Source organism: Pseudoduganella sp. RAF19 (assembly GCF_052114165.1).
In the GTDB taxonomy this organism is placed as follows: domain Bacteria; phylum Pseudomonadota; class Gammaproteobacteria; order Burkholderiales; family Burkholderiaceae_D; genus Rugamonas.
Genome location: NZ_JBFREF010000009.1, coordinates 222995 through 279276, shown reverse-complemented (window position 1 = coordinate 279276; position 56282 = coordinate 222995). Strand labels below are relative to the sequence as shown.

Sequence of the window (56282 nt, the reverse complement as noted above, 5' to 3'; positions counted from 1 at the left end):
GCGTGCGCACTGGCGCAGCCTGCAGCAGCTATCCGGCGTGGCGGACCGCTTTGGGGCGGGCGAGCTGTCGGCCCGTGCGCGCATGCGGCCCCGCGAGAGCGTCTACCCGCTGGCGGAGCGCATCGACCATATGGCGGACCGCATCGAGAGCTTGCTGGCGTCGCAACGCAGCCTGCTGCATTCGGTCTCGCATGAGATCCGCACGCCCATCGCGCGGCTGGAATTCGCCATGGAGCTGCTGCGCGATGCGGCGGACGACCCGGTACTAAGCAAGCGCATCGATGGCATGGAGGGCGACGTAGCCGAGCTGAAGGAGCTGGTCAACGAGTTGCTGGGCATGGCACGCCTCGACGCGGGGCAGGCCTTGCAGCGCCAGCAGTTCGCCCTGGCGCCGGCGTTGAAGGATTGCGTGGACTCGCTGCCGCCGGCCGCTATCGGCGTGCAGCTTGATCTGGCGGCCGACCTTGGCGACGGCAATGCCGACCAGCGCCTGCTGCTGCGCGCAGTCGGCAATCTGCTGCGCAATGCGCTCAAGTACGCCAATGGACAGGTGCGTCTCACGGCGGCGCGTCTGGGCTGCAGCGCCGGCGCTCAACAGGATACGAGCGCGGTGGGCGCTATGGGCTCGGTGGGTGCTGCGGGCGCGGTGGGCGCTGTGCGCATTATGGTGGAGGATGATGGCCCGGGCATTCCGCCCGAAGAGCGCGAGCGCGTGTTCGAACCCTTCTACCGGCTGGACCGCAGCCGCGACCGCAGCACGGGCGGCTTCGGTCTCGGCCTGTCGATCGCGTCGAAGGCGATCGCGCTGCATGGCGGCACGCTGGCGGTGGACGAGTCGCCGCTGGGCGGCGCCCGCTTCACGATCACGCTGCCAGCTTAAGCGCGGCGGGTATGCATGGGGCGCGCGATCTTGCCGTTCTCGCCTCTGCCCACGCGTTCAAACTCGGAAATGACTTGCGCGCCGAACAGCAGCAGCGTGGCGCCGATCTCCAGGCTGAACATCACGACAATGGCCGTCGTCATCGAGCCGTAGACGATATTCACCTTGGACAGCGTGGTGAAGTACCACACCAGCACGTGCCGCGCGACTTCCCACAGCACGGTGGCGGTGACGCCGCCAATCAGCGCATGCGGCCAGGATAACCGTCCGACCGGCATGACGAGGTAGATAGAGCTCAGCATCAGCACTTCGCCGGCCAGGCCCAGCAGGTACAGCAGCACACCCGACAAGCCATGCAGCGACCAGTCGTAGCCGAACAGGCGCACGTACTCGGTGCCGATGACCTGCAGGCTGCCCGCCACCAGGGTCACCACCATCACACCGACGCCGAGCGAGAGAATATAGCAATAGGGCAGCAGCGCCGACACCAGGTAATGCCGCCGCCGCACGGCCACGCGGTGCGTGAAAATCACGGACATGGCGTTTTCCAGCACGGTGAAGGCCAGCGACGAGAAGAACAGCATGGTCAGCACCAGCACCCAGCCGACCAGGTCGCGGTGCTCAAGGAAATGGCCGACCTCGGCGACGATGGCTCTGGATTGTCCCGGCACCAGCCATTCGAGGTAGTGTCCGATGGTGCTGAGTAAGGTTTGTTGCTCGAAAATGTGGGATAAAGCGACCACGACCAGCATCAACAAGGGGACGATGGAGAGCAGTGAGTAGTAGGCAACTGCGCCTGCCAGCAGCAACCCCTGATTAGCCCGGAATCCCTTCAGGCATTGCAGCGTAAAGTCCAGGGGATGCGCCAACACATGAGCTATGGCCTTGTGCTTGAGAATGCGCATGGGCTCATTCTACACACCATGCGGCCAGACCCCGACACGCCTCGGCGGCTCAACTGACGGCGGGTTCAAGCAGGGTGAGAGTCTGGCGCTCGGTGTCGAGGCGCGCGCGCAGGCCTACCGGCAGCGTGAACTGGTTGCGGATGTGGCCGAAGGAGTAGCCGGTCACGGCCGGGATGCTCAGCGGTTTCAGGTGCTGGTCGGTGGTTTCGTCCAGGGTCAGCGAAATATCCGAATCCTGCGGACCGCAGTTCTCGCAAACGCCGAGCATGACCGCGGAGGCATTCGGGAAACCTTGCGCCAGATGCATCTGCATCATCATGCGGTCGATGCGGTAGGGCGCTTCGTTGACTTCTTCCAGGAACACGATGCTCTTGTGGAAGTCGGCCGCATAGGGCGTGCCGACCAGGGCGCTGACCAGGCACATATTGCCGCCGATGAGTGGGCCTTCCGCCACGCCCGGCACCACCGTGCGCAAGGCGTACTGCGGCTCTTCCTCAGCCTTGCGGCTGTTCTCGATCGACATCGGGATCGTGTATTCCTCTTCAGGCCGCATCAGCACGTTGAGCAGATGCGTGACCGAATAATCGGAGAAGGTGGACGAGGCCACCGGTCCGTGGAAAGTCACCAGTCCGGCGTGCTTGTGGATCGCCAGGTGCAGGGCCGTGATGTCGGAATATCCGATCAGGATCTTGGGGTTGTTGCGGATTAGCTTGTAATCCAAGTGTTCCAGCAACTGGATGCAGCCGGAACCGCCGCGGATCGCCCAGATTGCCTTCACATCGTGATCGGCAAACATGGCGTGCAGGTCGTCCAGGCGCTGCTGCGGCAGGCCGCCGTAGTTGCCGTAGACGGCTTCCAGGTTCTTGCCCAGTTTGACTTTGAAACCGAGGGATTCGATGTTCTGAATGGCCTTCGCGATGGAAGGCGCACTCGTATGGCCGCCGGGAGCGACCAGGCCAATCGTATCGCCCGGCAGCAGGCGGGGCGGCTTGATCAGGCCGGGTTTGTTCATGGCTTGCTTTCTGCGTGTGTTGCGTGCCGCTGCCGCCGGGAGGCTGGCAGCGGCCAGGGTGGCCGCGACGAGGCGGCCGAATGTCCGTCTGGAGATCAGAAGAACTTGTACTTCAGGTTGAACATCAGCGAACGGCCACGGCCGTCAGCAATACGCGGGTCCCAGCCAGCGCCAACCACTTCGTCCACGTTGTGGGCGGTGAATGGCGGGTTGCGGTCGAACATATTGATCAGGCCCAGGGTGATCGTGGTGTTCTTGATACCGGTGTAGGTGCCCGACATGTCGAAGGTGGTGTAGCTCGCCACTTTCGGGTCCCAGCCCGCTGGAGGCGTACCTTTGCCGCCGTTCGGCACTTCGTCGTTGTAGCCGGTAGCGAACTTGTTCACCAGCAGCACGCTCCAGTCGCCGCGCGAAACGCTGACGCTGGCGTTGTGCTTCCAGCGCAGGTACACGTCGCGGGTGTTGAACTGGCCGACCTGCTCCTTGAACGGCTGGCCTTCGAACTCGGCAAACTTGAAGCTCTGGGTCCAGGTGCCATCCAGGGTCGCACTGGTCTTGTAGCCGCCGATCTTGTAGTCGCCGCGCAGGCCAACGTCCAGACCGCGGGTCTTCAGGCCGGCTGCGTTGATCCAGCCTGCTTCAACGTGGTCGATCACGCCGGTTTGCGGATTACGAATGATCTGGTCCTGCAGGTACTGCCAGTTCGCCAGCACGATTTGCGGCGTGCGGTTCAGGATACGATCCTTGATGTTGATCATCCAGTAGTCCAGCGAGGCGGAGAAGCCGGTGATCGGCTCGATCACCATACCCAGCGTGCCCTGCTTGGAACGTTCCGGCTTCAGGTTCGGATTGCCGCCGGTGTTGTAGTTCAGGCGTGGAATCGCGCAGAAGTCCGGATTGCCAGGGTGCGCAGCGCAGCCTTCCTGGTCGATGATGCCGTTCGGCAGTTCCTGCAGCAGACGGCCGGAGTACAGCTGGGTGAAGCTCGGCGCCAGGAAGCCCTTGTTGGCGGAACCACGGAACATCAGGCTCTGGGTCGGCTGGTAGCGGAACGAGACCTTAGGATTGGTGGTGGCGCCGATCACGGAGTAATCGTCGCGGCGTACCGCCAGCTGCACCTCCAGATCCTTGATGACCGGGATGATCGCTTCGGCGTACACGGCGCGGATATCGCGGCTCACCTTGTTCTGGTTGGCGTTACCTGGCGCCAGCAGGAGTTTGGTAGCGTCCACGTCCTGGGCGAATTCGTAGGTTTCGCGGCGCAGGTCGACACCGGCTGCCATGGCCAGCGCGCCAGCCGGCAGCTGCCACACTTCACCGGAGATGGAGCCATCCAGCTGGGTCAGGGTCGATTTGCCGTGCTGCAGCTGGCCGTAGAACTTGGTCGACTCGATCAGGTTCATGGCTTCGGCCGTCTGGGTCTGGCCAGGAGCCAGCCATGGGTTGATCTTGCCGGTGCCCAGGGCGGAGTAGATCTTGTCGGTATAGCCGTAGCCATCGATCAGCGCGGTCTTGGTGGTGGACTCGGCGCGCGACAGGCCGACCTTATAGTCGTACTTGTCCAGGATTGTGCCTTCCGCTGCCAGCAGGCCGCGGTAGTTCTCGGTCACGTTGTTCTGGGTACGGTCGCCCCAAGGGTTAGCACGCCATTTGTAGATGATCGGCTTGGTGTTGTCGTAGGTCGGAATATAGGCCGACAGGCTCTGGTAGTACGGGCCGTTGACCGGATAAGCCGAGCCGGTGGCCAGGCTGGTCGAAATCTGCAGCGGGGTCAGCGATGCGGTCGCTTCGGTGCGGGAGCCCAGCAGTTCAACGAAGACCTTGTGGTTGTCGTTGATCTTCAGGGTGGCGCGCGACACGGCATTGGTGCGCTCGACCGGGAAGCTGATCACATAGTCCGAACCGTAGTCATAGGCGCAGGAGTAGGTCGAACGCGCCGGCGAGGTGACGTCTTTCCACAGCGCGGTCTGGTACTGCGACATGCCAGGAATGCTGTCGCACTTGTGCTGCAGGCTCAGCAGGCCAGCCTGCAGATAGGTGGTGTTATCGCCAGGGACCTTGAAGCCGGTGCCCAGTGCGGTGCCGGCGCCGGACAGGATGTTGGCGAACGGCGTACCGGTGGTGTCCGGCGACAGGCCGCGCTCAGGCTGGAAGCCGTTGGCGAAGTCGCGCTGGTGCGAGCTCAGCTTGTCGTTCACGTCGTGGGTGACGCTGGCCATCACGTTCCAGCCGTCGTCGTTCAGGCTGCCCAGGCCGCCCAGCAAGGTATAACGGCGATTCATGCCGCCGCCGTGCTGGGTGCCGTTCAGGTCGGTGCCCACTTCCAGGCCCTTGTAGTCGGTCTTCAGGATGAAGTTGACCACGCCGCCGATGGCGTCGGTACCGTAGATTGCGGAAGCACCGTCTTTCAGGATTTCCACGCGCTGAATCGCGCCCAGCGGAATCGAGTTCAGGTCAACTGCCTTGCCGGAAGCGCCGTGGTTACCCACACGGCGGCCGTTCAACAGCACTAGGGTCGCGTTCGGGCCGAGGCCGCGCAGGGATGCGAAGGATGCGCCGCCGGACACGCGGTCGGCGTCGGCGCCGAACACGTTATTACCGGAGGTCATATTGTCCGCGCCGGTGCCGTTGGCAGCGATCGAGCGCAGCAGTTGTTCGGTATTCGTGATGCCAGATTTTTCGATCTGGTCAAAGGTGATCGTCTGCACCGGCAGCGCGCCTTCCTTGGCAACGCGTTTGATGCTGGAACCGGTAATCTCAACCCGCTGAATAGGTTGCTGGGCAACTTCCTGTGCCATCACAGGGCTTACTACACCAATCAGCGCAATCATGTGCGCCAGCGTTTTTACCTTCACGGGTCTCTCCCAAATTTAGATGTGTTACCGACTCCACTGCGACAAGCGAGCGGGCAATGTCGTGGCATTGCGCTTCTTTGCAAGTTCAGGTTATCGCGGTGGAAAACTTGCCAGCTAATGAAAATTACTGGCCAGCCTATAACTTTATGTAATGAAAAGGCGCGTATTCTAGCGGACTGCGCCGTGAGTAGCCGCTTCCCGCCCTTTGACGTCGATATCCACATAGCGCCAATTGGTCAGTTCGACCGGATGTCGCTTGTAGTTTTTTAGCCACGGTTGCTGAATATCGGCGGAGATAGGGTGAATTAGCAGCACCCAGGGGTTGTATGCATTGATCAGCTGCGACATCTCACGGTAGAGCTTTTGGCGCTCCGGACCGTCCGACAGCTTGTGGGCCTGTTCGTAGCGCTGATTGTATTCAGGCAGGTTAAAACGCGAGTAATTTGCACGGCCGCTGTTGGGACCGTACAACAACTGGAAGAAGTTTTCGCCATCCGGGAAGTCGGCGATCCAGTTGGTTTCGAACATCTGCACCTTGCCAAGGCGCGAAGCCTTGATGATTTCCGTCTTCTTGTCGCTCTTGAAGTTCACGCGCAAGCCGATGGCGTTCAGGTTCTTGCGCCACAGTTCATCGCGCAGGCGGCCCACCGTTGTCGGCTCGGTGTGCATCGTCAGCGTGAGCGGCGATCCGTCCGGCATGGTGCGGAAACCGTCCTTGCCGACACGGTAGCCGAAGCGGTCCAGCAGCGCTTTAGCCAGTGCCGGATCGTACTGCACCGGGCTGCGGTAGCCGGGGTCATAACCCAGCACATTGGGCGGCAATGGCGACTGCGCAGAGATGGCCAGGCCCTTCTTCAGCAGCGCCACGTCCTCGGGTCCGTTATAACCCAGCGCTATGGCCCGGCGCAGCGCGACCTTTTCCTTGCCGTAGCCGCCGACGACCGGGTCATCCATATTCATCCACATGTAGTAGGTTTGCAGCACCGGGAAGGGGCTGAGCACCATGCCGCGCTGCGCCAGGTCCGGCTTCAGCGCCGGCTTGGCCTTGGACGGGTCGAGCACCATATCGCGCAGCGATTCCGGCACCTGCTCGATGTAGTCGAATTCGCCATTCAGGAAGCCCAGCACGCGCGACTGGTACTCCTCCATGATCTTGACCTCGACCTTGTCCACCTGCGGCAGCTTGCGGCCGTCGTAGCGCTGCTGATAGTTCGGGTTGGCCGCCAGCGTGATCTTGTCGCTGTGCTTCCATTCCTCCATGCTGAAGGGGCCAGTGCCGACGGGATGATTGCCGACTTGCAGGCCATAGGCTTCGGTCACTTCGCGCGCCACCGCGCCCGTTGCGGGCAGCGCCATGTAGAACAGGAAGCTGGGATCGGGCGCCTTCAGCTTGATGCGCAGGGTGTACTTGTCCACTGCCTGCAAGCCTTCGATGTTTTTCGCGTAGTCGAACTTGCCGTTTTTGTACGCTTCATCGCCAGCCAGTTTGTCTTCGAACATGAACAGCCACGGCGATTTCAGCGACGGGTCGTACAGGCGCTTGATGCTGTAGACGTAATCCTCCGCAGTCACTTCGCGCTTCCGGCCTTTGAAGGCCGGGTCGTCGCTGAAGAACATGCCGGGCTTGAGGTGGAAGGTCCAGGTGGTGCCGGCGGCGTCACTGACCGGCATGTCGCGTGCGGAGCTGGGCGCCAGCTTCACGGGGCGCGCATCGTAGTCGTAGCGCAGCAAAGGATCGAACAGATTTTCCAGGAGACTCAGGCTGGCCAGATCGGAGGCCACGGCCGGATCGAGGCCGGTTTCGCCAGTCGACAGCAGGGCATGCAGCACCTTTGGCTCGTCGGCGTGAACGGGCGCCGTCGCGGCAAAAGCGAGTGCGATGGCTGCGGCGATGGTGGACGATGCGCTCCAGAGTCTCTTCATTTCCTGTCCTTTTGGTTGCGGCGGAGAGCATAAGGCAGGCCGCGCCGCCGCGCCAGTGAATTACCTCCGGCAGCTTATAACTTTTTTACATGCCTGACCTGCATAGTTTCATCAGCGCGCCCTATACTTTGGCTTCAAAATTGGAAACCAACGGCTTAAACCTGGTGGCTGCCACATCGTGGCAGCCACCTGCTGTGCGCCGCTGGTTTTTGCAAACACATTCGCAACAGGGAATTCATGTCACTCAATTACATCTGGTCCGGCTTCTTCCTGGTAGGGTTCGCGGCAGCGCTGGCGCAGTGGCTGTTTTTGGGCGACACCGAGATTTTCAAAAAAGTCATCGACGGCACCTTTGATTCGGCCCGTTCCGGCGTGATGGATATCGCCCTGCCGCTGGCCGGCGTGATGACGCTGTGGCTGGGCATCATGAACGTCGGCGAAAAGGCTGGCGCGGTGGGCTGGCTGGCGAAAATCATTTCGCCATTCTTCTCGCGCATCTTCCCAGAAGTGCCAAAGGACCACCCGGCCACCGGCCACATGGTCATGAATTTTTCCGCCAACCTGCTGGGCCTCGACAACGCCGCCACCCCGTTCGGACTGAAGGCGATGGAAAGCCTGCAGTCGCTGAACCCCAACAAGGAAACGGCCAGCAACGCGCAGATCATGTTTCTGGTGCTGCACACATCCGGCCTGACGTTGATCCCGCTGGCGATCATGGCGCAACGCGCAATTCTCGGCGCGGCCGATCCATCGGACATTTTCATTCCCTGTTTGATCGCGACTTATTTCGCGACTGTGACGGGCATTATTGCGGTGTCGATCCGTCAGCGCATCAACCTGTTCGACCCGGTGGTGCTGGGCTGGCTGGGCGGCATGACCGCTGCGATCGCGGGACTGATCTTCTACTTCACGCATTACCTGGAACGTTCACAGATCGAGACGGTGTCCAAGGTCGCCAGCAATCTGATTTTAATTGGCATCATCACCATGTTCCTGGTCGGCGCGCTGCGCAAGAAGGTGAACGTGTACGAAGCCTTTATTGAAGGAGCGAAGGGGGGAATTCAGACTTCGCTCACCGTGATTCCTTATCTGGTCGGCATGCTGGTCGCGATCAGCGTGATCCGCAATTCGGGCGTGCTGACCTTTGTGATGGAGGGCTTCCATTGGGTGTTCAGCGCCCTCGGCATGCGCACCGATTTCGTGGATGCGCTGCCGACTGCGCTCATGCGTCCACTGAGCGGCAGCGGCTCGCGCGCGCTGATGATCGACGCGATGAAGACCTATGGTCCAGATTCCTTCATTGGCCGCCTGGTCTGCATGTTCCAGGGCTCGGCTGATACCACCTTCTACATCGTCGCCCTGTATTTTGGCTCTGTGGGCATCCGCAAAACGCGCTACGCGATTTCCTGCGGCCTGATCGCCGACTTCGCGGGCGTGATCGCCGCGATTGGTGTGGCTTACGTCTTCTTCGGATAAGGAGTGTTCATGCGTCGTCTGCTTCTCGCTTCCCTGATTGCCGCTTGCGGCGTGGCGCATGCTGCGCTGCCGGAACCTGTCGCCCGTCTCGCTGCGGCAAATGGTATTCCCGAAGAGGCCATTGGTGCGCTGGTGCTACGCGGCGACCAGACGCTGGTTTCGAATATGCCGGACCAGCCGTTCGCACCCGCATCGACCATGAAGCTGGTGACGACGATGGTCGGCCTCGACGAACTTGGTCCGGTATTCAAAGGACGCACGGAGCTGCGCAGCAATGGCCAGGTTTCCAATGGCACGCTGTACGGCGATCTCGTCCTGCGTGGCGGCGCAGATGGCGATTTCACCGTGGACGCCTTCACGCATATGCTGGAGAAGCTGCGCACGCAAGGAATTCGCCGCATCGAAGGCAATCTGGTGCTGGACCGTACGCTGTGGCAGCCATCTCGCCTTGATGTCGGCGCACCGCAGTTCGATGAGTCGCCTGAAGCCTACTACAACGTGATTCCTGATGCGCTGTGGCTGAACATGAATATGCTCACGGTGGATATCGCATCGGATGCGAAGTCGGTGCGCGTGTCGATGCTGCCGGAGCTGGATAAGGTGTCGGTAAAGTCCGAGCTGGAACTGACCAATGGCGAATGCGCGAAATGGGAAGATGGCTGGAAGGTGCCGGAGTATGTGCGCAACGGCTCTCGCTTGACGGTGGTGTTGAAGGGCACCTATCCACGCAACTGCGCCAAGACCAATGTGGTCAATGTGCTGGACCGCCACGACTTCACCGAGCGCTTCTTCCGCGCGACGTGGGCCCGGCTGGGCGGCAAATTCAGTGGCTCGGTGGTTGAAGCCGAAGCACCTTCCAGTGCAGCGAACCTGCTGGCCGAACATGTATCGCGAACGCTGCCCGAAATCGTCCGCGACACGAACAAGCCTTCCGATAACGGCCTTGCGCGCTCCATCTTCCTCAGCCTCGGCAGCCTGCAAGCGGATGCCAAGCTGGGCAGCCGTCCACTGGACCTGATGCCTGCCGCAGCAGCATCGCCCGGCGGCGGCGACGTTGCGCCATCTTCCCCCACGCTGGCGCGTTCCGAGCTCGTGGTGCGCAACTGGATGCGCGCGCATGGCATCGACGACACCGGCCTGGTGCTGGAAAACGGCTCCGGCCTGTCGCGCGTGGAGCGCATCCGTCCCGTGCAAATGGCCGGCCTGCTGCGCGCCGCGCAGAAATCGCTGTGGGCGCCTGAATTCCTTACCAGCCTGCCGATCGCCGGCGTCGATGGCACCATGAAGCGCCGTCTGAAAGAAAGCACCGCCGCCCAGCGCGCCCGCGTGAAAACCGGCACCTTGCGCGATGTTGTCGCCGTGGCAGGCTACGTCCCTGACGCGAACGGCCAACTGTGCATCGTCGTCGCCATGGTCAACCATGACCACGCCGGCAACGGCGTCGGCCGCAGCATCGTCGACGCCCTCATCGACTGGACCGCCCACACCGGCACGAATCAGTTGTCGCCCCTGCCGGAAGCAGCAGGAAAGTAAAAGGAAAGCAGCAAGGTTCCGAGCGACTCTGCGCTCGCGCAAGCAAACTCACTTCCCCGGCGGGAAGGCAGCGATGAGTTCGACTTCGATGACCAGCTGGGGCGAAAATAGGCGCTGGACGCTGATCCAGGTGGCGGCGGGCAGATGGTTGTTGTAGAAGGGCAGGCGCAGGTCTTTGGCCTTGACCAGCGCGTCCATATCGGTCGTGTAGATGTTTTCCTTCACCACGTCAGCGAACGTCAGGCCGTTCGCGGCGAGTGTTTTGCCGAGCTTTGTGTAGACCATCTGCACGGCGCCCGGCATGTCGCCGCTGCCGGTGTGGCCGGAGACGTAGAGCAGGTTCCCATTGCGCACGGCGCTGCAATAGCCAATTGCGCGCTCAGCCGTTTCGTTGGCGTGATAGCAGCCTGGCTGCGTATCGGCAGCGTGTGCGGCGCCAGCGGCGAGCAGCAGGCTCGAGATGAGTGCATTGAGTTTGTTCATTGCCCCTCCATTAGTTGAGTGGCAATACTCTATCACTACAGGACTTTGGCGTAGCTGGCGCGCACTTGAACGCGGTCGCCGCAGTCGAAGTGCCACCATTCGCTGTTGATGCCGACGAAGCCGGCTTCGGTCATAGCGTCGCGCAACAGTTTGCGGTTGGCGATTTGTGCGGCTGTGAGCGCGCCGCTGGCGAGGTGTTTCTCTTCCAGGATCGGATGCGACAGCTCGGTCATGTCGTCAAAGCCGGTGCCCATATCCAGTTCGCGTCCAGCCGCATCGAGAATGGTCACGTCTACCGCCATGCCGAAGGAATGAATGGAGCCGCGCTCGGGCGGTGCGAGGTACATTTGCAGGTCGGTTCCGGCCAGGGCGTCCCAGAGTTCGATCTGCACGCTATGCGGGCGCAGGGCATCGAGGATCAACAGCTTGTGGCCAGGCGCGCGTGTGGCAAGCGTCGCCACCACACGCTCAATGGCAGCGGCAGCATCAGTGTGCAGCCACGCGCAATCCAGCGGCGAATAGAGATCGCGGCCGACGAAGTTGTCCGGCGTCGCGTAGCGCAAATCGATGCCGATATCGGCAATCGTGCTCAGGTGACGGAATTCCGGACTGCCGGGGATCTCTTCGCTGCGGATGGTACGGCTCATGTGTTTCCTGTTTCGAGACAGGCGCGCGCCGCAGCCGCAATGCTGTCGGCCAGTTGGCGTGCGCCGTGCGACAGCGGCGAGTGCCCGGCCGTCAGCAGGTAAAGCTGGATCGGGATCGCAGGCGCCCATTGGCGGCGCTGTACGCGAGTTGATAATGCGGATGCTGCCGTGAACGGATCGACCACCGCCATGCCGCTGCCTGCTTCCACCAGCGAGCGCGCGATCTGGTAAGTCTGCACCACGGTGCGGAAATTCGGATGCTGGCCCTGCGCTTCGCAGGCTGCGACCACCATCTCGCCCAGCGGGTCAGTGTCGGCGTAGCCAATCAGTTCGCCCACCAGCCCTTCGGCCGTCAGCGGCTGCGACAGCTCTTCGTCACGCCAGGTTCCCACCGGGGCGATTACCGTCATCAGGCCTTGCGCCAGCGGCTCGGCGACGATGCCGGGATGGCGCGGGTCCTGTAGCGACAGTGCGAGGTCAGCCTCGCCCAGCCGCAGCATGTTCACGATTTCGGTGGTGTGGTGCGTACCCAGCTCGCAGCGCGCGCCGGGGAAGTCGCGGCGCCATGCGCTCATCGCTTGCGGCAGCACGCTGATCGCAATGGTCGGCGTGGACACCAAACGAATGGTTTCTTCGGCATGCCCCTTCAGGCTGGCAGCGAGACGGCGGATACCCTGCAGGTCGCGATGCAGCTTTTCGGTTTCCGCGAACAGGCGGTGCGCCTCCGGCTTTGGATAGAGCTTGCCGCGCACGCGTTCGAACAGGGGCATGCCAAGTTGCAGTTCGCAGTGCTGCAAGACCTTGGTCACTGCCGGTTGCGAAATATGCAAAACCTGCGCGGCGCCGCTGATGGTGCCGACCTGCATGATCGCGTGGAAAACTTCTATATGACGCAGCCGCATCGCTTCAATTCCTCATCGTTACGCCGCAGAATCCTGCGGGAATCAGTGCAGGATAGGGGAAACCTGCCTGCGGCGCAACGCGGGGCAATGCTTATGGCTTGGATGGTGCAGCCACCGCCGGGGCAGCCACAACAGGCGGCTTCGGTGTGGTCAGCACGTCCAGAATCGCGGCGGTTTCCGCATCCGGCACGCCGTCCCACTTGCTCTGGCGGTATTTGGACTGGAAGGTGACCATCACATTGTGGGTGGCCTCATCCAGCACGCCAGTCTGCGGTACGGCATAGCCGTGGGTGGCCAGTTTGTTCTGGAACCAGGCGACGTCCGGCAGCTGGGCTTCGTAGATGGCGCGCTTGGAGGCGACCTCGTTGGCGTCCGGCCAGGTGATCAGGCCGGCGTCAGCCAGCTGCTTCCACGGGAACAGCGGACCCGGGTCCTGCTTGCGCTGCGGGGCAATGTCGGCGTGGCCGAGGATGTTTTCCGGCGCGACGTTATGGCGTTCCTTGATCTGTTTGACCAGGGCGATCAGCTGGTCGATCTGGGCTTGCTTGAACGGATACCAAACGCGGCCTTCCGGCGTTTCCTTGAAGCCCGGATTCACGATTTCGATACCGACCGAGCTGTTGTTCAGCTGGGTGTAGGTTTTCCAGCTGCTGACGCCGGCGTGCCAGGCGGAGCGGGTTTCATCCACCAGCGCGTAGAACTTCGGCTTTTCCTCATCGGTCAGCAGGTAGTGAGCGCTGACTTCACCTTCGGTCAGCTGCTTGATCGCCAGCGGCAGATCGGACACGGTGTAGTGAATCACGATGAAACGCACACGGCTGCTCTGTCCCTTCGACGGGCCGAGCGTATGGTCGATGGTCGGCGGCTGAGTGGCGCAGCCGGCCAGCACGGATACCAGGGAAGCGAGCAGCAGTTTTTTGATCATGGACGTCTCTTATGTTTTAGTTGCGTGGACGGGCCGCCATGCGGGCAGCCGCGTAGTGAGGATGGGCAGTTTGTTTGCTCAGCTCAAGCCCGGGCGGCAGTTCAGCGCGCATGGCTTCGAAAATCAGGGGATGCAGTTCGGCGGCCCGGCCGGCCAGCACGATGGGACGCGGCCCGAAGCGGGACACCAGCGCCAGCGCCAGGCGGGCCAGTTCGCGTCCGGCCTGCAGCAGAATGTGGCGCGCGGCCGGATCGGCGCCTGCGCTCATGGCGACGGCCAGCGCCAGCTTGCCGATTTCACCACGCTCGCGGGTGTACATGAAGGAACGGGAGAAGGCCCAGTCATTACCGCCGACGTGGTCGAACACGGCATGCGCCATGGGCGAATCCGTCCAGGAACCGGGCTGCTCGTCCTCGTTGCGCCAGATGCGGCGCATGGCTTCACGGGCGATCCAGAAACCGCCGCCGGCATCGTCCAGCATCACGCCGCGGCCGCCGGCGCGGTGGAACTCGCCTTCGGCATCGATGAAGGCAGCGATGGAGCCGGTGCCGGCGTAGACCAGGTAGCCTTCGCCCGGCTCGAACGCATCGAGGTAGGCGATTTCGATATCGTTGCAGATGGTGATGGCGTCCAGGCGCACATCGAGGAGGTCGGACAGCCAGCCCAGCAGCACATTGCCATCGCCCCCGAAGCCCGTCAGCCCTGCGCACACGCGCAGAGGCTTCCCGGAATCCAGCACGTCCTTGGCCAGTTCAGCGAAGATGGCGTGCACTTGTTCTCGGCCAGCGGGTTTGGCCATCATCAGGGCGGAGAGTCCCGCGACCGTGCCTTCGGCGACAATGTTCCCGGATGGCTCAGCGAGCGCCCAGCGCGTTTGCGTGCCGCCGGCGTCTATGCCCAGTCCAAGTGAACGGTCGGAATCGGAATTGCCCATGATCGCGTAAGTTTAAGACCGTTCCTTGACAAGTTCACATGAAAGCTTGCACGGCTCTCATTCCTTGAGGTTATAAGGTCGCCGCGACGCGCGCGCTCTCATTCCCGAGGCGATCGACCGCCGTCACGACGACAGAGCGTGCCGGCACGCCGCCATCGTCCGTCAGCACCACTTCGCTGCGCGTGGCCGGCGCCACCACAAAGCGCCATTCGTCGCCATAACGCGCCCAGATGGCGAACTGGGTCGCTTTCGGCACCGTGCCCAAAGCGATGGCCAGGCCGCTGCCATTGCGCTTGACTGCGACAGTTGGCGCGGCCGGCGCTTCGCTGCCCAGCCAGGGCGAAGTCGGCACCAGCGCGGCGCTCTGGTAGCTGACGGCTTTCAGCTGGTCGTAAATGCCTTTGCGGTTTTGCATCAGCGCGGCGATGCTGAAATGGACATGGCCGTCCACCGTGCCGCGGCTGCGCATCAACTCGATCTGCTGCACGATCTCGTCCGGCGAGAAGGACTTATCCGTGTTGTCGATGCGGCTGGTGTACAGGCCCGGCCACAGGTGGCGGGCGCGTTTGTTCTGGCCTTGCCAGTAATCGAGCAGCACCGGGAAGGCTTGCGCTTGCTGGGCAATCGGCCAGTAGAGCTGGGGCGTGAAGTAATCGAGCCAGCCGTTTTGCAGCCAGGTTTCGGCGTCCGCATACAGCTTGTCGTACTGGCTGAAACCCTGGATGCCGGGCGGTCGGCGGTCCGGACGGCCAATGCCGAAGGGGCTGATGCCGAAACGTACCCAGGCCTTTTCCTTGTGAATGCCGTTGTAGATCGCTTCGATCAGCTGGTTCACGTTCTGGCGGCGCCATGCGGCGCGGTCCAGCGTGCCGCCGCCTGCCACGTAGCGTTGCCAGGCCGGCTGGTCGGGGAAGTCGAGTTCCGGCTTGCTGCCGTTCGATGGCACGTCCAGCGCGGCGGCTTCGCCACCGTTGGCGCTTGGGGCTTCGATCGGATAGGGATAGAAATAATCGTCGATGTGGACGCCGTCCACGTCGTAGCGGCGCACCACGTCCAGGATCACGTCCAGCGTTTGCTGCGCGGCCGCTTCTTCGCCCGGGTCCATCCACAGGAATTTGCCGTACTGCTTGACCACCTGCGGCTTGGTGTTGGCGATGTGGTCGCGCGCGTTTGGCGATTTGGCGGTGGAGTGGCGGGCGCGGTATGGGTTGAACCAGGCGTGCAGTTCCAGCCCTCGCGCATGTGCCTGGGCGATCCAGAATTGCAGGGGGTCCCATGCCGGCGATGGCTCGCGGCCTTGCGCACCGGTCAGGTATTCCGACCATGGCTCAAGCTTCGATGGATAAATCGCGTCGGCACTTGGGCGTACCTGCAAGACAATAGCGTTCAGGTTCAGAGCTTTGGCGCGGTCGAGGATGGCCAGCACCTCCGCCTGCTGCTTCGCTACCGGCAGGTTGCTGCGGCTAGGCCAGTCGATGTTGGCGACCGTCGACACCCAGGCGGCGCGAAATTCGCGCGGCGCGGGCGGTGGCTGGTCGCCGGTGAACGGTGGATGTGCGCCGGGCTGCGTGGTGGCGCCAGGCATACTGCCCGCCGGCGCCGGGCCGCTGGCAGGAGTTGCGGTGCCTTTATCGGGCGGCATGGGCGTGGTACAGGCGGCAAGGATGGCGGAAATCGCGCTCGCCGCACCCGCCGCAAGGGTCAGACGCCTTTTTGAACTAAAACTCACTACCAACCTCCGCAACGCTGAAGCGCTGTATTGTACCTATTCGCGGCCGAACGCCGGGTCCACTTTGATCAGCGCCGTCATGATGAAGGCGGGGATCGTCGCCGTGCAGGCCCAGATGAAGAAATGCGGGTATCCGAGATATTCCTGGATGGCGCCGCTCGCCATCTGCGGCACCATCATGCCAAGCGCCATGAAGCCGGTGCAGATAGCGTAGTGCGCAGTTTTGTGTGCGCCTTCCGCCACCATGATCATGAACATCAGGTAGGACGCAAAGCCGAAGCCGTAGCCGAATTGCTCGATGCCGATGGCAGCGGAAATCAGCGCGAAATTCTGCGGCATGGCGTGGGACAGATAGACGAATACCAGGTCAGGCAAGTGCGTCGCAAACGCCATCGGCCACAGGCAGCGCTTCAGGCCATAACGCGAAATGACCCAGCCGCCCAGCAGACCGCCGACCGTCAGCGAGATTACGCCGATGGTGCCGTAGGCGATGCCGAGATCCGAAGTGTCGAGGCCCAGACCGCCTTTATCTGCTGGGTCCAGCAGGAAGGGCACCGCCATTTTCAGCAGCTGCGATTCGCCGAGGCGGAAGGTCAGCAGGAAGAGCAGGATGACCACGATGCCGTCCTTGCGGAAGAAGGCGCCGAAGGTATCGAAGAATTCCTTGAACGGGTTGCTGCTGGTGGCCGTCTTGCGATCGACCGCCGGTTTCGGCAGCATGAACAGGTGGTAGAACGCGAGCAGCCCGAACACGCCGGCCATGATGCCGAACACAATGCCCCAGGCCAGGTGCGGATTGCCGGAATGCTTGATCAGCTCACCGGCGATATAAGTCAGGCCACCGTTGCAAGCCACGTTGGCGACGCGGTAGAAGGTGCTGCGCACACCGACGTAGGCCGCCTGGTCCTTGGGACGCATGCCCAGCATGTAGAAGCCGTCCGCCGCGATGTCGTGCGTGGCGGAGCTGAAGGCGATCAGCCACATGGCGGCAAGGCTTAGCTGGAAGAAATGCGGCAGCGGTGTCGTGAAGGCGACGGCGGCCAGCGATGCGGCAATCACCATCTGCAGCACGACCACCCAGGCGCGCTTGGTGCCGAACATTTCAACGATCGGCGACCAGAGCGGCTTGATGATCCAGGGCAGGTACAGCCAGGAAGTGTAGAACGCGATGTCGGTATTGGAGATACCGGTGTTCTTGTACATCGTCGTGGACAAGGCCATCACGGCGAAGTAGGGGATGCCTTGACCGAAATAGAGTGAGGGCACCCACCACCATGGGTTGCGTTGCTGCGCTTGTTCCATGCGTTCCTTTTGTTTTATGCGGAAAGCGCTCCGCGGACGCTTCCTTTCGCTTGATCCAGCAGGGTCTCCGCCTGCTGTACGTTTACTTTTTTCAGGAGTGCGACCACGGCTACCTTCACGTGGAAGCCGCACTGCTCCAGCGCGCTGCGGGCCGACGCTTCATCGGCGCCGGTCGCGTGCATGGTCAGGCGCACGGTGCGCGCGAACAGCTTCGCGTTGGTCGGCTTCAAGTCTACCATCAAGTTTCCGTAGACTTTGTTCAGGCGGACCATGATGGCGCTGGAGATTGTGTTCAGCACGATCTTCTGCGAGGTGCCCGCTTTCAGGCGCGTGCTGCCGGAGATAACTTCGGAACCGGTGTCCAGCGTGATGCCCACTTCGGCCTCGTTCGCGACCGGCGCATCCACGTTGTTGGCGATACCAATGGTCAGTGCGCCGATTGCGCGCGCGGCATGCAGCGCGCCCAGCACGTATGGGGTGCCGCCGGAGGCAGCCAGCAGCAGCACGACATCGTTCGGCGTCGGCTTCAGTCCTTGCAGGTCAACTGCGCCCTGCTCGCGGTCATCTTCTGCGCCTTCGACGGCCTGGAACATGGCCGACTCGCCGCCTGCCAGCAGCGCCAGCGCGCGCCCGTGCGGCCAGGAGAAAGTCGGGTACAGCTCCACGCTATCCAGCACGCCGAGGCGGCCGGACGTGCCCGCGCCCACGTAGAGCAGGCGCCCGCCCGCTTCGATGCGTGGTACTGCTGCGGTAATAGCTTTTGCGATGGAAGGGGCGGCGTTGCGGACTGCCTGCACCGCGTTGAGCTGGTCGTCTACGAAAGCGGCAACCAGCTGTTCTGTAGGGTATTGGTCGAGCCCGGTATGCAGGCTACTGGGGGTTTCGGTTTTTAGCATGATGAAGACCAGTGTAATACCAAATCATCCGCCCAGCCCATGAAAGGAAGATACATGGGCATTACACCAGGTTATGCGGCGCGGCGCATCTCCGCGACGAAATCGTAATGGTCGCTGCGGCAGTAGGAATGGGTCAGCTCCACCGCCTCGCCCGAATCCAGATAGGCGATACGGGTGATGAAGAGCACGGCCTGGCCTTCCGGCACTTCCAGCCGCTCCGCCAGCTCGGCCGGCGCGTTCATGGCGCGAATGTGCTGCAGCGCGCGCACGGGCGCTTTGCCGACCGATTCCAGATATTGATACAGCGAGTCGCCGATTTCTTCGGGACGCGGCACGGCGCTTTGCAGCAGCACGCTCACCTCGTAGGCCATGACGACATCGTCCGCCAGGCGCAGCCGCTCCAGGCGCGCGACCTTGGTGTTGGGCGACAGGCCAAGGCTCATCTGCTCGTCCGCGCTGGCGGTAACAATGGCGCGCTTCAGCCAGCGCGAGCTGGGCTTGTAGCCGCGCTGCTGCAGCTGTTCGGAGAAGCTGGAGAGATTGGACAGTGGCTGCTCAATGCGCGGCGCGATGTAGTTGCCCGAACCGCGGCGGCGCACGACCAGCCCTTGCTCGACCAGCTGGTCGATAGCCTTTCGCGCCGTCACGCGCGACACATTCAACTGCTCGGACAGCGTGCGTTCCGAAGGCAGCGCCTGATCGACCTGATATCGCCCGTTGCGCACATCGTCGCTCAACTTGCGGGCAATCTGCATATACAGCGGTGAACTATCTTCTAGATCCGGTTTGAATTCTGCGCCGGGGTGGCTCATTGCATTTCTCCTGTTATGCAGTAGTTTAATAGCGATGAGCTTTTCACGCTGATTTTTTGTTACATATGCCAGATGGTTATGTGCGCATAATCAGTTTTCATTGGCCCCTGTGGCCGCCTCCAACGTATGCTTTTTGACATAACAAACACAGGAGGCTGAATGACGATGCGCGCGCTGATTGGAGCGATACTGCTGGGCGGAATGAGCCATGTGATGGCGGCCGGGCCTGCAACCGTCACGCCCACTGCGGTGCTGGACCGCGAGCTGGCGGCAATCGTCAACGATGCGCAGCGCCCGCTTTCCGGCTTGTCGGTGCTGGCGATCCGCGATGGCAAAGTCTCCTACCAGCAGCAGTTCGGCCTGCGCCGCATTGATACTGCCGGTAACGGCGCCACAGCGCCGGTCACGCCAACGACGATGTTCCGCATCGCCTCCATCTCCAAGATGATGACCACCTTCGGCGTGATGAAGCTGGTCGAAGAGGGCAAGCTGAATCTGGATGCGGATATCAGCACCGTGCTGGGCTATCCGGTCCGCAATCCCGCTTATCCCGACAAGCCGATCACCCTGCGCACGCTGCTCAGCCATACCTCCACGCTGCGCGACGATGCAGGCTATTTCTGGGGCACCGATACCGACTTGCGCGAAGTGCTGCTGTCTGGTGGTAAGCGCTACGGCAAGGGCGAGATGTTTGCGAAGGACGGTGCGCCCGGCGAATACTTCACCTACTGCAATCTGAACTGGGGCGTGATCGGCACGCTGATGGAGCGCGCCAGCGGCGAGCGCTTCGACCGCCTGATGAAGCGCCTGCTGTTGACGCCAATGGGCCTGCACGGTGGCTACAACCCTGCCGAGTTCACGGCACAGGAAGTGTCCGATACCGCCACGCTGTACCGCCGCCGCACGCGTGATACCGAAATCTGGGACGCGAAAGGACCGTGGATCGCGCAGGTGGATGACTTCGGCGTCACGCCGCCGCAGCAGCCCGCGGGTGTTGACCATTACCAGATCGGCACTAACGGCACGCTGTTCAGCCCGACCGGCGGCATGCGCATCTCGGCTGGCGATATGGGCAAGATCATGCTCATGCTGATCAATAACGGGCGTTACGAGGGCAAGCAAATCCTCAAGCCCGAGTCGCTGAAGACCATGTTCTCTGAACAGTGGCACTACAACGGCAAGAACGGCGATACGCTGAAAGGCCTGTATCACAGCTGGGGGCTGGGCACGCAGCGCTTCGATAATGAGCCGGGCAAGGGCAACCGGCTAGTGTCCGGCGGCGGTTTCAATGCGGTTGGCCACTTGGGCGAAGCGTATGGTTTGATCTCCACTTTTGTGGTCGATCTGCAAAATAAAAATGGACTGGTGTCGCTGATCGGTGGCTTCGCCAGCGATCCGGATGCTTATCCGGGCACTTACTCCGCCCACACCCGTACCGAAGAACTCATTCTGGATGCCCTCTACAAGCGCGCCGTGCTGGGCGACGGCCGCTAGACGGCGGCTCGAATGACCCGCCCTACGCGCCGATCGAATACGCCCCACGATGCCGTAGGGCGGATCATTGATCCGCCGTGCGCGGCGACGCCTCATGACCAGAGGTTATGGCCGCCGAAAGAAGTTTAATTGGCGACATGTGTCGGCGCGCCGTTAATCTGTCATCAAGAGAAACCCGGCCCTACATAGGCCTTAGCGAGGCGTAATGCAGCAAGAAGCACAGCAAGTAGTCGTGATCGGTGGCGGTGTCGTGGGCCTCACTTCGGCCTGGTGGCTACTGGAAGCAGGCTATCGCGTGACGTTGCTCGAAAAAGCGCCGACCGTCGGCAGCGCGGCCAGCGCGCGCAATGGCGGGCAGCTGAGCTATCGCTACGTCTCGCCGCTGGCCGATGCCGGCGTGCCGCTGAAGGCACTGGAATGGATCTTCCAGGAAGCCGGTCCGCTGCGCTTCCGTCCCGAAGCCGATATGCGCCAGTGGCGCTGGCTGGCGCAGTTCCTCGCCAACTGCAATGCGACCGACAACGCGCGCACCACCGCCAAGCTGCTGGAGCTGGGTGAGCTGAGCCGTCAATCGATGGCGCAGCTTGAAATGACGATTCCGCTGTCCGAGTTTTCCTGGCGTGACGCGGGCAAGCTGGTGGTGTACCGCTCTGAAAAAGCATTCAAGAAAGCTGTCGCCAAGCCGGATTCGGAAGGCAACCGCGTAGTGCTGAACGGTGCTGAAACCGCGCAAATGGAACCTGCGCTGGCTGAACTCGCGCCATCGCTGGCTGGCGGCATCTTCAACAGCGGCGAAGCCGTCGCGGATTGCCACGCCTTCTGCCTCGCACTGGAAAAGCGCCTGATGTCGCATCCACGCTTCGAAGGCATCGTGCACGCCGAAGCGCGTTCGATCTTCACGGAAGGCGGCAAGGTGTCTGCCATCGAAACCAGCGCTGGCTGGATCGCAGCCGACCAGTTCGTGCTGGCCGCCGGCATCCAGAGCCGCAACCTGGCCGCCACCGCCGACATTTACCTGCCCATGTATCCGCTGAAGGGCTACAGCCTGACCGCGCCGATCCGCGCAGGCGACCGCGCGCCTGAAATCAGCGTGACGGACTTCGAACGCAAGACCTTGTACGCACGCATCGGCTCCAACCTGCGCATTGCGGCGATGGTGGACATGGTGGGCGAAGACACGTCCATCGACCAGCACCGCATCGCCGGCCTCACCAGGCTGGCCCGCACCACCATACCGCACGCGGCCGACTACGACCACGCCGAAGCCTGGGCTGGCCTGCGTCCCGCCACGCCGAATTCCGCGCCGATCATCGGCGCCACCCAGTATTCCAATCTGTGGCTCAACGTCGGCCACGGCCCGCTCGGCTTCACTTTCGCCTGCGGCACAGCCAATCTCCTCGCCACGCTCATGCGCGGCAAGGAGACGCCATTCAAGCTTGGCTGCCTGGTCCTGGCAGCCTGAGTCCCCTTATCGCACCACCGTCTGGATTGCATGCGCCGGAATCTCCACCGGCACTTCCAGGCCATCGATCGCAAGGCGGTAACGCTGCGGCTCGCTGCTACGGTTCATCACAACGATCGCCACACTGCCATCGGCATTGCGGAAAGCGACGGTATCGAGCGTACTGCGGCTCGCTGCAGCGCTGACGCGGCGCGCCTCCGGGCGAATGTAACGCGAGAAGTGGCCCAGATAGGCGTAGCTCGGGGTGAAGATCAGTTCACCGTCATCGCTGGCATGCAAGGGAGCAAAGCAGTAATTACCGACGTGATTGGGTCCGCCGCGGCTGTCCAGCAGCATATTCCAATCCACCCAGCCAACGGCACCGGCGTTCAGGTCGCCAATGATTTCACTGCCATAGCGCTCACCATTGGACCAGGACTGCAGCTTCGATGCATCGAATTTCTCGACCGTCGCCTCCGTCAGCAGGAAATTCATGTCGGGGTAAGCCTCGTGCATGGCCGCGACATTGCGATGCATGGGCTGTCCCTTGGTCCAGGTTTCGTACCAGTGGAAACCCACACCCCAGATATATTGCCGCGCCTTGGCGTCGGACAAAATATGCGCTGCACGCTGAGGCAATAAATCGCGGTTGTGGTCCCACACAATCAGCTTTTTGTCGCCAAGGCCGGCCTGCTTGAGCGCCGGTCCCAGGTGGTCGGCCAGGAAGCGTGTTTCGTCTTCCGCCGTGTAGATCATCGATTCCCATTTCTGCGTTGCCATCGGTTCGTTTTGCACCGACAGGCCCCACAGCGGAATGCCCGCCTTTTCGTAGGTCTGCACGAACTTCACCATGTACTGCGCCCACACATCGCGGTAGGCTGGCAGCAGCGTCCCGCCGTGCAGCATGCTGCCGTTGGACTTCATCCATCCCGGCGCGCTCCAGGGGCTGGCAAACACACGGACCTGGTTGCCCTGCGACACCGCTGCGGCGAGCGCTTTGCGCAGCAAGGGCACCCGGTACTTCAGATCATGCTCGATGCTGAACGACTCCAGTCCACGGTCGCCGTCGCGCACATAGGTATAGCTGCCGCTGCTGAAGTCGGAGCTGTGGATGGTGGTGCGTACCACGTTGTAGCCGAGGCCCTGGCGAGGATCAAAGTAGGCCGTGAGGAATGCGTCTTGTGCAGCCGGTTTCAGCTTTGCATAGACTTCGGCCACGGCATCGGTCACCGCGCCGCCAAAGCCGAAGATCTTCTGGAATTCCTTGCGCGTATCGACAAACACCGCCGTTTCCGTTTCAAGCGGCTGGCTGGCGGCGCTCGGCATTGGCAAGGTCTGCGCTGCGAAGCGCTTGCCGCTGTCTTGTGCGGTCGTGTAGACCGTCCAGGGCTGTGATGGCGCTGCCGCCCGGGCCAGTCCCGGCAGCGCGGGCAGGCAGGCTGCCAAACCGGCGCCGCACATGAGTTTCATTGCTTGTCTTCTGTTGCTTACTTGTCCGGCCATCCGGCTCCTCCATTCCAGGTAAAAGTCGCTACGCTGCGGCCAGGCAGCGTATAGCGGAAATTGCGCGCGCCGACGCGCACGGAAAATATGCGGGACTCGCCCGCTGCATTCGCTACCAGCAGGGCGATCGAGCGGTCGGGATTCTTGAAGGCCACGTGGGCCAGATCGCCGGCGCTGTCGCTGGAGGCAATTCGCCGCGCACCCGGCCTCACAAAGCGGCTGGCATGAGCCAGCGCGTAATACTCGACGTTGCGCGTGATCTCGCCACTGTGCGAGTCGATCGTGACGACACCGCGGCAGTTGTTACAGCCGCCGAGGTGGGGACCATCCGTTTCATCCAGCGCAAGATTCCAGAACAGTACGCCGCGTGCCCAGTTACGTGTGCTGTCGATGACCAGGGTGCGCACGAAATATTGCAGGTTCGCCGACCAATCCGACGCCCAGCGTCCGCCGGAACACTCGGTAAACCACACGTCCTTGTTGGGGAATTTGCTGTGCACCTTGGCTTGCGCGTCCACGCCGCCGGCATAGCAGTGCCATGCCACGCCGCTCACGTACGATGCTGCCTTCGAATCGGCCAGGACCGCCGATGGCGAATCCGGTTCGTCCCAGTTGTGATCCCAGTCAAACAGCAAGGTGCCCGGGTTTTCCGCCGCCAGGCGAGGCCCGAGATAGCCGCCGATGAAGGCCGCGCGTGCGGCCGGATCGACCCGCATGCCCGGGTAATTCTCCGGTTCGAAGTGCGGTTCGTTTTGCAGCGTCAGGGCAAAGATCGGTACCCCTTCCTCTTTCATGACGTCCACATAGCGATTCAGGTAGCGCGCGAACGCTTCGTAAGCCGCCGGCTTTAACCTGCCTTTGATCAGGCTATCGCTGCTCTTCATCCAACCCGGAGCGCTCCAGGGCGATGCCATCACCTTCAGTTGCGGATTGATTACCAGCGCCTGCTGCACCGTCGGCAGAACGGTCGAGCGCTGCGCATCGATCGTGAAGTGCTTCAGTTCAGGGTCGGACTGACCCGGTGGCATATCGTCGAAACTGTAATGGGCGGTCGAGAAGTCCGATGCACCAATGGTCAGCCGGGTGAATGACAGTCCCAGGCCAGCTTCGGTCCCGAACAAGTCCTTCAGCAGCGCATCGCGCTGCGCCGTCCCCAGGCGATGTTGAATCAGCCATGCCGAGGCATCGGTGATGGCAGCGCCAAAACCCTGCATCTCCTGATACTGGGTGGCAGGATCGACGTCGATGACAATGGCGGCCGGAGCGCCCTCGTCGAAGGTAACCGGCGCTTGCCGCGCCAGCAGCATGCGCTGGTCGCCCGTGGTGATCCAGGCCTGAGCAGGCATCGGCGCGCCGCCACTGCATGCGGCAATCAATGGAAGTGCGCTCAGCAGCCAGAGGCAAGGAATTTTCACTGTCATCGGCTCCCGTGCATTTGGTAACGTTTCCAATCGCAAGCGATTATGGGTCGAAATAAAAGAGCGTGTCAACAATTCCCTGGCTATGTGGGCTGGGCCGCCGGGCGCGTGCGGGCGCCGCGCCGTCGCAGCAATTCGCCAGATCGCGGATAATTGCGGGATGTCCAAGATCAAGACCCCTATTGGCTGCCCCTGTGGCGGCCCTTCGCTGGCTGCTTGCTGTGGGCCGTTTATCGAGGGTAAGGCGCTGCCGGAGACGGCGGAAAAGCTGATGCGCTCGCGCTATACCGCCTACACCTTGCAGAATGAGGACTACCTCAAGGCTACCTGGCACCCCAGCACCCGTCCGGCTGATCAAATAATTAACAAAAATGAAAAGCTCCAATGGCTGGGACTTGAGGTAAAATCTGCTTTACGTTTACGTCAACGTAAAGCAGAGGCTGCGGAAAATGAGGACTTCGTGGAGTTCGTCGCCCGCCTGCGCGTCGATGGCCGGGGGCAGCGGCTGCATGAGGTCAGCCGTTTCCTGCGCGAGCCTGGCGAAGGTGGTCTGCGCTGGTTTTACGTGGACGGTCAATTTCCAGAATAAGAGAGGGAGACCATGCCGCACATCGAAAGCAAACTCAATCCGCGCAGCGAAGACTTCAAAGCCAACGCCGCCGCGATGCAGGCCATCGTCGACGACCTGCGCGCCAAGGTGGCCAAGGCGGCTGAAGGCGGCGGCGAGGCGGCCAGCGCCAAGCACGTCGCCCGCGGCAAGCTGCTGCCGCGCGACCGCGTTCAGATGCTGCTCGATCCCGGCACGCCCTTCCTCGAATTCTCCCAGCTGGCCGCTTACGAAATGTATGACGGCGCGGCGCCATCGGCCGGCATCATCACCGGCATCGGCCGCGTATCCGGCCAGGAATGCGTGATCGTCTGTAACGACGCCACCGTCAAAGGCGGTACTTACTATCCAATGACCGTGAAGAAGCACCTGCGCGCGCAGGAAATCGCGGACCAGAACAACCTGCCCTGCATTTACCTGGTGGACTCCGGCGGCGCCAACCTGCCGAATCAGGATGACGTATTCCCGGACCGCGACCACTTCGGCCGCATCTTCTTCAACCAGGCCAATATGTCGGCCAAAGGCATCCCGCAGATCGCGGTGGTGATGGGCTCCTGCACGGCAGGCGGCGCTTATGTGCCGGCCATGTCCGACGAGTCGATCATCGTGAAAGAGCAGGGCACCATCTTCCTCGGCGGTCCTCCGCTGGTGAAGGCGGCGACCGGTGAAGTGGTGTCGGCGGAAGACCTGGGCGGTGGCGATGTGCACACGCGCCTGTCCGGCGTGGCCGATCACCTGGCGCAGGACGATATGCACGCGCTGTCCATGGCCCGCACCATCGTGTCCAACCTGAACCGCCAGAAGCCGCAACAGGGCGCGCTGCGCGAAGCGGCGGAGCCGAAGTATGCGCCGGAAGAACTGTATGGCGTGATCCCGGTCGATACCCGCAAGCCTTTCGATATCCGCGAAGTCATCGCGCGCATCGTGGACGGCAGCGAGTTCGATGAATTCAAGGCGCGCTATGGCACCACGCTGGTGTGCGGCTTCGCCCATATCTACGGCATGAAGGTCGGTATCATCGCCAACAACGGCATCCTGTTCTCCGAGTCGGCGCTGAAAGGCACGCACTTCATCGAACTGTGCTGCCAGCGCAAGATCCCACTGGTCTTCCTGCAGAACATTACCGGCTTCATGGTCGGCCGTAAATACGAAAACGAAGGCATCGCACGCAATGGCGCAAAGATGGTAACCGCTGTGGCGACGGCTTCCGTGCCGAAGTTCACCGTGATCATTGGCGGCTCCTTCGGCGCCGGCAACTACGGCATGTGCGGCCGCGCTTACTCGCCGCGCTTCCTGTGGATGTGGCCCAATGCGCGCATCTCCGTGATGGGTGGCGACCAGGCGGCATCCGTGCTCGCCACCGTGAAGCGCGACGGCATCGAAGGCAAGGGCGGCAGCTGGAGCGCTGAGGAAGAAGCCGCGTTCAAACAGCCGATCAAGGATCAATACGAGTACCAGGGCCACCCTTACTATGCGTCCGCCCGCCTCTGGGACGACGGCGTGATCGATCCCGCCGATACGCGCATGGTGCTGGGCCTGGGCTTGTCGGCCGCGCTGAACGCGCCGATCCCGGACACCAAATTCGGCGTGTTCCGCATGTAAGGAGATGAGCATGGAATATCAGACCCTTACTGTCGCTATCGAGAACAAGGTCGCCACCGTGACGCTGAACCGTCCGGATGTGCGCAATGCCTTCAACGAACATACGATCAACGAGCTGTCCGTCGCATTCCATGCGCTGGGCCGCAATGAAGATGTGCGCGCCATCGTGCTGGCCGCAAACGGTCCGGCCTTCTGCGCCGGGGCGGATCTGAACTGGATGAAGAAAATGGCCGGTTACTCTCACGAGGAGAACCAGGCCGACGCCATGCAGCTGGCGCAGATGCTGCGCACGATCTACCTCTGCACCAAGCCCGTCGTGGCCAGGGTGCAGGGCGATTGCTATGCGGGCGGAATGGGTCTGGTGGCGGCATGCGATATCGCAGTCGCTGTCCAGGAAGCCAATTTCTGCCTGAGCGAGGTGAAGCTGGGACTGATCCCGGCCACCATTTCCCCTTATGTCATCAAGGCGATGGGCGAGAATGCGGCACGCCGCTATTTCCTCACCGCCGAACGCTTTACCGCCCAGGAGGCGCATCGCATCGGATTCGTGCACGAAGTCGTCGCGGCCGATGCGCTGGATGCCAAGGTCGCCGAGCTGCTGAAGGCACTCGTGACCAATAGCCCGAATGCGGTCATGGAAGCCAAGGTGCTGGTGCGCGACGCCGCTCACAAGGCCGTGGACGACGCGCTGCTTGCCGACACGGCGCTGCGCATCGCCAATATCCGTGCTTCCGCCGAAGGCCGCGAGGGCGTCCAGTCCTTCCTGGAAAAGCGCAAGCCTGGGTGGCTTAGCTAAGAACGGCGGATCGATGATCCGCCCTACGTCAGCGTCACCGACAGCGCCGCGCTCGGCGGATTTTCGATGACGCCACGTAGGGCGGGTCATTGACCCGCCGAATAGGAGTAGTGTTGGATACAAATCAATCAAGCGACTGGGTCGCACGAAGCCTGCGCAGTGTATGGCACCCGTGCACCCAGATGCAGCACCACGAAACCGTGCCGCTGATCCCGGTCAGCCACGGCCGCGGCGTGTGGCTCTACGACCATGAAGGCAACCGCTACCTGGACGCGATCAGCTCCTGGTGGGTGAACCTGTTCGGCCACGCCAATCCGCGCATCAACGCAGCCCTGCGCGAACAACTGGACATGCTGGAACACGCCATGCTGGCGGGCTTCACGCACGAGCCGGTGATCCAGTTGTCCGAGCGCCTGTCCGCGCTCACGCAGCATCAGCTGGGCCACGCGTTCTACGCATCGGACGGCGCATCCGCCGTCGAAATCGCGCTGAAAATGAGCTTCCACGCCTGGCGCAACAGCGGCCATGGCGACAAGCAGGAATTCGTTTGCCTCAAAGGCAGCTACCACGGCGAGACGATCGGCGCGCTGGCCGTGACCGATGTCGCGCTGTTCAAGGACGCCTACGGCCCGCTGCTGCGCGCCGCGCAGACCGTGATGTCGCCGGATGCGCGTCAGGCTGCTGAAGGCGAAACGGCCGCCGACGTTGCACGCCGCGCCGCCGCAGATGTGGAGCGCGTGTTCACCGAACGCGCCGGCAAGATTGCCGCCGTCATCATCGAGCCGCTGGTGCAATGCGCTACCGGCATGGCGATGCACGATCCGCTTTACCTGAAGCTGGTGCGCGAGTTGTGCGACAAGCACGGCGTGCACCTGATCTTCGACGAAATCGCCGTCGGCTGCGGCCGCACCGGCACCTTCTTCGCCTGCGAGCAGGCGGACGTGTGGCCGGACTTCCTGACTCTGTCCAAGGGCATCAGCGGCGGCTACCTGCCGCTGTCCATCGTGCTGTCGCGCGAAGAGATTTATCAGGCTTTCTACAGCGCCGACGTGACGCGCGGCTTCCTGCATTCGCATTCCTATACCGGCAATCCGCTGGCCTGCCGTGCTGCATTGGCCACGCTGGACATCTTCCAGGAAGACCATGTGCTGGAAGCGAACCAGGCCCGCTCGCGCAAGCTGACCGAAGCCCTGGCGCCGCTGGCGAATCACGAACGCACGAAGAACTTCCGCAACCGCGGCATGATCTGGGCCTTCGACGCCATCGACGCTGGACCGGACTTTTCGCGCCGCTTCTTCACCGAAGCCACGCGCAATGAGCTGCTGCTGCGCCCCATCGGTTCCACCGTTTATCTGATGCCGCCTTACATCCTCAGCGACGAGGAAATCAGCGGGCTCGCAGAACGCACGCAAGCCGTGTTTGAAAAGGTGATCGCGTGATGGAACTGCTGGACAAACTCGAATCTCACCTGCAGCTGCTGCAGGACAAGCATCAGATCCGCAAGCGCCGTTCAGTCGAAACGCCGTGCGCGCCGCGCCTGACCGTCGATGGCCGCGACATGCTGGCCTTCTGCAGCAACGACTACCTCGGTCTCGCTGCGCACCCGCGCGTGACGGCGGCCCTGCGCGAAGGCGTGGAGCTGTACGGCGCCGGCAGTGGCGCTTCGCACCTGATCAGTGGCCACAGCCGCGCACACGCCGATCTGGAAGAACGCCTGGCGGAATTCGTCTCGCCGCACCTGGCCGATGCGCGCGCGCTGTACTTCTGCACCGGCTATATGGCCAATCTCGGCGTCATCACCGGCCTGGCGGTGGGCGACAAGAACACGGAGGTTTTCAGCGAATCGCTCAACCACGCTTCGCTGATCGATGGCGGCCGCCTGTCGCGCACCACGCTGAAGGTCTATCCGCACGCCGACGTGGCGGCGCTGGACACCATGCTGGCCGAAAGCACCGCTTCCAACAAGATCGTGGTGACGGACAGCCTGTTCAGCATGGACGGCGACCTGGCACCACTGCCGCAACTGTTGGCACTCTGCGAACGGCACAAGGCCTGGCTGATCGTCGACGATGCCCACGGCTTCGGCGCGCTCGGCGCCAATGGCCGCGGCGCACTGGAACACTTCAACCTGAAGTCGCCTTACCTCGTCTATGTCGGCACGCTCGGCAAGGCCGCGGGTGTCGGCGGCGCTTTCGTAGCGGCGCACAAGACCGTGATCGAAACCCTGATCCAGCGCGCCCGCCCCTACATTTTCACCACGGCCGCGCCGCCCGCACTGGCGCACGCCTTGCTGGCAAGCCTTGATATCATTGCGGGTTCGGAGGGCCGCGAACGCCGCGCCCATCTGAATGCCCTGATCGCTCAGCTGGACGACGGACTGCGCCTGGAAAAATGGCAGCGCATTCCGTCCATCACGGCGGTGCAAGCCATCGTGATCGGCGAGAACGATGCCGCCATGCGCGCTTCGGCTGCTTTGTGGGAGCAGGGCATCTGGGTTGGCGGCATTCGTCCGCCGACGGTGCCGGTTGGGACGGCGCGCCTGCGCGTCACCCTGTCCGCAGCGCATACGGCGCAGGACGTGGCCCAGCTGGTGGAAGCACTAAATGCATTAGAAAGGAGGTCCTGAGATGGCGTTGGAAGATCCTGTCATCGCTCCTGAAGCCGCGGCGGCTGCCGACGGCGTACCGCCGCGTTTCGCCTGCTTCGTTGCAGGCACCGATACCGAAATCGGCAAGACCCTGACTTCGTCCGCCATGCTGTATGCGCTGAGCCGTAGCGGCGTGCGCACCTGCGGCATGAAGCCTGTTGCGGCGGGCGCCGTGATGAAGAATGGCCGTCTGCATAATGACGATGCGGACCAGCTGGCGGAGGCGGGCAATGTCTCGCTGCCGCAGGAACTGACCACACCGTTCATGCTGCGCGAGCCGGCGGCACCGCACATCGCTGCCGAGCTGGAAGGCCGCAAGATCGACCCGGTGCCGATTCTGGCCGCCTATCTGGAAATCGCCGCACTCACCGACGCCACTGTGGTGGAAGGCGTGGGCGGCTTCCGCGTGCCGCTGACTGACGAATACGACACGGCCGACATGGCCCAGCAGCTCGCACTGCCCGTGGTGCTGGTGGTGGGCATGCGCCTCGGCTGCATCAACCACGCGCTGCTGACCGTGGAAGCCATCCTGGCGCGCGGTTTGAAGCTGGTGGGCTGGGTGGCCAACACGCTGGACCTGGAATTTAATTTCGCGGACGAGAATATCGCCGCACTCGAAGCGCGCATTCCAGCGCCGCTGCTGGGGCGCGTACCGCGCCTGGCCAAAGCGACTGCTTCCGCCGCTGCCGAATATCTGGACTTTACGAGCCTGCCCAACTGGCCGGTTCGCCGTAAATAAGAGAGGAAACACGATGTCCCTGCAAGAACCAAAGACCGTCGAACTGCACCGTCCAACCGCGCCGATCAAACTGGCGCAAGACGCGACCTGGCCACTGGCTGAGGTAATGGCGCTCTACGAACTGCCCTTCCACGAGCTGATGTTCCGCGCCCAGGAAGTGCACCGCGCCTACTGGCCGGACAGCGACGTTGAACTGGCAACCCTGCTCTCCATCAAGACCGGCGGCTGCGAAGAAGACTGCGGCTACTGCCCGCAAGCCGCGCGCTACGACACCGGCGTGGAAGCCAAGAAGATCCTGGACCTGGACACCGTCCTCGACGCCGCCAGGCAAGCCAAGGACAACGGCGCGACCCGTTTCTGCATGGGCGCTGCATGGCGCAGCCCGAAAGACCGCGACATGGAAAAGGTCGAGACCATGGTGCGCGAAGTGAAGGCACTGGGTCTGGAAACCTGCGCCACCCTGGGCATGCTGGAAGCCGAGCAGGCGCAGCGCCTGAAGGATGCGGGCCTGGACTACTACAACCACAATCTGGACACCGCGCCAGAGTTCTACGACAACATCATCTCCACCCGCGAGTATCAGGACCGCCTGGACACGCTGGGCCACGTGCGCAACGCGGGCCTGAAAGTCTGCTGCGGCGGCATCGTGGGCATGGGCGAAACGCGCGAGTTGCGCGCGGGCCTGATCGCCCAGCTGGCGAACCTGAATCCTTACCCGGAATCGGTGCCGATCAACCACCTGGTGCAGGTCGAAGGCACGCCGCTGTATGGCCTGGACAAGCTGGACCCGCTGGAATTCGTGCGCACCATCGCCGTGGCCCGTATCACGATGCCGAAGGCGCGTGTGCGTCTGTCCGCCGGCCGCCGCGAGCTGGGCGAAGCGGTGCAGGCGATGTGCTTCATGGCTGGCGCGAACTCGATCTTCTACGGCGACAAGCTGCTGACCACCGATAATCCTGAAGCGAACGACGATCGCGCACTGCTGGCAAAGCTGGGCTTGAAGACCCGCGCCACCACGCTGGACTCCGTGCAAAAAGAAGCCTGCGGCTGCTAAGCGCGACCAACACATAAAAAGAGAATAGAGAGAGGCCCATGTTCAAGAAAATCCTGATCGCCAACCGTGGTGAAATCGCCTGCCGCGTCGCCGCAACCGCCCGCCGCCTGGGCATCAAGACCGTGGCCGTGTATTCGGAAGCGGACGCGAATGCCAAGCACGTCGCCGTGTGCGACGAAGCGGTGAACATCGGCCCAGCGCCAGCCAAAGAGTCCTATCTCTGCGGCGACAAACTGATCGCCGTTGCGCTGGCGACTGGCGCGGAAGCGATCCACCCCGGCTACGGCTTCCTGTCCGAGAACGCCGAGTTCGCGGATGCCTGCGCGGAAGCGGGCCTTGTATTCATTGGTCCGCCAGCTTCGGCAATGCGCGCCATGGGTTCCAAGTCCGCTGCCAAGCAGCTGATGGAAAAGGCCAATGTGCCGCTGGTGCCGGGCTATCACGGTGACAATCAGGATGCCGCCTTCCTGCAGGGCGAAGCTGACCGCATCGGTTATCCGGTGCTGCTGAAAGCTTCCGCCGGCGGCGGCGGCAAGGGCATGCGCGTGGTGGAAAGCTCGGCGGCATTTGCCGATGCACTGGCCTCCTGCAAGCGCGAAGCGATCAGCTCTTTCGGCGACGACAAGGTGCTGGCGGAGAAGTACCTGCAGCGCCCTCGTCACATCGAGATCCAGGTGTTTGCGGACACGCACGGTAACTGCATCTATCTGTTCGAGCGTGACTGCTCCGTGCAGCGCCGTCACCAGAAAGTGCTGGAAGAAGCGCCGGCGCCGGGCATGAGCGCAGAGCGCCGTGCCGCGATGGGCGAAGCCGCCGTGGCGGCCGCGAAGGCCGTGGGCTATGTCGGCGCGGGTACGGTGGAATTCATCGCCAACCAGGACGGCAGCTTCTACTTCATGGAGATGAACACCCGTCTGCAGGTTGAACACCCTGTGACGGAAATGATCACCGGCACCGACCTCGTCGAATGGCAGCTGCGCGTTGCCGCCGGCGAGATGCTGCCGAAGAAGCAGGACGAGCTGACCATCAATGGCCACTCCATCGAAGCACGTATCTATGCTGAGAACCCGGAGAAGGGCTTCCTGCCGTCCATCGGCACGCTGCGCCATCTGGAAACTCCTGATTCGGTCAACTTTGAACTGGGCGGCGTGCCCGGCCATCCGGCCGCCGTGCGCGTCGATTCCGGCGTGCGCGAAGGCGATGCGATTTCGCCGTTCTATGATCCGATGATCGCAAAGCTGATCGTCTGGGGCGCGGACCGCAAGCAGGCGCTGGCTCGCATGGCGCAAGCGCTGGCCCAGTACCAGATCGTTGGCCTTGCATCCAATATCGCTTTCCTCAAACGACTGGTCGAAGGCGATGCGTTCTCCAACGCGGACCTGGACACCGGCCTGATCGAACGTAACCACGACGCCCTGTTCCCGCCGGCCCGCTCGGTCCCGGTGGCCGCCGTGGCACTGGCCGCCGTCTCGCTGATCGAAGAAGAGAAGGACAAATCCGCAGCCCAATCCGGCGCCAACAAAGGCGATCCGTGGGGTCAGGCGCTGGGCTGGCGCATGAACTTCCACTATGCACGCAAGCTGGCTTTCAGCGACGAGCATGGTAAAACCTACGAGCCGATGCTGACTTACCTGCCGCATGGCTGGCAGTTTGATATCAAAGGCATCGAGGTCGATCTGTCCCTGCAATCGCAGAATGGCGTTGATTTCAGCATCAAGCTGGGCGACACTTCCGTGCAAGGCACGGTGCGCCGCGATGGCGATGTATTCCACGTCTTCACCGGCGGCGGCCACTTCGTTCTGAACTATAACGATCCGATGGCCCACGCCGGCGAATCGGAAGCAGAGGGAGGACGCCTGACCGCACCAATGCCAGGCAAGGTCGTTGCGGTACTGGCCAGGAACGGACAGGAAGTGAAGAAAGGTGATGCGCTCGTCATCATGGAAGCGATGAAGATGGAACATACCATCTCGGCGCCGCATGATGGCGTGGTAGAGGAAGTGCTGTATGCGGTGGGCGACCAGGTCGCCGACGGTGCACCTCTGCTGGCATTCAAGGCTGCTGCGTAAGGAGGAGACACCATGCGCATTCTGCTGCACAGGGCTGACGGGAAAACCGAGCCCTGGATCAAGGACTTCGCCCGTCATCTGCCGGAGGCGGAGGTCGTGGTGTGGCAAGAGGGCGCGAAATTGCCGCCCTGCGACTACGCCGTGGTGTGGTCGCCGCCCGAGGCGATGCTGCGTGAACTGGCGGAGGTGAAGGCGATCTTCCTCACCGGCGCCGGGGCCGACGCCATCCTCAAGTTCGAACACGAGATTTCGCACGACATTCCCATCGTTCGTCTCAGCGATGCGGGCATGGGCGTGCAGATGGCCGAGTATGTGACGCATGCTGTGCTGCGCCACTTCCGCCGCTTCGACGAATACGAACTACAGGCGCGTCACGGCACCTGGCTGCAGCTGCCGCAGCATCACAAGGAAGACTTTGCGGTCGGTGTGCTGGGCATGGGCGTGCTGGGCATGCGCGTGATCCATGCCGTGAAGGAGTTCGGTTTTCCAGTACGAGGCTGGAGCCGTACTGAGAAGCGCGTCGAAGGCGTGCAGTGCTTCGATGGTCCCGATGGCCTGGATACTTTCCTGCGCGGCTCCAACGTCGTGGTCTGCATGCTGCCGCTGACGCCGGAAACCAGCAATATCCTCAACCGCTCCAATATGTTGAAACTGCCGGAAGGCGCCTACATCATTAATGTGGCGCGGGGAGCTCACGTGAACGAGCCGGATTTGCTAAATCTGATCAAGTCCGGCCATATCGCGGGCGCCACGCTGGACGTGTTCCGCAACGAGCCGCTGCCGGCGCCGCATCCGTTCTGGGAAGAGCAGCGCATCACGATCACGCCGCACATCGCCGCGCTGACGCTGCGCCGCGAAAGCGTGCAGCAGATCGCGGGCAAGATCCGCCAGCTGGAAAACGGCGAACCGATCGCCGATGTCATCAACCGTTTGCATGGATACTGATTATGAGTTTGCCGAAGAAGGTCAAGATTGTTGAAGTCGGTCCGCGCGACGGGCTGCAGAACGAGAAGGGCGATGTGCCGGCCGATGTGAAGATCGAGCTGGTGAACCGCCTGACCAATGCGGGCTTCCCGAATATCGAGGCAGCTTCCTTCGTGTCGCCCAAATGGGTGCCGCAGATGGCGACGTCGAAAGAGGTGATGGCGGCGATCACCCGCAAACCCGGCGTGATCTATTCGGCGCTGACGCCGAACATGCAGGGCTTCGAGGCGGCACTGGCTGCCGGCGCGGATGAAGTGGTGATTTTCGGCGCGGCGTCCGAGGCTTTCTCGCAAAAGAATATCAATTGCTCGATCGCGGAATCGATTGAGCGCTTTGTGCCGGTCGCCAAGGCGGCCAAGGAACACAAGCTGCGCCTGCGCGCTTCCGTCAGCACGGCGTTTGGCTGCCCATACCAGGGCGAGGTGCCGCTGGAGTCGGTGGCCTTCGTGGTGAGCCGCATGCGCGATCTGGGCTGCGATGAAATCGATATTGCCGACACCATCGGTGTGTCGACACCGCGCAAGACACAGGCGGTAATGGAGACGGCGATTCGCGCATTCCGCCTGGATGGCTTATCGGGACACTTCCACGATACCTACGGCCAGGCGCTGGCGAATATCTATGCGTCGATGGAGCTGGGGATTTCGATTTTCCACTCGTCCGTGTCGGGCTTGGGCGGCTGCCCGTATGCCAAGGGCGCGACCGGCAATGTGGCGACGGAGGATGTGATTTACATGCTGAACGGCCTGGGGATTGAAACCGGCGTGGACCTCGACAAGGTTGTCGATGCGGGAATCTTCATTTCGAATTTCCTGAACCGCAAGAGCGCCAGCCGCGCCGGCAACGCTATCGCCGCCAAGCGCGTCGGCTAAAACCCAAGGCGCAAGCCAAGTGGCAGCCACGATGTGGCTGCCACTAGCTTTTTGCTTTCGGGTTTTAAAAAGAAAAAACCCCAGGAGCCGAAACTCCTGGGGTTTTTCTTGAATCTTGGTCGGAGTACAAGGATTCGAACCTTGGACCCTCTGCTCCCAAAGCAGATGCGCTACCGGGCTGCGCTACACTCCGAAGAAGCAAGATAATACCTACCCCCAGCTCATCCGTCAAGTGTCTAAATTCGGGAAGATGTAAAAAGCGCTTGGTGCAATTCTAACAATGTGAGAGGATCGGCACCATGCCGACCCTCGCTATTACCGCCCCGAGGCGGCGATTTGCCGTCGGGATAGCCGTTTCTATCGTACTGCACGCTCTGGTGTTGACCGTGCTGCGTCCGCCTACGCCTGTCGTGGCGCCGGATATACGGCGCTGGTCGACCGAAGTGACGATCCGGCTTTTGCCGCCGCCTCCCGAGCCAGTGGCCAAGCCTGCGCCGGAACCGGAGCCTGTCCCCCAGCCGGAACGCAAGCGTGAGCGGGCGGCCGAGGCGCCGAAGAAGGCGCCGCCGCCACCGCGCAAGCCGCCGGAGGCGATCTACGTGCAGCCGGCGCCGAATGCTGCGCCGGACCTGGTGCGCGAGCCGCGTCCGGCCGAACCGGTGCCGGAAACGCCGCGCTTCGATCCGGAAGCCGCCAAGGCTGCGGCGCGCAATATCGCTGCTTCGCTGGACGAGCCGAAGTCCGACGCGCCCAATGCGCAGGTCAACCGTGTCAAACGCTACCGCGAAACGAAGGAGCAGAAACTGGCGCGGGATATCAAGGATTCCGGCCGGCCGGACTGCAAGGATGGCCTGCCCGGTGGCCTGCTGGCGCCGCTGTACCTGATGATGGAGAAGAAGGACAGCGGCTGCAAATGGTGATTACTCGTCCTTGAGCTGGAGTGCGCGCTCGTACAGCGCGTTCTTCTTCTGTCCCGTGATCTGGGCCGCCAGCGAGGCCGCCTGCTTGACCGAGCACTCGGCCAGCAGGATGCGCAACACACGCTCAGCTTCCGCATCGCCCGCCTCAGCGGCTTCAGGCGCACCGTCCAGCAGCACCACGAACTCGCCTTTCTCGCGATGCGAATCCCCCTTCAGCCACGCCTCGGCTTCGGACAGCGGGCAACGGTGGATTTCTTCAAACAGCTTGGTCAGCTCGCGTGCAAACACGACCTGGCGCGAAGGCTCAAACACCGACGCCAGCGCCTGCGCGCACTCGACGATGCGGTGCGGCGCTTCATAGAACACCATGGTCGCGGTCACGCCCTGCAAGCCCTGCAGATAGCTCTCGCGCTGCTTGGCCTTGGATGGCAGGAAGCCGACGAAATGGAACTGGTCGTTCACCAGCCCACTGGCCGACAGCGCCGCCACAGCCGCCGAGGCGCCCGGCAGCGGCACCACGCGCAGACCTGCCGCGCGCACCGCGTCCACAATGCGCGCACCGGGATCGGACACGGCCGGCGTGCCCGCGTCCGACACCAGCGCAATGCGCTCACCCGCCTGCAGCCGCGCCACCAGCGCCTCGGCCGCCTCGCGTTCGTTGTGCATATGCGCCGCCACCAGTGGCTTGGAAATGCCGAACCGGTTCATCAGCTGGGCCGTGTTGCGGGTGTCTTCGCAAGCGATAGCGTCCACGATGGTCAGCACGTGCAGCGCCCGGAGACTAATGTCAGTAACATTGCCGATAGGCGTAGCCACTACATACAATGTTGCCGTAGGATAGGTCTGGTGCGCGGTCTCGCCGAGGACGGGCAGGGCGGACAGCGGGCTGGAATCGTGAACTGTCATTGGGGGTAGGATGCTGGCAAAAAAGATAAGAATGGCATTACTCATCGCGGCCGCCATCGTGGTTTCTGGCTGCAGCACGCCTTGTAATTCGCCAGGGGCATTGTGCGCGCCTGTTGAGACGCTGACAAGTGCGCCACCACCTCCGAAGCCTGCGCGCCTGGCCGAGCGCATGCCGGAAAAGCCCGCCGAACCGGCTGCCGAAGTACAAACTTACGCCGTCCCCATGCCTGGTGCAATGGGCGCCGCGCCCGAAGCCGCGCCTTCAGACCGGGGCGACGTCCGCATCGGCCTGATGCTGCCGCTGCGCTCCGAAGCGCTGGGCCGCGCGGCGGATGCCGTGCGCGCCGGCTTCATGGCTGCTTATGAACGCGACAAGACCGGCTTCGCCGTGACCGTCGTCGAAACGGGCGAGCCGGCGCAGGACGTGCTGTCCGCCTACGCGACGGCCCAGCAACAGCAGGACATCATCGTCGGCCCGCTGGCCCGCTCGGCCGTCACCGCCGTGGCCACCAGCCCGCTGGTTTCCAGGCCGACCATCGCCCTGAACCATCCCGAAGGCCGCGCCGAGATGCAGCTGCCGCCGCAGATGCTGACGATTGGGCTCTCGATTGAAGACGAGGCAAAGCAGATCGCCGACTGGGCCGCGCAAGATCATCCAAGCGGCCGCGCGCTGGTGCTGTCGGCCGGTTCGGCATGGCAGAAGCGCAGCGCCAACGCCTTTGCCGCGCAGTGGCAGCGCATTGGCGCGCCGGTACGCATCCTGGAACTCAGCGCCAGCAGCGGCTATCTCAGCGATCCTGAACTGGTGGCGCTGCGCGCCCAGCTGCAAAGCGATCCGGTTGATGTGCTGTTTGCCGCGATGGATGTCGACCAGGTCCGCCAGCTGCGCGCCTCGCTGTCGGCCCCGCCGTTGAGCGACATCCCCCTGTATGGCTCGTCCGCCCTGAATCCCGGCCGTGGGCGCTGGCAGCCCGGCCCCGAACTGGATGGCGTGCGGCTGCTGGACCTGCCATGGCTGGTGCAGCGCGATCATCCTGCGGTGATGATTTACCCACAGCCGGAGCAGGCCATGAACGCGGACATGGAGCGCCTGTACGCGCTTGGCGTGGACGCCTTCCGCGTCGCCCGCGAAATCGCCCTGCATCCGGGCACCCGCTTCCGCCTCGATGGCGTGACGGGGCAGCTGACGGTCGACTTCGGCCAGGGCCCATCTTATTTCGAACGCACCGAGCAGCCCGCGGTGTACAAGAATGGCGTTCCCACTCCCCTGATCCAGTGAGCACGCCGCAGCAGATCAAGGGCCTGCTCAGCGAAGATGAAGCGCTGGCCTATCTGCAGGCACAAGGACTCACTCTGGTCGAACGCAATTTCCTCTGCAAGGCCGGTGAGCTGGATCTGATCATGCGCGACGGCCCCGGCCTGGTGTTCGTGGAAGTGCGCCGGCGCGGCACCACGCGCTTCGGCGGCGCGCTCTGGAGCGTGACGCCCGCCAAACAAAAACGGCTGCTGCGGGCCGCCCAGTTCTACCTGCTGCGGTATCATCAACTGCCGCCTTGCCGCTTCGACCTGATCGCCATCGACAACGGCCAGTTACGCTGGCTGCGTAACGTGCTTGAAATAATGTAAGCATTTTTAACAGCGCTTGTCCGGGCCCGTGGGCAGCTGCACTATAATTACGCACACTATGACTAATCAACGCATCCTCCAGCACTTCCACGAAAGTGCCGAAACCAAGATCCAGTCCGCCACCGTCCTCGCGCAGCCGATCGCGCAGGCGATTGAGCTAATGTTCTCCGCTCTCTCCAACGGCAACAAGATTCTCGCCTGCGGCAATGGCGGTTCCGCGGCGGATTCCCAGCACTTTGCTGCGGAACTGGTGGGCCGCTTCGAACGCGAACGCTTCCCGCTGCCGGCGATTGCCCTGACGACCGACTCGTCGATCCTGACCGCTGTTGCCAATGACTACAGCTACCGCGAGATCTTCTCGAAGCAGGTGCAGGCATTCGGCCAGGCTGGCGACGTGCTGCTGGCGATTTCCACGTCCGGCAATTCGGCCAACGTGATGGCCGCCATCGAGGCAGCGCTGGAGCGCGAAATGCGCGTGGTGGCGCTGACCGGCAAAGGCGGCGGCGCTATCGGCAAGATGCTGACCGACGCCGACGTGCATATCTGCGTACCGGCTGAACGTACCGCCCGCATCCAGGAAGTCCACCTGGTGACCATCCATTGCATTTGCGACGGTATCGACGTCGCCCTGTTCGGAGGAGATGTGAATGAGTAAAGCCCGCCCCCTGATGGTAGCCGCCCTGGCTGCCACGCTGGCGAGTAGCCTGACTGCTTGTTTCCCGCTGGTTGTGGCCGGTACTGCATCCGGCACCCTGGCTGCAGCCGACCGCCGCACCTTCGGCGCGCAGACCGAGGACAAGGCCATCGTTGTGAAAGCCGAGGTGAAAATCCCTAATGTGACCGGCGACGCCGGCCACGTGAACGTGAATGCGTTCAACCGCAAAGTGCTGCTGACCGGCGAAGTCCGCGACGAAGCCATGAAGGCCGCGGTTGAAAGCGAAGTGAAGGGCATTGAAGGCGTGCTGTCGGTGGTGAACGAACTGGAGATCGCCGGCCCCGCCAGCTACACCTCCCGTTCCAACGACGTGCTGATCACCACCAAGGTGAAGGCCAGCCTGGTGGACGCCAAGGATATTTCGGCCAACTCCTTCAAGGTCATTACCGAGCACGGTAACGTCTACCTGATGGGCCGCGTGACCCAGCGCGAAGGCACGCAGGCTGCCGAAATCGCACGCGGCGTGAGCGGCGTGTACAAAGTGGTGAAGGTGTACGAGTACATCACCGAAGACGAGTGGAAGCAATACCAGCCTGCTCAGGCCAGCGGCCAGCGGACCCAGGGCTAAGCGGTTTATAATCGTCGGCATGAGTACCAATACTTCTTCCAAAGCATGGATCAAGCCGGCGATTGCAGCTGCTGTCATCGCCGGGATTGGTTTTGCTGCTTACGCATCCCTGAACAACCACACCCCGGCGCCGGACGTGACTTTTGTCGGCATCAAGGGTGAACGCATCACGCCGGCCAGCCTGCGTGGCAAGGTTGTCATGGTTAATTTCTGGGCAACGTCCTGCACCACCTGCGTGGGCGAGATGCCGGAAATGGTCGACACGTACAACAAGTACAAGTCCAAGGGCCTGGAGTTCGTGGCCGTGGCCATGAAGTACGACGCGCCCAACTACGTGGTGAACTTCACCGAAACCCGCCAGCTGCCCTTCAAGGTCGCGCTGGACGTTACCGGCGAAGCCGCCAAGGCCTACGGCGACGTCAACATGACGCCCACCACCTTCGTCATCGACCAGCAAGGCCGTATCATCAAGCGCTACGTCGGCAAGCCCGAATTCGCCGAACTCCACAAGCTGCTGGAAAAGACCCTGCAAGGCTGAGGCGATACGCAGCTCAGCCTTATATGGCAAAATTGTCGAAAAATTAACTTCGACTTGCCAAAAAAGGGGTTAGCGTGGCCAACGTCAATATCAGCTTCACTCAGTCCGCTCTTAATATCGCCGAGAAGGAAAATATAGGCTTCCAGGGCTACACCACCTCGGAAGTCTTTGATTCCATCAGCTAGCTGGCTCAGAGCTTCACGGCGGCGCACATTGCCACTTCCAGCGTCAACGTGTCGCTTAACTCGGCCCACCTGGCCTATTTAGACGGCGCATATGTGGATTACTCGGGCGTGGTGTTTGCCGATCCTAATGCGATGAGCGGCACGGCCTACGCGGCCACGGTGACCGATTACTGGCCTGCCAATTTCAGGACGACCCTCAACGGCCACCTCACCTACAACTACAGTCTCTCCAGCAATGGTACGGCAAGCCTGCAGCCTACCGGCGGCACTATCACCAGCGCCAGCATCGACTCCCTGCTGTTACCGTCCAATCGTCTCTATCCAGTCGATATCGGCAACCAGGGGCTGCAGTTCTTCGGCAATATCTCGGAAAATATTTACGGCGATTTCTCCGGCACCGTCACGAGCATGACCGCCCATGCCGACAAATTCCTCAAGAACGGCAGCGTCACGGGCACATTCGACATCTCCGGGAATGCCGAATCCATTGGAAAAGGCCTGAGCGCAACTGCGGTGTCCGGTGTGATGAACGGTTATTCGCAGCAGTACACCGATGGCAGCGCCGTTGCGGTCAGCGGCGCCTCCATCGAGGTTAACTCGGCGACCTCCTTCGATAAGCAATTGCTGGCCAACGGCGGCAACTGGAGCGGCGACGACACGTTCAACATCACGCTGCCCGCGCAGCTGCCAACGCCCTGGGTGATCGCGTCGGGTGCCGGCAATGACAACGTGTTGGTGCGCGGCGGCAGCGGTGGGCTGTCGGTGGATGCCGGCAGCGGCAATGACCGCATCTCGCTCATCGATGACGGCCACCAGATTACTGGTGGCGACGGCATCGATACCGTGATTCTCGGTGGCGCCCGTTCCGCCTATACGGTGACGCAGTCAGCCGGTACCTACACCGTGCATGCCAATGCGAGCGGCCTCAATGACATTCTCACCAACGTCGAGCGCGTGCAGTTCAGCGATGCGACCGTTGCCTTGGACATCGGCGGCGTCGGTGGACAAGCCTACCGTCTGTACCAGGCGGCCTTCAACCGTGCACCGGATTCTGGCGGTCTCGGATTCTGGATTGCCTACATGGACAAAGGCATGTCGCTGAACGACGCCGCCCAGCAGTTCATGGCCAGCCCGGAATTCAAAACACTGTACGGCACCAACCCAAGCAATGCAGACTTCGTGGATAAGCTGTACCACAACGTTCTGCATCGCGCGGGCGAGGCCGACGGTGTGAAATTCTGGATGGACTACCTGACGACCGGCGGCGGCACACAAGCCAAGGTGCTGGCCTTCTTCGGCGAGAGCCCGGAAAATCAGGCGGCGCTGATCGGCACCATCGGCAACGGCTTTACTTACACGCCATACACGATCTGATATCGCAGCTCGGCGAAGCCTGCGCCGTATTGCGTTACGGAGGTCAGCTGCATCGGGCGCTCCATGCGGCGCGGCAGGAGCGGCTTGCCTTCGCCGAGCGTGATGGAGCCCACCTGGATGATGAGTTCATTCAGCAGGCCGGCGTCATAGAACTGGCCGGCGAGGTCACCGCCGCCGGCGATCCAGATGTTCTTGCCGTCCGCGGCGCGCGCCATGTCGGCGTGGATGGGGCGCACGTCGCCGCGCACGAAGCGGATGTCTGCGCCGGTCACCGGCGCGAGTTCGCGGCTGGTGAAGACCCACACGGGCTGGGAGTAGGGCCAGGGCGAACCGGTTTCTTTCGCGACTTCGTCACCATTCCGCAGTATCCATTCGTAGGTGGTCGAGCCCATCGCGATGGCGCCTACCTCGGCGATGAATTCGGGATAACTGGATTCGCTGACATGCCCGAGCGAGAACAACCACTCCAGGGAATCGTCTTGGGTAGCGATGTAGCCGTCCAGGCTTGCTGCGGAATAGTATTGGGTTTTCATCAAAAGCCAACTTGCGCGGAAATGTAGAAGCCGTCCTGCTTCTTGGGGTTGAAAATGGTGATGTCGCCGAGATTGGCGTACGCCGCCGTCAACGAGAAATTCCGGTTGGGGAACCAGGCGACAAAGACGTCATAGTAATTCTTCTCATTGTCCACACCGAGATTGTGCGGCTTGCGGCGCCATTCAGCGCCGGCGGCCAGCTTGCGCGTCAGCAGATAGGCCGCCGAGATTTCAGGCTCGATGCGGCGGCCGGAATGCAGCTCGCCGCCGAAGCCGAGAATGCCCATCTGATTAGCGCGCGTCGAGCGTAGCGTGGCGTTCAGCAGGAGGCTTTGTTTAAGCAGGATCTTGGTGGCCGACACGTAATAGTCATAGCCTTTGTCGTCGCTCGCACCGAGCTGCTTCACGCTGCTCACACCCAGCGCGCCCAGACCATCAATGCCCTTGTTCTTCTTGTACATCGCGCCCACAGCAATCTGCGGCAACCAGGATTCCTGTTCGTAGAGCGCGTCGCCAGCCACGCGGACCTTGACACCGAAGATGTCCTGCTTGATGCTCAACTGATCGAGCGGCGCGAGGTCGCCTTCGAACTGCTGCTGCGCCAATGAAAGTTCAACACGATCGAAAATGCCGACCGCCACGCCATACGTCTTCAGCGAATAGTCCTGCGTCTTGATGTAGGTGTAGTGCGCGTTGGCGCCCCAGCTGTCGCGCGTGCCGTAGCTGGTAATCAGCGCCCACGGCACAATGCCGCCACCGCCCGCGCCTTCCACTTGCGACACGCCGCCAGTAGCCAGCAGCTTGCCCATCTCGAACATGTGCTCTTCCGATCGGCGGCTGGTGACGATCTCCTCGCGCTCCGGCGCCATTTTGGCCATCAGTTTGTTGGACACGCTGGCCGGTACATGCGCCTGTTCCATCGCGATTTGCAGATCCTCTGCCAAGGCGTTGAACTGGAAGTCGTTAACCTTCAAGTCCTCATGAATCGAATGTAAGTCTCGGTTCTCTTTTTTGCGGACGCAAGGTCCACCGGCAAATTCGCAGAAGTGCTGGCCGAGACGCTTCTTCAATTCGGGAATGTCGGAGTCGGAAAAACTATCCTTGATGCGCGGATCGGCCAGCACCAGGGCCATGAAATTCTCGACGATATTGTGGATGCCTTCCTTGCCGCCCAAGCCACGGTAGACCGAGTCGTCCTGGTAGGGCGCCGTCTGCGCCATGGATAAAGATGAGACGCACAGCAGTGCAGCGCCAAGAATGCGTGCTTTCATGTGTCCTTGTTCCTCGCCGGTCGAAGAACACATGGTAGCTGAGCACGGCGCGAATGGCCGCACATTTATGCCCAACTGATGGGCGTTTTGCCTTGCTGCGACAAATAAGCGTTGGCGCGCGAGAAGGGACGGCTGCCGAAGAAGCCTTTGTCGGCCGAGAATGGCGACGGATGCGGCGAGGTGATGATCAGATGCTTGCGCGGATCCATCAGTGCACGCTTGGCGATCGCATAGCTGCCCCACAGGATGAAGACCAGGCCGTCGCGCTGTTCGGACAGGCGGCGAATCGCGCTATCGGTAAATGTCTCCCAGCCCTTGCCTGCATGCGAACCTGCCGCGCGTGCGCGCACAGTCAGCACGCTATTGAGAAGGAACACGCCCTGTTCGGCCCAGTCCGACAAGTCGGTACGCTGGCGGCCCACGCCGAGGTCCGTCTCCAGCTCACGGAAAATATTCTGCAGGCTCGGTTGCGGGCGATTGCCATCGGGGACGGAAAAGCAGAAGCCCATGGCTGCGCCCGGTGTGTGATACGGGTCCTGGCCGAGAATGACCACCTTCACATCATTGAAGGGTGTCAGGTCGAAAGCGCGGAAGATGTTCTTGCCCGCCGGGCAGCATTGCGTCGATTGGTACTCGGTGCGCACGAAGCTCGTCAGGCCGTCCCAGTAGGGCTTCTCAAACTCCGGCTGGAGCTGATCCTTCCACGACGCTTCGATGCGGACGGTCATGCCTTCGGATACAGGATCATCTGGGTGCAGCGGAACAGGGCAATGGTCTTGCCGTTCGACTTGTCGCTGACGGTGGCGTCCCACACCTGGGTGGTGCGGCCCATGTGCACGGCCTTGGCGCTCACGGTGATTGCACCTTCGCGCGCGGTGCCGAGGTGATTCGACTTCAGTTCGATGGTGGTGAAGTTGTTGGCGCCTTCCGGCAGGTTGGCGAAGCAGGCCAGGCCGCAGGCGGTGTCGGCCAGCGTGACTACGGAACCGGCGTGCAGGAAACCGTTGGGAGCGAGGTGGAACCTGGAGATTTCCATGTCCGCTGTGCAGAGTCCTTCGCCGACTTCAGTGATGCGGATGTTGAGGTGATCGGGCAGAGTGCCCTTGGCGAATTTGTTGGCGTACTCTGCGGTGAAATCCGGATTCATGCGCTGCTCCTTCTAAAGGTTGAATGATATCAACCTTTTCATTTTGTGGAGGAAGCCGCGGCCGAAACAAGGTAGACTAGCGCAATGCCGCATGCCTTTCGTCTCACAAGGATGGAAGGCCCGGACAGGCAAAGCTCACAAGGTGAATTCACGCAACTTTTGGCCCTGCGCGGGCCTTGACGGAGAACAACCTATGAACGAGAAAGAGCAGCTGTCCAGCATCGTGCAGCGCATGGAAGACCTACTCGAAAACAACCGCCAGACCGACTGGGCGCGCCTGCTTGGCCGCGCCCGCGCACTCAGCGTGATGGATTGCTCGGCGGCAAAAGGCGAGATTCTGCACTACTTCGGCGGCGCCGGCTCGATGAGCGACCTGAAGATCAATCCTGAATTTACTGCGCTGCGTACCGAACTGTACGACCTGTGCTACGGCGAGCAGCGCCAGTAATCAATCAATACGCCACGCGCAGCTGCACATAGGCTGTGCGTGGCGCACCTACCATGCGTCCCGCATTGCCGTCCACGTTACGGGTGAAATAGCGCTTGTCCGCCAGATTATTGACGCCAAGCATTACTTCGTAGCCCGACATGCGCGGCATCTTCCAGTTCACTTGTGCGTTCCACAGACGGAAGCCAGGGATCACGCCTGCCGCCGCGTTGGCGGCTTCGGTCACGGTATTGGTCAGATCCGAATACTGCTTGCTCTGGTGGGTGCTGGACAGGTTCAGCGTCCAGTCGCCGATGGCATAGCGCGCGCCGATGGTGTCCGTATTACGCGAGTAGAACGGCACGTCCAGACCGGCCGTGGTGCCGGACTCCTGGATCGCCTTGGTCCAGGTGTAGTTCGCGAACACGTTCAGGCCCGCCAGCACGCTCGCTTCATCAAAGCTGTAGTCGATCGCCGATTCCACGCCATCGTGCTTGGTGGCGCCGATATTCTGGAATACGGCCGGATTGGAGCCCGTCACCTGCAGAATCTGGTTGTCGAACTTCAGGCGGAAGGCGGTCAGCTCAGCGCTGATCTGGCCATTCTTCCAGCGGCCGCCGATTTCGTAGGTGCGGGCCAGCTCAGGCTTGAGCGGATTGGCCGCCGTCTGAGAGTTCAGCTGGATGTTCTGCACCGGACCAAACGAGGTGGTGTAGTTGGTGAACACGGTCAGCGCCGGGTTGACCAGGTAAGCGATGTTCAGCGATGGCAGCGCCTTGTTGTTGTCCGTGCTGAAGGTGGACTTGGCGCTCACGTCCAGGCGGTCGGAGCTGATGCGCTCGAAACGCACGCCCGGCGTGATGCGCCACTTGCCGTAGGCGATGCGATCGTCCACGTAGAAGGAATGGGCGTCGGTGCTGTTATCGAAGGAGGTCGTTGCACCATCCTTATCGGCCGCTACGGTGTGAATGAAGGTATTGTCGTCGCCGCGCTCGCGCAGGAATCGGTAGCCGGCGGTCACATCGTGCGTCAGGTTGCCGGTGGCGAAGCGCTGGGTATAGCGCGGTTCGATGCCGAGCACCTGGTAGTTACGCGGCTGCACAGTGATCTGGGTTTTCGCCGCATTGATCAGGGAGCTCTGGCGGAAACTCTCGTTGTAGTACGCCTTGACCTCGAATTCCTGGGTGGCCGAGATGGTGTTCAGATAGCCAACGTCGGCGCCCTTGCGGTCGCCGTTCCAGAAGTCGGTAGGACGGGTGTTCTGGAATGGATCGGCGTTGTATTGCGCCACCGTCAGACCGCCCGGCGTAAAGGACTTCACATCGTAGTAGCTCAGCTTGCCGTACACCTGGCTGTGCTGGTCGATCTTGTAGCGCCACTTGAAGGCGAAGTCGTTCACCTTCTCATCGGTGCCAACACGCCATTCGCCGCCGCTCATGCCGGAATACATCAGGGCGACGCCAAGGCCGTTGTCCAGCTGGTCCGCCAGGAAGGCGCTGTACTGGGTGTTGTGGCCGCCCTGGCTGAAGTCGCCATAGCGCACCGTCGCTTCACCGACGACGCCCGGCGCGTCCGGAATGGAACGGCTGCGGAAGTTGATGATGCCGCCCACGTTCTGCGGGCCGTAGCGCACTGCGCCGCCGCCGCGCACCACATCCACGGATTCGATATTGTTCAGGCTGACCGGCGCGAAGGACAGCTGCGGCTGGCCGTAAGGCGCCACTGCCAGCGGAATGCCGTCCAGCAGCACAGTCGAGCGCGGCGAGTAGCGTCCCGTCAGACCGCGCACGCCGATGTTCAGCGAAATCGCGCTGCCGGCGGTGCCCGAGTTTTCCGTCGCCTGCACGCCGGGAATACGGCGCAGCACGTCGCCAATGGTCGAGGCGCCGGAGTTATCGATGTCTTCCTTCTGCAGCACCGTGCGCGCGCCAGGGAAGCTCTTCACGCTGTTCTGCAAGCCCGAACCGAGCCAGCTGCCGGTGATCGTAATCGACTCCATCGGCGCCTCCTCAGCCTGCTGCGCGTACACGGCCGGCGCGGCCAGTAGCACCACTGCTGCGGCGATCAGGGATGGTTTGAACGGGAGGACGGAAGCTGCGGAACGTGAACGGGACATGATTAGGCGCAAACTTGACAACAAATGAGAATGATAATACTTCTCATTTGCAAGTTCTGTCAATCCCGGCCTTTGGTAAACTGGCCCGATGGGAGGGCACGCATGCACCTGAGTCTGTGGCACATCTATCTATTGTCGTTCCTCGTCGGAATAGCCGCGGGATACTTTATCAAGCACCGTTGGATAAGTTATCCCCTGGGTTGCCTTGGAGGATGGCTGCTCATTGTTTCTCCCGGATTGCTTGCCATGCTGAGCGCCAATACGGCCGACGCGGCAGGGGCGGCCGAGTGGGTCTTCTGGCTAGTACCCGCTTTACCGATCGCGGCCTGCTGGGGCATTGGCGGCATTTTTATCGGTCGCGTTGTGAAGAATGGGCGAATAAACCAGCCTTAGTGCCGAGGGCAGCTTGCGGGCTACGATATGCTGCTGTCGCAGTTTTTTCTGCAATTTTTTTTCGCCTCCAAATGTCCGGACGAGGCGATCGGCATGATCGCGAGCGAGCGCATCAGCACTGTCGTACCGCGGACCTGACAACGGCTCGCGTAAAAACCGCGGCGCAGACTCATCTGCGCACGCCGTCATAACCCTGGATATGTCCGGCAGGATTGCCATGCTTCGCTGGCTGGAAGATGAGAAGTCCACAACTCCTGGCTTCACCGAGGTGCATGCGGGTATGTACACCAGCGGCGACTAGTGCAATGCCTATGAACTTCGCGCATCGGCCTTTGCTGATGCCGCCTGCGCTTTGCCCGCAGCTCGTTGGCGAACTTATCGACGTCAATCATGCGTTCCTTCCGCAACAAAGTTGGGAAGGTCAGTATCGGTCTAAGCTGCGGGGGGGGATTTTGAGGTAGGACAACGCCAGGGCCGCAAGAAAAGCGGCCCTGGGTGAGGCAGGTCAAATTACGCTTGTTCGAGCAAGCCGTGGGCTTGCTCGTCGGCGTGGTAGGAGGAGCGGACCATGGCGCCGACGGCGGCGTGGGCGAAGCCCATTTTATACGCTTCTTCTTCGAACATCTTGAACACGTCCGGGTGCACGTAGCGGCGCACCGGCAGGTGGCTGTTGGACGGTGCGAGGTACTGGCCGATGGTCAGCATGTCGATGTCGTGCTCGCGCATGTCGCGCATCACTTGCAGGATCTCTTCGTCGGTCTCGCCCAGGCCAACCATCAGGCCGGACTTGGTCTTCACGTGCGGGTACATGGCCTTGAAGTCCTTGAGCAGCTTCAGCGAGTGCAGGTAGTCCGCACCCGGACGCGCTTCCTTGTACAGGCGCGGCACGGTTTCCAGGTTGTGGTTCATCACGTCCGGCAGGCCGTCGGCGAAGATGTTCAGGGCTTTTTCCAGGCGGCCGCGGAAGTCCGGCACCAGCACTTCGATCTGGGTCTTCGGCGACAGTTCCTTGGTCTTGGTGATGCACTCGACGAAGTGGCCGGCGCCGCCGTCGCGCAGGTCGTCGCGGTCAACGGAAGTAATCACGACGTAGCTCAGTCGCAGCTTGGCGATGGTGTTGGCCAGATTCTGCGGCTCATTCACGTCCAGCGGATCAGGACGGCCGTGGCCCACGTCGCAGAACGGGCAGCGGCGGGTGCACTTGTCGCCCATGATCATGAAGGTCGCGGTGCCCTTGCCGAAGCATTCGCCGATATTCGGGCAGCTTGCCTCTTCGCACACGGTGACCAGCTTGTTTTCGCGCAGGATGTCCTTGATCTCGAAGAAGCGCGAGGATTGGGAAGCAGCTTTAACGCGAATCCAGTCAGGCTTCTTCAGGCGCTCCACCGGCTCGATCGGGATGATCTTGATGGGAATGCGCGAAGTTTTGTCGGCGCCTTTTTGCTTGTCACTTGGGTTGTAGGTCATAGCTGCTTCTCAGGTAGTTTCAGTTTCGGCGACATCCAACAGCCGCACCAGCTCTTGGGCCAGCGCGTCCTGCACGTCGGCCAGGGGCGCTTCCACGCCCATCGTGCGCATGTCGACCGTTTCCAGGCCGGCATAACCGCAGGGATTGATCCAGGTGAAGGGGGACAGGTCCATCCCCACATTCAGCGAAACGCCGTGGTAGGTGCAGCCATTGCCGCGTACCTTCAGGCCCAGGGCGGCGATTTTCGCGCCTTTTTTGGGTCCCTCGGCGATGTAGATGCCTGGCGCGCCTTCGATGCGCTCGCCGGCAAGATTATACGCTGCCAGCACATTGATAATCGCCTGCTCGATTTTGTGCACAAACTGGCGGGCAAACAGCTTGCCGCCCGGCTTGTTGCGGCGCAGGTCCATCATCAGGTAAATCACCACCTGGCCAGGGCCGTGATAGGTCACTTCGCCGCCGCGGTCGGTCTGCACCGTGGGAATCTGGGCAGCGCCAGCCAGCAGGTGGCCCTTGTCGGCGCCCAGGCCAAGCGTGAACACGGGCGGGTGCTCGACGATCCAGAGTTCGTCGGGCGTATCGGCCTGGCGCGCGTCCGTGAAGGCGCGCATGGCGGCGAAGGTGGGCTCGTATTCGGCGTGGCCGAGGTGGCGGATCACCGCCGGCTGAATCGACATCGGGACATTTCGTTGTTGAAAACGCCCCGCCATTATACTTGGCGCGCCCTGCCTCTGCTTAATGACTGAGCAGTTTCCTTGAACCCAAGGCAGAAACTGGTGGCAGGCACGGCGTGCCTGCCACCTGGGTTTGATTTGGGGTTGTTATCAAGCCGGCTGCAGGTTGATGTACTTTAGCCAATCTTGCAGGGAATCCCGCTGCCACTGGGTGGCAACGTAATCCTTCAGCTTTTGCGGCACCGGGTCGCCATTCATGACCAGGCGGCTGAGCATGATGGCCAGGTCCATATCGGCGATACACCAGCGCCCGAACAGGTACTGGCCGTCGATCACCTGCTCGGCCAGGCGGATCAGCTTGTCCGCTGCCGCCTGCGCCTCGCTGGAAAGCGGTTTCTCCGCACGGCGGTAAAACACCGTGTAAGTGCTGCGTTCTTCGCGCAATGCCTGCAAATCGCTGCGAATCCAGGCCTGGATCTGGCGGGCGATGGCGCGCTTCTGAGGTAAAACCGGGTACAGGGCCTTGTATTCAGGCGCCGGGAACATCTCGTCCAGGTATTCGTCGATGGCGCTGGACTCGGTCAGCATGAACTCGTTGTGCACCAGGCAGGGGACGCGGCCGGTCAGCGCCTTGCCGGTATATGCCAGCTCCTTGTTCTGTCCGGTGGTCAGGTCCACCGTCTCCAGTTCGAAATCCAGACCTTTTTCGCGCAAGGCGACGAAGGCGGAGATCGCGTAAGGACTGGTGAATTCGCTATCGACATACAGTTTGAGGCTCACGGCTGGCTCCGGCTAGTGTAGATTTATTCACATGGTAGGCCTTGAGCAGTGCATGCCAAAACGATATATTTTCGTTGTCCTTGTTAATTTTTCTCACACATGAGCGAGCTGCCGCGCCTGCCGAATTTCTCCGCCCTGCGCGCCTTCGAGGCGGCAGCACGGCATGAGAATTTTTCGCGCGCGGCGGAGGAGCTGTGCCTGACCCACGGCGCGATCAGCCACCAGGTGCGTGCGCTGGAGGAGGAACTCGGCGTCGTACTCTTCATCCGCAATGGCCGCCAAGTGCGCGTGACACCGGACGGCAAGCGCTTCGCCGAGGCGATCGCCCGCGCGGTGGATGACATCGCCCGCGCCGCCGAAACGCTGCGGCCGGCGGAAAACAGTATCCAGCGCCTGACCGTCACGTCCATTCCGTCGTTTGCGGCGCGCTGGCTGGCGCCGCGGCTGGGCGCTTTTATCGAGCAGCATCCGGATATCGAAGTCAGTTTGCAGGCCAGCAGCCAGTTGCAGGATCTGGTGCGGGAAGGCATCGACGTCGGCATCCGCTTCGGTCAGGGACGCTATCCGGGCCTGGTTTCCGAGCGCTTGATGGGCGAGATCTACTATCCCGTAGTGAGCCCACACTATCGTCATGGATCGCTACCTGTCGAGCCACGCGATCTGGCGAACGCCGTTCTGCTGCGCTCGGATGAACCCTGGATGCCCTGGTTCAAGGCGGCCAAACTACCGCTGGCGGAGCCATCCGGCGGCGTGCTGTACGAGGATTTGTCGATGCTGATCCGCTCAGCCGTGGACGGCGATGGGGTGGCGCTGGTGCGCCATGTGGTGGCGATGCAGGAGATCGCGTCCGGACAGCTGATCCGGCTGTTTGATATTACGGCACCCTGTCCGGAGAACTATTACCTCGTCAGTCCGCAGGGCGCCTACGGCAAGCCTCAGGTGCGGGCCTTCCGCGACTGGCTGAAAGCCGAAATCGCGAAAGCCCAGCCCTGATTACATGACGATTTTCACCATCGGGTGGCCGGACAGCTCGGTGTAGAGTGCGTCGAGCTGCTCGCGGCTGATAGCGCGCACGGTCACGGTCAGACCGGTGAAATTGCCCTTGGCGGACGGGCGGGCTTCGATCTTGCCTTCGTGGCAGGTCGGGTCATGCTTGAGCACCACTTCCAGGATGGTGGGGGCAAAGGCGTCGTGAGTCGGGCCCATCACCTTGATCGGGAAGTCGCTCGGGTACTCGATGAGGGACTCTTCAGGTGGGATCGCTTTCATATTCTTTCCAAAAATAAAGGCTGGCGCGCACAGCACGCGCCAGCCTCTATTTTAGCGTAGGGCGGATCATTGATCCGCCGCTGCGCATTTCTTACGCGGCGTTAGCCGACAGCCGCTTCAGCCGCTCCAGAGCGGACTCGCTGCCGGCGCCCGGCTGGGTCACCGACTTGCGGATGGCATCAATCTCGGCCGCCTGGTCGTAAGGGCGCTGGCCGATGTCGGACACGATTTTCATGCCCTCGGCCTCGTTCGAGATCTGCTGCGCACGCTTGGTCAGCGCGTTCAAGGCGCTGGTGTTGCCGCGCATGCCGGCCAGACTGGACAACTGCTCCTGGCGCTCGGCGCGTACGGATTGCAGATCGCGCTGCGCTCTGGCGGAAGCCAGGGCTTGCATCGCCTTTTTGGCAGCTGCGTCGAAGTCGGCCAACTGCTGAGACAGCGCATCGACGATCTTTTGCAGCTCGTCCATGTAGGCCTGGGCATCGGCTTCCTCCTGGATTTCCTGCGGCAGGCGGTTCTTGTTGGCTTCCAGCTCGTCGCAGAACAGGTTGATGGTCGCTTCCGAGATCTGGCCGGCCGCCAGACGCTCGCCCAAGGTTCCGGCAGCTTTTTCGTCGGTGGCGATCAGTTCGCGCAGGCGGATCACATCCTTGCGCTCCTTGTCGAAGGAAGCGCGGGCGGAGGCCAGTTTCTGCGCGGCGCTACGCAAGGTGTCGGCAAGACGGTCGCGATCGGCCTCGGTCGCGGTTTCCGGATCAAAGCTGGCAATGGCCTCGGACACGCGGTCGCCCAGCGCGCCGAAATGCTTGGAGATCAGTCGTGCGGTCAGTGCCCAGCCATTCGAGTTGCTCATTTGCTTTCCTTTCAGTGGTGGATGATGTGCGGCGGTCATTGAATGACCAGCCGTTCCTGCTCAACAGGTATTCCAACGACGAAATCGACGTGAATACCTCGTTTTCTTGCATCGCCGTTCACGCTCTGGACAATTTCCGTCGTGACCAGCAAATACTCCTTGCCGCCGTCGCGCAGCTCACGCACATAGGGCATGTAGTAAAGATGCTGCTTCAGGCCGTTCATGCCCTGCGCGTCGTCCAGGCGGGTTTCAGTGCCGGTGTAGGGCGGCACGAAAACTTCATTGGCATCGCCGGCGTCGCGCTGGTAATCGATGGCTTCTTCGCTGCCAAACACCAGTTCCAGCGCAGACTCTTCCAGCCCGACTTCCCGCAGCTGCTCGCGCCAGACCGAGTAATTGCGATCGCCGAGTCCGCTGCCGTTGGCGCCCGTGTAGGCGTCCTGGTCGGCGATAGACTCCGGCACGACGCGCACCAGACCGCTGCAATACAGAATTTCCTTCACTTCGCCCTGGGAATCCGCGTAAAGCTGCAGGAACTTTTCCTCACCTTCGTTGTCGCCGGTCGCCAGGTAGTAGCGGTAGAGACGGCCGGACATGGTCAGCTTCATCTGCGAAATGGCCACGATGCGGGTGTCCGCTTCGTCCGGCAGCGCGATCAGCGAACCGGACGTATTGGCACGCAGCAGCGGCGACAGTTGCAGGCTGACCAGACTGCCGATACGGGCTTGCATCGGCAGGCCAAGGTCTTGCTGTTCGGTCTCCGTATCGCGGCGAACATTGCTGCGCAGATAGCCGATTGCATCTTTCCAGCCCATGACTCAGTTCCTTTCAAACGAATAGTTAGCGTTCTTTTTCGCCGACTTGTTGCGGCGCCAGCCAATCCACAGCAACCAGGCGAAGCCGAAGATCAGCAGCGCCCAGGTCAGCGTACGAATCGTGCTGCGCTCCTGCTTGGCTGCCGGAGCCGTGCTCGGCAGCGACTGGGCGACGCCACCGGCGGCGTCATTGCTTACGGCACCGGTGGCGGCGTCATCCGTCGAGATCGTGGTCGTGCTTGGCGCGGACGACGGCGCAGGAGCAGGCACGGTCTGAGCGCGCGACAGCGCATGGCTGCCCAGCAGGTAGCCGCCCAGCCCCCACAGCCACGGGCTGCTGCCGCTACGCTCGCGGATCACGACCGGCGCGGGCGACATTGGTGCGCCAGCCTGGCCGTAGCCGCTGTAACTGCTGCCGCCGGGCTGCACCGGATTCAGCGGTGGCAGCGCGGTAGTGCCATGGTTGGCCGCGCTGGAGCCAGCCGCGCCGGAGCCGTTACTGCCGGACGAAGCAGTCGAGCTGTTACGCGAGTCCCAGTTGCGCAGTGCGCGGTCCTGCGAGGCGCGCTGGTCCAGGTCACGCGAGGCGGCCGAGCTGCCGCGTACGCTATCCTGCTTGCTGGCGGGCGCTGCATCCGGCTTGCGCGAACCGAAGCTGCCGAATGAGGGCTGCTTGGGCGCTGCGGAACTTCTTGCCGCCGCGCTCTTTTGCGACGAAAATCCGCCTCGGAACGACGAGCCGCCGGGACGCGCATCGGCCACGGACATCGTGGCCAAAGGCAGGAGCAGCGCGAGTACCAGGGCATTGCGAAGACGCTTAATCATGGTCTTTCACCGTTGTCGGTTAATAAGAAAAGCTTGCGATGAAGGTCAGCTTATCGTTCGCACAACATAAAATCATCGGTAATAAAAGGTCCGCTTCACCATGACTCGCAAGTACTTAGACATGAATCAACACGATGCGCTGTACAAGGTCGCCCGCGGTTATCCGGGCGGGCTGGACGCGCTGGCGCAATGCATGGGCATCTCCGTGAACGTGCTGCGCAACAAGCTGGCACCGAGCATCGCCTCGCACTACCCGTCCTTTGAGGAGGTGTCGGCCATCCTGGAGCACTGCCGTTCCGCCGGCGTGCCGGATGCGATGCTGCCGCTGCATGCGCTGCTGAACCGCCACGGCATGGCGGCTTTCGTGGTGCCGGTGCCGGATGAAGTGGGCAGCGATGACCTCTCGCAGACCGTCTGCCGCGTCATGGCGCAGGTGGGT

At 62.1% G+C, this 56282-nt stretch carries 54 protein-coding genes and 1 tRNA gene (2 of these 55 running past the window's edge); 25 read left to right on the top strand and 30 right to left on the bottom strand.

The window, feature by feature from the left end; all coding sequences use genetic code 11:
* Positions 1 to 880, top strand: partial view of an ATP-binding protein gene (locus AB4Z19_RS23885; RefSeq protein WP_442036209.1) — the 3' portion only. Its footprint begins 494 nt before the window's first position; 880 of the gene's 1374 nt are visible here — the last part of the coding sequence; its start codon lies off the left edge, out of view; the stop codon is at positions 878 to 880.
* Here AB4Z19_RS23885 and AB4Z19_RS23880 read toward each other — a convergent pair.
* The 4 genes from AB4Z19_RS23880 to AB4Z19_RS23865 all read right to left on the bottom strand — a co-directional run bounded on the left by AB4Z19_RS23880 (position 877) and on the right by AB4Z19_RS23865 (position 7575).
* Positions 877 to 1785 (bottom strand): YihY/virulence factor BrkB family protein, encoded by a 909-nt coding sequence (locus AB4Z19_RS23880; RefSeq protein ID WP_442036207.1) that lies wholly within the window; start codon positions 1783 to 1785, stop codon positions 877 to 879. The two genes, AB4Z19_RS23885 and AB4Z19_RS23880, sit on opposite strands and share 4 nt — an antisense overlap.
* Before the next feature lie 49 nt (positions 1786 to 1834).
* Positions 1835 to 2797: a S66 peptidase family protein gene (locus AB4Z19_RS23875; protein ID WP_442022111.1), complete on the bottom strand. Its 963-nt coding sequence runs from the start codon at positions 2795 to 2797 to the stop codon at positions 1835 to 1837.
* Positions 2798 to 2892: 95 nt separating this feature from the next.
* A complete protein-coding gene (locus AB4Z19_RS23870; protein ID WP_442036205.1) occupies positions 2893 to 5652 on the bottom strand; it encodes a TonB-dependent receptor in 2760 nt (919 codons plus the stop codon).
* 168 nt (positions 5653 to 5820) lie between these two features.
* On the bottom strand, positions 5821 to 7575 hold the full coding sequence (locus AB4Z19_RS23865; RefSeq protein ID WP_442036203.1) for an ABC transporter substrate-binding protein: 1755 nt from the start codon (positions 7573 to 7575) through the stop codon (positions 5821 to 5823).
* 237 nt (positions 7576 to 7812) lie between these two features.
* Here AB4Z19_RS23865 and AB4Z19_RS23860 point away from each other — a divergent pair, with 237 nt between their 5' ends.
* Positions 7813 to 9051 (top strand): nucleoside recognition domain-containing protein, encoded by a 1239-nt coding sequence (locus AB4Z19_RS23860; RefSeq protein WP_442022105.1) that lies wholly within the window; start codon positions 7813 to 7815, stop codon positions 9049 to 9051.
* Positions 9052 to 9060: 9 nt separating this feature from the next.
* Positions 9061 to 10584, top strand: coding sequence for a D-alanyl-D-alanine carboxypeptidase/D-alanyl-D-alanine endopeptidase (dacB, locus tag AB4Z19_RS23855; RefSeq protein WP_442036201.1), 1524 nt, complete (start codon positions 9061 to 9063; stop codon positions 10582 to 10584).
* 48 nt (positions 10585 to 10632) lie between these two features.
* Here the strand turns inward: dacB and AB4Z19_RS23850 are convergent, their stop codons facing one another.
* The 9 genes from AB4Z19_RS23850 to AB4Z19_RS23810 form a co-directional block, all read right to left on the bottom strand.
* Positions 10633 to 11067 (bottom strand): RidA family protein, encoded by a 435-nt coding sequence (locus AB4Z19_RS23850; RefSeq protein WP_442022101.1) that lies wholly within the window; start codon positions 11065 to 11067, stop codon positions 10633 to 10635.
* 35 nt (positions 11068 to 11102) lie between these two features.
* The gene (locus AB4Z19_RS23845) at positions 11103 to 11714 is read right to left on the bottom strand and encodes a M15 family metallopeptidase (protein WP_442022099.1); all 612 of its coding nucleotides are present in this window, start codon (positions 11712 to 11714) and stop codon (positions 11103 to 11105) included.
* Positions 11711 to 12616 carry a LysR family transcriptional regulator gene (locus AB4Z19_RS23840; RefSeq protein ID WP_442022097.1) on the bottom strand — a complete coding sequence of 302 codons (906 nt, stop codon included), beginning with the start codon at positions 12614 to 12616 and terminating at the stop codon, positions 11711 to 11713. Before AB4Z19_RS23840 ends, AB4Z19_RS23845 begins: the two co-directional genes overlap by 4 nt.
* 91 nt (positions 12617 to 12707) lie before the next feature.
* Positions 12708 to 13541, bottom strand: a complete 834-nt coding sequence (locus AB4Z19_RS23835) for an N-acetylmuramoyl-L-alanine amidase (RefSeq protein WP_442022095.1) — start codon at positions 13539 to 13541, stop codon at positions 12708 to 12710.
* 16 nt (positions 13542 to 13557) lie between these two features.
* On the bottom strand, positions 13558 to 14475 hold the full coding sequence (locus tag AB4Z19_RS23830) for an N-acetylglucosamine kinase (protein ID WP_442022093.1): 918 nt from the start codon (positions 14473 to 14475) through the stop codon (positions 13558 to 13560).
* Between the two features lie 70 nt (positions 14476 to 14545).
* Positions 14546 to 16210: a glycoside hydrolase family 10 protein gene (locus AB4Z19_RS23825; protein WP_442022091.1), complete on the bottom strand. Its 1665-nt coding sequence runs from the start codon at positions 16208 to 16210 to the stop codon at positions 14546 to 14548.
* A 30-nt stretch (positions 16211 to 16240) separates the two neighbouring features.
* Entirely contained in the window at positions 16241 to 17506 is a 1266-nt protein-coding gene (locus AB4Z19_RS23820) for an AmpG family muropeptide MFS transporter (protein ID WP_442022089.1), read from the bottom strand.
* Between the two features lie 14 nt (positions 17507 to 17520).
* Positions 17521 to 18402, bottom strand: coding sequence for an N-acetylmuramic acid 6-phosphate etherase (gene murQ / locus AB4Z19_RS23815; protein ID WP_442036199.1), 882 nt, complete (start codon positions 18400 to 18402; stop codon positions 17521 to 17523).
* A gap of 71 nt (positions 18403 to 18473) precedes the next feature.
* On the bottom strand, positions 18474 to 19214 hold the full coding sequence (locus AB4Z19_RS23810; protein WP_442022085.1) for a GntR family transcriptional regulator: 741 nt from the start codon (positions 19212 to 19214) through the stop codon (positions 18474 to 18476).
* Positions 19215 to 19373: 159 nt separating this feature from the next.
* Between AB4Z19_RS23810 and AB4Z19_RS23805 the strand changes: the two genes are divergently transcribed.
* The gene (locus AB4Z19_RS23805; protein WP_442022083.1) at positions 19374 to 20708 is read left to right on the top strand and encodes a serine hydrolase domain-containing protein; all 1335 of its coding nucleotides are present in this window, start codon (positions 19374 to 19376) and stop codon (positions 20706 to 20708) included.
* A 205-nt stretch (positions 20709 to 20913) separates the two neighbouring features.
* Positions 20914 to 22170 carry a D-amino acid dehydrogenase gene (locus AB4Z19_RS23800; protein WP_442022081.1) on the top strand — a complete coding sequence of 419 codons (1257 nt, stop codon included), beginning with the start codon at positions 20914 to 20916 and terminating at the stop codon, positions 22168 to 22170.
* Between the two features lie 6 nt (positions 22171 to 22176).
* On the opposite strand, the gene AB4Z19_RS23795 is transcribed toward AB4Z19_RS23800, so the two are convergent.
* Positions 22177 to 23619 (bottom strand): glycoside hydrolase family 30 protein, encoded by a 1443-nt coding sequence (locus tag AB4Z19_RS23795; RefSeq protein WP_442022079.1) that lies wholly within the window; start codon positions 23617 to 23619, stop codon positions 22177 to 22179.
* 17 nt (positions 23620 to 23636) lie between these two features.
* Positions 23637 to 25073 (bottom strand): glycoside hydrolase family 30 protein, encoded by a 1437-nt coding sequence (locus AB4Z19_RS23790; protein WP_442036197.1) that lies wholly within the window; start codon positions 25071 to 25073, stop codon positions 23637 to 23639.
* A 157-nt stretch (positions 25074 to 25230) separates the two neighbouring features.
* Between AB4Z19_RS23790 and AB4Z19_RS23785 the strand changes: the two genes are divergently transcribed.
* The 10 genes from AB4Z19_RS23785 (at position 25231) to AB4Z19_RS23740 (ending at position 36440) form a co-directional block, all read left to right on the top strand.
* On the top strand, positions 25231 to 25659 hold the full coding sequence (locus tag AB4Z19_RS23785; RefSeq protein WP_442026428.1) for a YchJ family protein: 429 nt from the start codon (positions 25231 to 25233) through the stop codon (positions 25657 to 25659).
* Positions 25660 to 25671: 12 nt separating this feature from the next.
* Positions 25672 to 27279: a carboxyl transferase domain-containing protein gene (locus AB4Z19_RS23780; RefSeq protein WP_442026429.1), complete on the top strand. Its 1608-nt coding sequence runs from the start codon at positions 25672 to 25674 to the stop codon at positions 27277 to 27279.
* Positions 27280 to 27289: 10 nt separating this feature from the next.
* Positions 27290 to 28075 (top strand): enoyl-CoA hydratase/isomerase family protein, encoded by a 786-nt coding sequence (locus tag AB4Z19_RS23775; RefSeq protein WP_442026430.1) that lies wholly within the window; start codon positions 27290 to 27292, stop codon positions 28073 to 28075.
* Positions 28076 to 28188: 113 nt separating this feature from the next.
* Positions 28189 to 29514 (top strand): adenosylmethionine--8-amino-7-oxononanoate transaminase, encoded by a 1326-nt coding sequence (gene bioA, locus AB4Z19_RS23770; RefSeq protein ID WP_442026431.1) that lies wholly within the window; start codon positions 28189 to 28191, stop codon positions 29512 to 29514.
* Positions 29514 to 30701, top strand: coding sequence for an 8-amino-7-oxononanoate synthase (bioF, locus tag AB4Z19_RS23765; RefSeq protein WP_442026434.1), 1188 nt, complete (start codon positions 29514 to 29516; stop codon positions 30699 to 30701). The genes bioA and bioF overlap by 1 nt, the downstream gene beginning before the upstream one ends.
* Before the next feature lies 1 nt (position 30702).
* Positions 30703 to 31461: a dethiobiotin synthase gene (bioD, locus tag AB4Z19_RS23760; protein WP_442026432.1), complete on the top strand. Its 759-nt coding sequence runs from the start codon at positions 30703 to 30705 to the stop codon at positions 31459 to 31461.
* Positions 31462 to 31474: 13 nt separating this feature from the next.
* Entirely contained in the window at positions 31475 to 32515 is a 1041-nt protein-coding gene (bioB, locus tag AB4Z19_RS23755) for a biotin synthase BioB (protein WP_442036195.1), read from the top strand.
* Between the two features lie 38 nt (positions 32516 to 32553).
* The gene (locus AB4Z19_RS23750; RefSeq protein WP_442036193.1) at positions 32554 to 34584 is read left to right on the top strand and encodes an acetyl/propionyl/methylcrotonyl-CoA carboxylase subunit alpha; all 2031 of its coding nucleotides are present in this window, start codon (positions 32554 to 32556) and stop codon (positions 34582 to 34584) included.
* A gap of 12 nt (positions 34585 to 34596) precedes the next feature.
* A complete protein-coding gene (locus AB4Z19_RS23745; protein WP_442036191.1) occupies positions 34597 to 35529 on the top strand; it encodes a 2-hydroxyacid dehydrogenase in 933 nt (310 codons plus the stop codon).
* 2 nt (positions 35530 to 35531) lie between these two features.
* Positions 35532 to 36440 (top strand): hydroxymethylglutaryl-CoA lyase, encoded by a 909-nt coding sequence (locus tag AB4Z19_RS23740; RefSeq protein WP_442027084.1) that lies wholly within the window; start codon positions 35532 to 35534, stop codon positions 36438 to 36440.
* Positions 36441 to 36556: 116 nt separating this feature from the next.
* Here AB4Z19_RS23740 and AB4Z19_RS23735 read toward each other — a convergent pair.
* Positions 36557 to 36633: transfer RNA gene (locus tag AB4Z19_RS23735), tRNA-Pro, on the bottom strand.
* Between the two features lie 106 nt (positions 36634 to 36739).
* On the opposite strand from AB4Z19_RS23735, the gene AB4Z19_RS23730 reads away from it, so the two are divergent.
* Positions 36740 to 37360: a hypothetical protein gene (locus tag AB4Z19_RS23730; protein ID WP_442027085.1), complete on the top strand. Its 621-nt coding sequence runs from the start codon at positions 36740 to 36742 to the stop codon at positions 37358 to 37360.
* On the opposite strand, the gene rsmI is transcribed toward AB4Z19_RS23730, so the two are convergent.
* Complete coding sequence (gene rsmI, locus AB4Z19_RS23725; protein ID WP_442027086.1) at positions 37361 to 38266, bottom strand: 16S rRNA (cytidine(1402)-2'-O)-methyltransferase; 906 nt, start codon at positions 38264 to 38266, stop codon at positions 37361 to 37363.
* Between the two features lie 31 nt (positions 38267 to 38297).
* On the opposite strand from rsmI, the gene AB4Z19_RS23720 reads away from it, so the two are divergent.
* The 6 genes from AB4Z19_RS23720 to AB4Z19_RS23695 all read left to right on the top strand — a co-directional run bounded on the left by AB4Z19_RS23720 (position 38298) and on the right by AB4Z19_RS23695 (position 43272).
* On the top strand, positions 38298 to 39545 hold the full coding sequence (locus tag AB4Z19_RS23720) for a penicillin-binding protein activator (protein WP_442027087.1): 1248 nt from the start codon (positions 38298 to 38300) through the stop codon (positions 39543 to 39545).
* Entirely contained in the window at positions 39542 to 39892 is a 351-nt protein-coding gene (locus AB4Z19_RS23715; RefSeq protein ID WP_442027088.1) for a YraN family protein, read from the top strand. The genes AB4Z19_RS23720 and AB4Z19_RS23715 overlap by 4 nt, the downstream gene beginning before the upstream one ends.
* Before the next feature lie 58 nt (positions 39893 to 39950).
* The gene (locus AB4Z19_RS23710) at positions 39951 to 40547 is read left to right on the top strand and encodes a phosphoheptose isomerase (protein WP_442027090.1); all 597 of its coding nucleotides are present in this window, start codon (positions 39951 to 39953) and stop codon (positions 40545 to 40547) included.
* Positions 40540 to 41175 carry a BON domain-containing protein gene (locus tag AB4Z19_RS23705; RefSeq protein ID WP_442027091.1) on the top strand — a complete coding sequence of 212 codons (636 nt, stop codon included), beginning with the start codon at positions 40540 to 40542 and terminating at the stop codon, positions 41173 to 41175. The genes AB4Z19_RS23710 and AB4Z19_RS23705 overlap by 8 nt, the downstream gene beginning before the upstream one ends.
* Positions 41176 to 41194: 19 nt before the next feature.
* The gene (locus AB4Z19_RS23700) at positions 41195 to 41713 is read left to right on the top strand and encodes a peroxiredoxin family protein (protein WP_442036189.1); all 519 of its coding nucleotides are present in this window, start codon (positions 41195 to 41197) and stop codon (positions 41711 to 41713) included.
* 233 nt (positions 41714 to 41946) lie between these two features.
* On the top strand, positions 41947 to 43272 hold the full coding sequence (locus AB4Z19_RS23695) for a DUF4214 domain-containing protein (protein ID WP_442028939.1): 1326 nt from the start codon (positions 41947 to 41949) through the stop codon (positions 43270 to 43272).
* On the opposite strand, the gene AB4Z19_RS23690 is transcribed toward AB4Z19_RS23695, so the two are convergent.
* The 4 genes from AB4Z19_RS23690 to AB4Z19_RS23675 form a co-directional block, all read right to left on the bottom strand.
* Entirely contained in the window at positions 43251 to 43805 is a 555-nt protein-coding gene (locus AB4Z19_RS23690; protein WP_442028940.1) for a dihydrofolate reductase family protein, read from the bottom strand. The two genes, AB4Z19_RS23695 and AB4Z19_RS23690, sit on opposite strands and share 22 nt — an antisense overlap.
* Positions 43805 to 44938, bottom strand: coding sequence for a DUF3034 family protein (locus tag AB4Z19_RS23685; protein ID WP_442028942.1), 1134 nt, complete (start codon positions 44936 to 44938; stop codon positions 43805 to 43807). The genes AB4Z19_RS23690 and AB4Z19_RS23685 overlap by 1 nt, the downstream gene beginning before the upstream one ends.
* Positions 44939 to 45141: 203 nt before the next feature.
* Positions 45142 to 45804, bottom strand: a complete 663-nt coding sequence (locus tag AB4Z19_RS23680) for a uracil-DNA glycosylase (RefSeq protein ID WP_442030381.1) — start codon at positions 45802 to 45804, stop codon at positions 45142 to 45144.
* Positions 45801 to 46223 carry a PaaI family thioesterase gene (locus AB4Z19_RS23675; RefSeq protein WP_442036187.1) on the bottom strand — a complete coding sequence of 141 codons (423 nt, stop codon included), beginning with the start codon at positions 46221 to 46223 and terminating at the stop codon, positions 45801 to 45803. Before AB4Z19_RS23675 ends, AB4Z19_RS23680 begins: the two co-directional genes overlap by 4 nt.
* Positions 46224 to 46416: 193 nt before the next feature.
* Between AB4Z19_RS23675 and AB4Z19_RS23670 the strand changes: the two genes are divergently transcribed.
* On the top strand, positions 46417 to 46671 hold the full coding sequence (locus tag AB4Z19_RS23670; protein WP_442022682.1) for a DUF6966 domain-containing protein: 255 nt from the start codon (positions 46417 to 46419) through the stop codon (positions 46669 to 46671).
* A 4-nt stretch (positions 46672 to 46675) separates the two neighbouring features.
* Here the strand turns inward: AB4Z19_RS23670 and AB4Z19_RS23665 are convergent, their stop codons facing one another.
* The 5 genes from AB4Z19_RS23665 to yfcF form a co-directional block, all read right to left on the bottom strand.
* Positions 46676 to 48766, bottom strand: coding sequence for a TonB-dependent receptor family protein (locus AB4Z19_RS23665; protein WP_442036185.1), 2091 nt, complete (start codon positions 48764 to 48766; stop codon positions 46676 to 46678).
* Between the two features lie 312 nt (positions 48767 to 49078).
* Entirely contained in the window at positions 49079 to 49378 is a 300-nt protein-coding gene (locus tag AB4Z19_RS23660; protein ID WP_442022680.1) for a hypothetical protein, read from the bottom strand.
* A 291-nt stretch (positions 49379 to 49669) separates the two neighbouring features.
* Complete coding sequence (lipA, locus tag AB4Z19_RS23655; RefSeq protein WP_442022679.1) at positions 49670 to 50626, bottom strand: lipoyl synthase; 957 nt, start codon at positions 50624 to 50626, stop codon at positions 49670 to 49672.
* Positions 50627 to 50635: 9 nt separating this feature from the next.
* Entirely contained in the window at positions 50636 to 51304 is a 669-nt protein-coding gene (gene lipB, locus AB4Z19_RS23650) for a lipoyl(octanoyl) transferase LipB (RefSeq protein WP_442022678.1), read from the bottom strand.
* Between the two features lie 147 nt (positions 51305 to 51451).
* Complete coding sequence (gene yfcF, locus AB4Z19_RS23645) at positions 51452 to 52081, bottom strand: glutathione transferase (protein WP_442022677.1); 630 nt, start codon at positions 52079 to 52081, stop codon at positions 51452 to 51454.
* A 99-nt stretch (positions 52082 to 52180) separates the two neighbouring features.
* On the opposite strand from yfcF, the gene gcvA reads away from it, so the two are divergent.
* Positions 52181 to 53074 carry a transcriptional regulator GcvA gene (gene gcvA / locus AB4Z19_RS23640; RefSeq protein ID WP_442022676.1) on the top strand — a complete coding sequence of 298 codons (894 nt, stop codon included), beginning with the start codon at positions 52181 to 52183 and terminating at the stop codon, positions 53072 to 53074.
* On the opposite strand, the gene AB4Z19_RS23635 is transcribed toward gcvA, so the two are convergent.
* From AB4Z19_RS23635 to AB4Z19_RS23620, 4 genes are all read right to left on the bottom strand, one after another.
* Positions 53075 to 53350, bottom strand: a complete 276-nt coding sequence (locus AB4Z19_RS23635) for a DUF493 family protein (protein ID WP_442022675.1) — start codon at positions 53348 to 53350, stop codon at positions 53075 to 53077.
* A 91-nt stretch (positions 53351 to 53441) separates the two neighbouring features.
* Positions 53442 to 54203, bottom strand: a complete 762-nt coding sequence (locus tag AB4Z19_RS23630) for a hypothetical protein (RefSeq protein ID WP_442022674.1) — start codon at positions 54201 to 54203, stop codon at positions 53442 to 53444.
* Between the two features lie 35 nt (positions 54204 to 54238).
* Positions 54239 to 55018, bottom strand: coding sequence for a DUF2491 family protein (locus AB4Z19_RS23625; protein WP_442036183.1), 780 nt, complete (start codon positions 55016 to 55018; stop codon positions 54239 to 54241).
* A 3-nt stretch (positions 55019 to 55021) separates the two neighbouring features.
* Positions 55022 to 55843: a hypothetical protein gene (locus AB4Z19_RS23620; protein WP_442022672.1), complete on the bottom strand. Its 822-nt coding sequence runs from the start codon at positions 55841 to 55843 to the stop codon at positions 55022 to 55024.
* Positions 55844 to 55964: 121 nt separating this feature from the next.
* Between AB4Z19_RS23620 and AB4Z19_RS23615 the strand changes: the two genes are divergently transcribed.
* Positions 55965 to 56282, top strand: partial view of a phage regulatory CII family protein gene (locus AB4Z19_RS23615; RefSeq protein ID WP_442036181.1) — the 5' portion only. It continues 150 nt past the right edge of the window; the window shows 318 of its 468 coding nt (coding positions 1–318); it begins with the start codon at positions 55965 to 55967; its stop codon lies off the right edge, out of view.

Excerpts from the sequence above, each read along its gene's own strand:
- dacB (WP_442036201.1), top strand. The coding sequence starts at position 9,061 with ATGCGTCGTCTGCTTCTCGCTTCCCTGATTGCCGCTTGCGGCGTGGCG.
- AB4Z19_RS23860 (WP_442022105.1), top strand. The coding sequence starts at position 7,813 with ATGTCACTCAATTACATCTGGTCCGGCTTCTTCCTGGTAGGGTTCGCG.
- AB4Z19_RS23710 (WP_442027090.1), top strand. The coding sequence starts at position 39,951 with ATGACTAATCAACGCATCCTCCAGCACTTCCACGAAAGTGCCGAAACC.
- AB4Z19_RS23820 (WP_442022089.1), bottom strand. The coding sequence starts at position 17,506 with ATGGAACAAGCGCAGCAACGCAACCCATGGTGGTGGGTGCCCTCACTC.
- AB4Z19_RS23665 (WP_442036185.1), bottom strand. The coding sequence starts at position 48,766 with ATGTCCCGTTCACGTTCCGCAGCTTCCGTCCTCCCGTTCAAACCATCC.
- murQ (WP_442036199.1), bottom strand. The coding sequence starts at position 18,402 with ATGCTAAAAACCGAAACCCCCAGTAGCCTGCATACCGGGCTCGACCAA.
- AB4Z19_RS23690 (WP_442028940.1), bottom strand. The coding sequence starts at position 43,805 with ATGAAAACCCAATACTATTCCGCAGCAAGCCTGGACGGCTACATCGCT.
- bioF (WP_442026434.1), top strand. The coding sequence starts at position 29,514 with ATGGAACTGCTGGACAAACTCGAATCTCACCTGCAGCTGCTGCAGGAC.
- AB4Z19_RS23625 (WP_442036183.1), bottom strand. The coding sequence starts at position 55,018 with ATGGGCTGGAAAGATGCAATCGGCTATCTGCGCAGCAATGTTCGCCGC.
- AB4Z19_RS23740 (WP_442027084.1), top strand. The coding sequence starts at position 35,532 with ATGAGTTTGCCGAAGAAGGTCAAGATTGTTGAAGTCGGTCCGCGCGAC.
- AB4Z19_RS23675 (WP_442036187.1), bottom strand. The coding sequence starts at position 46,223 with ATGAATCCGGATTTCACCGCAGAGTACGCCAACAAATTCGCCAAGGGC.
- gcvA (WP_442022676.1), top strand. The coding sequence starts at position 52,181 with ATGAGCGAGCTGCCGCGCCTGCCGAATTTCTCCGCCCTGCGCGCCTTC.
- AB4Z19_RS23700 (WP_442036189.1), top strand. The coding sequence starts at position 41,195 with ATGAGTACCAATACTTCTTCCAAAGCATGGATCAAGCCGGCGATTGCA.
- rsmI (WP_442027086.1), bottom strand. The coding sequence starts at position 38,266 with ATGACAGTTCACGATTCCAGCCCGCTGTCCGCCCTGCCCGTCCTCGGC.
- AB4Z19_RS23805 (WP_442022083.1), top strand. The coding sequence starts at position 19,374 with ATGACGATGCGCGCGCTGATTGGAGCGATACTGCTGGGCGGAATGAGC.
- AB4Z19_RS23720 (WP_442027087.1), top strand. The coding sequence starts at position 38,298 with ATGGCATTACTCATCGCGGCCGCCATCGTGGTTTCTGGCTGCAGCACG.
- AB4Z19_RS23670 (WP_442022682.1), top strand. The coding sequence starts at position 46,417 with ATGAACGAGAAAGAGCAGCTGTCCAGCATCGTGCAGCGCATGGAAGAC.
- AB4Z19_RS23840 (WP_442022097.1), bottom strand. The coding sequence starts at position 12,616 with ATGCGGCTGCGTCATATAGAAGTTTTCCACGCGATCATGCAGGTCGGC.
- AB4Z19_RS23680 (WP_442030381.1), bottom strand. The coding sequence starts at position 45,804 with ATGACCGTCCGCATCGAAGCGTCGTGGAAGGATCAGCTCCAGCCGGAG.
- AB4Z19_RS23865 (WP_442036203.1), bottom strand. The coding sequence starts at position 7,575 with ATGAAGAGACTCTGGAGCGCATCGTCCACCATCGCCGCAGCCATCGCA.
- AB4Z19_RS23830 (WP_442022093.1), bottom strand. The coding sequence starts at position 14,475 with ATGGGCAATTCCGATTCCGACCGTTCACTTGGACTGGGCATAGACGCC.
- AB4Z19_RS23785 (WP_442026428.1), top strand. The coding sequence starts at position 25,231 with ATGTCCAAGATCAAGACCCCTATTGGCTGCCCCTGTGGCGGCCCTTCG.
- AB4Z19_RS23795 (WP_442022079.1), bottom strand. The coding sequence starts at position 23,619 with ATGAAACTCATGTGCGGCGCCGGTTTGGCAGCCTGCCTGCCCGCGCTG.
- AB4Z19_RS23750 (WP_442036193.1), top strand. The coding sequence starts at position 32,554 with ATGTTCAAGAAAATCCTGATCGCCAACCGTGGTGAAATCGCCTGCCGC.
- lipA (WP_442022679.1), bottom strand. The coding sequence starts at position 50,626 with ATGACCTACAACCCAAGTGACAAGCAAAAAGGCGCCGACAAAACTTCG.
- AB4Z19_RS23800 (WP_442022081.1), top strand. The coding sequence starts at position 20,914 with ATGCAGCAAGAAGCACAGCAAGTAGTCGTGATCGGTGGCGGTGTCGTG.
- AB4Z19_RS23880 (WP_442036207.1), bottom strand. The coding sequence starts at position 1,785 with ATGCGCATTCTCAAGCACAAGGCCATAGCTCATGTGTTGGCGCATCCC.
- AB4Z19_RS23685 (WP_442028942.1), bottom strand. The coding sequence starts at position 44,938 with ATGGCCCTGGTGCTGGCCGATCCGCGCATCAAGGATAGTTTTTCCGAC.
- lipB (WP_442022678.1), bottom strand. The coding sequence starts at position 51,304 with ATGTCGATTCAGCCGGCGGTGATCCGCCACCTCGGCCACGCCGAATAC.
- AB4Z19_RS23875 (WP_442022111.1), bottom strand. The coding sequence starts at position 2,797 with ATGAACAAACCCGGCCTGATCAAGCCGCCCCGCCTGCTGCCGGGCGAT.
- AB4Z19_RS23635 (WP_442022675.1), bottom strand. The coding sequence starts at position 53,350 with ATGAAAGCGATCCCACCTGAAGAGTCCCTCATCGAGTACCCGAGCGAC.
- bioD (WP_442026432.1), top strand. The coding sequence starts at position 30,703 with ATGGCGTTGGAAGATCCTGTCATCGCTCCTGAAGCCGCGGCGGCTGCC.
- AB4Z19_RS23630 (WP_442022674.1), bottom strand. The coding sequence starts at position 54,203 with ATGAGCAACTCGAATGGCTGGGCACTGACCGCACGACTGATCTCCAAG.
- bioB (WP_442036195.1), top strand. The coding sequence starts at position 31,475 with ATGTCCCTGCAAGAACCAAAGACCGTCGAACTGCACCGTCCAACCGCG.
- AB4Z19_RS23780 (WP_442026429.1), top strand. The coding sequence starts at position 25,672 with ATGCCGCACATCGAAAGCAAACTCAATCCGCGCAGCGAAGACTTCAAA.
- AB4Z19_RS23620 (WP_442022672.1), bottom strand. The coding sequence starts at position 55,843 with ATGATTAAGCGTCTTCGCAATGCCCTGGTACTCGCGCTGCTCCTGCCT.
- AB4Z19_RS23660 (WP_442022680.1), bottom strand. The coding sequence starts at position 49,378 with ATGGCAATCCTGCCGGACATATCCAGGGTTATGACGGCGTGCGCAGAT.
- AB4Z19_RS23705 (WP_442027091.1), top strand. The coding sequence starts at position 40,540 with ATGAGTAAAGCCCGCCCCCTGATGGTAGCCGCCCTGGCTGCCACGCTG.
- AB4Z19_RS23790 (WP_442036197.1), bottom strand. The coding sequence starts at position 25,073 with ATGACAGTGAAAATTCCTTGCCTCTGGCTGCTGAGCGCACTTCCATTG.
- AB4Z19_RS23810 (WP_442022085.1), bottom strand. The coding sequence starts at position 19,214 with ATGAGCCACCCCGGCGCAGAATTCAAACCGGATCTAGAAGATAGTTCA.
- AB4Z19_RS23845 (WP_442022099.1), bottom strand. The coding sequence starts at position 11,714 with ATGAGCCGTACCATCCGCAGCGAAGAGATCCCCGGCAGTCCGGAATTC.
- AB4Z19_RS23730 (WP_442027085.1), top strand. The coding sequence starts at position 36,740 with ATGCCGACCCTCGCTATTACCGCCCCGAGGCGGCGATTTGCCGTCGGG.
- AB4Z19_RS23775 (WP_442026430.1), top strand. The coding sequence starts at position 27,290 with ATGGAATATCAGACCCTTACTGTCGCTATCGAGAACAAGGTCGCCACC.
- AB4Z19_RS23835 (WP_442022095.1), bottom strand. The coding sequence starts at position 13,541 with ATGATCAAAAAACTGCTGCTCGCTTCCCTGGTATCCGTGCTGGCCGGC.
- AB4Z19_RS23850 (WP_442022101.1), bottom strand. The coding sequence starts at position 11,067 with ATGAACAAACTCAATGCACTCATCTCGAGCCTGCTGCTCGCCGCTGGC.
- AB4Z19_RS23745 (WP_442036191.1), top strand. The coding sequence starts at position 34,597 with ATGCGCATTCTGCTGCACAGGGCTGACGGGAAAACCGAGCCCTGGATC.